Source organism: Aurantimonas marianensis, assembly GCF_024195285.1.
Lineage (GTDB): Bacteria > Pseudomonadota > Alphaproteobacteria > Rhizobiales > Rhizobiaceae > Aurantimonas > Aurantimonas marianensis.
Genome location: NZ_JALHBS010000109.1, coordinates 1 through 43,298, shown reverse-complemented (window position 1 = coordinate 43,298; position 43,298 = coordinate 1). Strand labels below are relative to the sequence as shown.

The 43,298-nt window shown below is 65.9% G+C and carries 46 protein-coding genes and 1 pseudogene; 28 read left to right on the top strand and 19 right to left on the bottom strand.

The annotated features are described in order from the left end of the window. The 3 genes from MJ956_RS17320 to iolG form a co-directional block, all read right to left on the bottom strand. On the bottom strand, positions 1-519 hold a 519-nt coding region (locus MJ956_RS17320), incomplete at its 3' end, for a response regulator (protein WP_253965693.1). Continuing rightward, positions 512-2,020 (bottom strand): two-component system sensor histidine kinase NtrB, encoded by a 1,509-nt coding sequence (locus MJ956_RS17315; RefSeq protein WP_253965692.1) that lies wholly within the window; start codon positions 2,018-2,020, stop codon positions 512-514. The genes MJ956_RS17315 and MJ956_RS17320, both read right to left, overlap by 8 nt. Positions 2,021-2,453: 433 nt before the next feature. Then, positions 2,454-3,446 (bottom strand): inositol 2-dehydrogenase, encoded by a 993-nt coding sequence (iolG, locus tag MJ956_RS17310; RefSeq protein ID WP_253965686.1) that lies wholly within the window; start codon positions 3,444-3,446, stop codon positions 2,454-2,456. A gap of 145 nt (positions 3,447-3,591) precedes the next feature. On the opposite strand from iolG, the gene MJ956_RS17305 reads away from it, so the two are divergent. Continuing rightward, positions 3,592-3,747: a hypothetical protein gene (locus MJ956_RS17305; protein WP_253965685.1), complete on the top strand. Its 156-nt coding sequence runs from the start codon at positions 3,592-3,594 to the stop codon at positions 3,745-3,747. 119 nt (positions 3,748-3,866) lie between these two features. Beyond that, a complete protein-coding gene (gene iolB, locus MJ956_RS17300) occupies positions 3,867-4,688 on the top strand; it encodes a 5-deoxy-glucuronate isomerase (protein ID WP_253965684.1) in 822 nt (273 codons plus the stop codon). A 122-nt stretch (positions 4,689-4,810) separates the two neighbouring features. Here iolB and MJ956_RS17295 read toward each other — a convergent pair whose 3' ends face one another. Further along, positions 4,811-5,563 carry a class I SAM-dependent methyltransferase gene (locus MJ956_RS17295; RefSeq protein WP_253965691.1) on the bottom strand — a complete coding sequence of 251 codons (753 nt, stop codon included), beginning with the start codon at positions 5,561-5,563 and terminating at the stop codon, positions 4,811-4,813. 288 nt (positions 5,564-5,851) lie between these two features. Between MJ956_RS17295 and gloB the strand changes: the two genes are divergently transcribed. Beyond that, positions 5,852-6,622, top strand: a complete 771-nt coding sequence (gloB, locus tag MJ956_RS17290; RefSeq protein WP_253965683.1) for a hydroxyacylglutathione hydrolase — start codon at positions 5,852-5,854, stop codon at positions 6,620-6,622. After that, positions 6,622-7,074, top strand: coding sequence for a cupin domain-containing protein (locus MJ956_RS17285; protein ID WP_253965682.1), 453 nt, complete (start codon positions 6,622-6,624; stop codon positions 7,072-7,074). Before gloB ends, MJ956_RS17285 begins: the two co-directional genes overlap by 1 nt. An 11-nt stretch (positions 7,075-7,085) precedes the next feature. Here the strand turns inward: MJ956_RS17285 and yddG are convergent, their stop codons facing one another. Continuing rightward, positions 7,086-7,958 (bottom strand): aromatic amino acid exporter YddG, encoded by an 873-nt coding sequence (gene yddG / locus MJ956_RS17280; protein WP_256477930.1) that lies wholly within the window; start codon positions 7,956-7,958, stop codon positions 7,086-7,088. Positions 7,959-8,048: 90 nt separating this feature from the next. Further along, positions 8,049-8,837 (bottom strand): DUF3108 domain-containing protein, encoded by a 789-nt coding sequence (locus tag MJ956_RS17275; protein ID WP_253965681.1) that lies wholly within the window; start codon positions 8,835-8,837, stop codon positions 8,049-8,051. A gap of 227 nt (positions 8,838-9,064) precedes the next feature. Here MJ956_RS17275 and rpmB point away from each other — a divergent pair, with 227 nt between their 5' ends. Both rpmB and MJ956_RS17265 read left to right on the top strand, forming a co-directional pair. Beyond that, complete coding sequence (rpmB, locus tag MJ956_RS17270; protein ID WP_253965680.1) at positions 9,065-9,367, top strand: 50S ribosomal protein L28; 303 nt, start codon at positions 9,065-9,067, stop codon at positions 9,365-9,367. A gap of 100 nt (positions 9,368-9,467) precedes the next feature. Further along, positions 9,468-10,151, top strand: coding sequence for a queuosine precursor transporter (locus MJ956_RS17265; protein ID WP_253965679.1), 684 nt, complete (start codon positions 9,468-9,470; stop codon positions 10,149-10,151). Between the two features lie 24 nt (positions 10,152-10,175). On the opposite strand, the gene MJ956_RS17260 is transcribed toward MJ956_RS17265, so the two are convergent. From MJ956_RS17260 to MJ956_RS17235, 6 genes are all read right to left on the bottom strand, one after another. Continuing rightward, a complete protein-coding gene (locus tag MJ956_RS17260) occupies positions 10,176-11,207 on the bottom strand; it encodes an esterase-like activity of phytase family protein (RefSeq protein ID WP_253965678.1) in 1,032 nt (343 codons plus the stop codon). Beyond that, positions 11,204-13,114, bottom strand: coding sequence for a cobaltochelatase subunit CobT (gene cobT / locus MJ956_RS17255; protein ID WP_253965677.1), 1,911 nt, complete (start codon positions 13,112-13,114; stop codon positions 11,204-11,206). The genes MJ956_RS17260 and cobT overlap by 4 nt, the downstream gene beginning before the upstream one ends. A gap of 3 nt (positions 13,115-13,117) precedes the next feature. Continuing rightward, entirely contained in the window at positions 13,118-13,387 is a 270-nt protein-coding gene (locus MJ956_RS17250) for a type II toxin-antitoxin system HicB family antitoxin (protein WP_253965676.1), read from the bottom strand. Continuing rightward, positions 13,384-13,620, bottom strand: a complete 237-nt coding sequence (locus MJ956_RS17245) for a type II toxin-antitoxin system HicA family toxin (protein ID WP_253965675.1) — start codon at positions 13,618-13,620, stop codon at positions 13,384-13,386. Before MJ956_RS17245 ends, MJ956_RS17250 begins: the two co-directional genes overlap by 4 nt. Before the next feature lie 114 nt (positions 13,621-13,734). Further along, entirely contained in the window at positions 13,735-14,721 is a 987-nt protein-coding gene (gene cobS / locus MJ956_RS17240) for a cobaltochelatase subunit CobS (protein WP_253965674.1), read from the bottom strand. 167 nt (positions 14,722-14,888) lie between these two features. Then, positions 14,889-15,509, bottom strand: a complete 621-nt coding sequence (locus MJ956_RS17235; protein ID WP_253965673.1) for a J domain-containing protein — start codon at positions 15,507-15,509, stop codon at positions 14,889-14,891. Between the two features lie 144 nt (positions 15,510-15,653). Here MJ956_RS17235 and MJ956_RS17230 point away from each other — a divergent pair, with 144 nt between their 5' ends. Further along, entirely contained in the window at positions 15,654-15,956 is a 303-nt protein-coding gene (locus MJ956_RS17230; RefSeq protein ID WP_253965672.1) for a BolA family protein, read from the top strand. A 314-nt stretch (positions 15,957-16,270) separates the two neighbouring features. Here the strand turns inward: MJ956_RS17230 and MJ956_RS17225 are convergent. The 3 genes and pseudogenes from MJ956_RS17225 to MJ956_RS17215 form a co-directional block, all read right to left on the bottom strand. Continuing rightward, positions 16,271-17,530, bottom strand: a pseudogene (locus tag MJ956_RS17225) (HlyC/CorC family transporter); the annotation flags it as partial. Beyond that, positions 17,527-18,678, bottom strand: coding sequence for a 3-dehydroquinate synthase (gene aroB / locus MJ956_RS17220; protein ID WP_253965670.1), 1,152 nt, complete (start codon positions 18,676-18,678; stop codon positions 17,527-17,529). The gene aroB and the pseudogene MJ956_RS17225, both read right to left, overlap by 4 nt. Continuing rightward, positions 18,675-19,256: a shikimate kinase gene (locus MJ956_RS17215; protein WP_253965669.1), complete on the bottom strand. Its 582-nt coding sequence runs from the start codon at positions 19,254-19,256 to the stop codon at positions 18,675-18,677. Before MJ956_RS17215 ends, aroB begins: the two co-directional genes overlap by 4 nt. Before the next feature lie 173 nt (positions 19,257-19,429). Between MJ956_RS17215 and MJ956_RS17210 the strand changes: the two genes are divergently transcribed. From MJ956_RS17210 to MJ956_RS17195, 4 genes are all read left to right on the top strand, one after another. Continuing rightward, complete coding sequence (locus MJ956_RS17210) at positions 19,430-19,600, top strand: histidine kinase (RefSeq protein WP_253965668.1); 171 nt, start codon at positions 19,430-19,432, stop codon at positions 19,598-19,600. Beyond that, positions 19,597-20,580 carry a site-specific tyrosine recombinase XerD gene (locus MJ956_RS17205; protein WP_253965667.1) on the top strand — a complete coding sequence of 328 codons (984 nt, stop codon included), beginning with the start codon at positions 19,597-19,599 and terminating at the stop codon, positions 20,578-20,580. Before MJ956_RS17210 ends, MJ956_RS17205 begins: the two co-directional genes overlap by 4 nt. Positions 20,581-20,760: 180 nt before the next feature. After that, positions 20,761-21,714 carry an acetyl-CoA carboxylase carboxyltransferase subunit alpha gene (locus tag MJ956_RS17200; protein ID WP_253965666.1) on the top strand — a complete coding sequence of 318 codons (954 nt, stop codon included), beginning with the start codon at positions 20,761-20,763 and terminating at the stop codon, positions 21,712-21,714. 292 nt (positions 21,715-22,006) lie between these two features. Beyond that, the gene (locus MJ956_RS17195) at positions 22,007-23,002 is read left to right on the top strand and encodes a L,D-transpeptidase family protein (RefSeq protein ID WP_341482742.1); all 996 of its coding nucleotides are present in this window, start codon (positions 22,007-22,009) and stop codon (positions 23,000-23,002) included. A 66-nt stretch (positions 23,003-23,068) separates the two neighbouring features. On the opposite strand, the gene secA is transcribed toward MJ956_RS17195, so the two are convergent. Next, on the bottom strand, positions 23,069-25,798 hold the full coding sequence (gene secA / locus MJ956_RS17190; RefSeq protein ID WP_253965665.1) for a preprotein translocase subunit SecA: 2,730 nt from the start codon (positions 25,796-25,798) through the stop codon (positions 23,069-23,071). A gap of 287 nt (positions 25,799-26,085) precedes the next feature. Between secA and MJ956_RS17185 the strand changes: the two genes are divergently transcribed. From MJ956_RS17185 to MJ956_RS17160, 6 genes are all read left to right on the top strand, one after another. Continuing rightward, the gene (locus MJ956_RS17185) at positions 26,086-26,973 is read left to right on the top strand and encodes a peptidylprolyl isomerase (RefSeq protein WP_253965664.1); all 888 of its coding nucleotides are present in this window, start codon (positions 26,086-26,088) and stop codon (positions 26,971-26,973) included. Between the two features lie 177 nt (positions 26,974-27,150). Continuing rightward, entirely contained in the window at positions 27,151-28,392 is a 1,242-nt protein-coding gene (gene argJ / locus MJ956_RS17180) for a bifunctional glutamate N-acetyltransferase/amino-acid acetyltransferase ArgJ (protein WP_253965663.1), read from the top strand. Further along, positions 28,373-29,161 (top strand): GNAT family N-acetyltransferase, encoded by a 789-nt coding sequence (locus MJ956_RS17175; protein ID WP_253965662.1) that lies wholly within the window; start codon positions 28,373-28,375, stop codon positions 29,159-29,161. Before argJ ends, MJ956_RS17175 begins: the two co-directional genes overlap by 20 nt. Beyond that, positions 29,158-29,571 (top strand): (deoxy)nucleoside triphosphate pyrophosphohydrolase, encoded by a 414-nt coding sequence (locus MJ956_RS17170; RefSeq protein WP_253965661.1) that lies wholly within the window; start codon positions 29,158-29,160, stop codon positions 29,569-29,571. Before MJ956_RS17175 ends, MJ956_RS17170 begins: the two co-directional genes overlap by 4 nt. A 115-nt stretch (positions 29,572-29,686) precedes the next feature. After that, complete coding sequence (locus MJ956_RS17165; protein ID WP_253965660.1) at positions 29,687-30,004, top strand: hypothetical protein; 318 nt, start codon at positions 29,687-29,689, stop codon at positions 30,002-30,004. Continuing rightward, positions 29,998-30,198: a Flp family type IVb pilin gene (locus tag MJ956_RS17160; RefSeq protein ID WP_341482741.1), complete on the top strand. Its 201-nt coding sequence runs from the start codon at positions 29,998-30,000 to the stop codon at positions 30,196-30,198. The genes MJ956_RS17165 and MJ956_RS17160 overlap by 7 nt, the downstream gene beginning before the upstream one ends. Before the next feature lie 74 nt (positions 30,199-30,272). Here MJ956_RS17160 and MJ956_RS17155 read toward each other — a convergent pair whose 3' ends face one another. Further along, positions 30,273-31,175, bottom strand: a complete 903-nt coding sequence (locus MJ956_RS17155; protein ID WP_423724903.1) for a class I SAM-dependent methyltransferase — start codon at positions 31,173-31,175, stop codon at positions 30,273-30,275. Between the two features lie 152 nt (positions 31,176-31,327). On the opposite strand from MJ956_RS17155, the gene MJ956_RS17150 reads away from it, so the two are divergent. The 4 genes from MJ956_RS17150 to MJ956_RS17135 are packed head-to-tail and all read left to right on the top strand — an operon-like array spanning position 31,328 to position 33,751. Further along, positions 31,328-32,071 (top strand): ComF family protein, encoded by a 744-nt coding sequence (locus MJ956_RS17150; RefSeq protein WP_253965658.1) that lies wholly within the window; start codon positions 31,328-31,330, stop codon positions 32,069-32,071. A gap of 40 nt (positions 32,072-32,111) precedes the next feature. Further along, a complete protein-coding gene (grxC, locus tag MJ956_RS17145; RefSeq protein ID WP_253965657.1) occupies positions 32,112-32,369 on the top strand; it encodes a glutaredoxin 3 in 258 nt (85 codons plus the stop codon). Between the two features lie 30 nt (positions 32,370-32,399). Continuing rightward, positions 32,400-33,284: a carbon-nitrogen hydrolase family protein gene (locus MJ956_RS17140; protein ID WP_253965656.1), complete on the top strand. Its 885-nt coding sequence runs from the start codon at positions 32,400-32,402 to the stop codon at positions 33,282-33,284. Further along, on the top strand, positions 33,281-33,751 hold the full coding sequence (locus MJ956_RS17135; RefSeq protein ID WP_253965655.1) for a DUF1178 family protein: 471 nt from the start codon (positions 33,281-33,283) through the stop codon (positions 33,749-33,751). Before MJ956_RS17140 ends, MJ956_RS17135 begins: the two co-directional genes overlap by 4 nt. 19 nt (positions 33,752-33,770) lie before the next feature. Here the strand turns inward: MJ956_RS17135 and MJ956_RS17130 are convergent, their stop codons facing one another. Further along, a complete protein-coding gene (locus MJ956_RS17130; protein ID WP_253965654.1) occupies positions 33,771-34,118 on the bottom strand; it encodes a hypothetical protein in 348 nt (115 codons plus the stop codon). Between the two features lie 217 nt (positions 34,119-34,335). Then, positions 34,336-35,085, bottom strand: a complete 750-nt coding sequence (ubiG, locus tag MJ956_RS17125) for a bifunctional 2-polyprenyl-6-hydroxyphenol methylase/3-demethylubiquinol 3-O-methyltransferase UbiG (RefSeq protein WP_253965653.1) — start codon at positions 35,083-35,085, stop codon at positions 34,336-34,338. Between the two features lie 193 nt (positions 35,086-35,278). Here ubiG and MJ956_RS17120 point away from each other — a divergent pair, with 193 nt between their 5' ends. From MJ956_RS17120 to MJ956_RS17090, 7 genes are all read left to right on the top strand, one after another. Beyond that, positions 35,279-36,493, top strand: coding sequence for a glycosyltransferase family 2 protein (locus tag MJ956_RS17120; protein ID WP_253965652.1), 1,215 nt, complete (start codon positions 35,279-35,281; stop codon positions 36,491-36,493). Beyond that, a complete protein-coding gene (locus MJ956_RS18945; RefSeq protein ID WP_253965651.1) occupies positions 36,483-37,574 on the top strand; it encodes an acyl-CoA dehydrogenase family protein in 1,092 nt (363 codons plus the stop codon). Before MJ956_RS17120 ends, MJ956_RS18945 begins: the two co-directional genes overlap by 11 nt. Then, entirely contained in the window at positions 37,571-38,281 is a 711-nt protein-coding gene (locus tag MJ956_RS17110) for a PIG-L deacetylase family protein (protein ID WP_253965650.1), read from the top strand. The genes MJ956_RS18945 and MJ956_RS17110 overlap by 4 nt, the downstream gene beginning before the upstream one ends. Further along, complete coding sequence (locus tag MJ956_RS17105) at positions 38,269-38,892, top strand: class I SAM-dependent methyltransferase (protein ID WP_253965688.1); 624 nt, start codon at positions 38,269-38,271, stop codon at positions 38,890-38,892. The genes MJ956_RS17110 and MJ956_RS17105 overlap by 13 nt, the downstream gene beginning before the upstream one ends. A gap of 208 nt (positions 38,893-39,100) precedes the next feature. Next, a complete protein-coding gene (locus MJ956_RS17100; RefSeq protein WP_253965649.1) occupies positions 39,101-40,354 on the top strand; it encodes an aspartate kinase in 1,254 nt (417 codons plus the stop codon). A 190-nt stretch (positions 40,355-40,544) separates the two neighbouring features. Then, on the top strand, positions 40,545-42,806 hold the full coding sequence (ptsP, locus tag MJ956_RS17095; RefSeq protein ID WP_253965687.1) for a phosphoenolpyruvate--protein phosphotransferase: 2,262 nt from the start codon (positions 40,545-40,547) through the stop codon (positions 42,804-42,806). 85 nt (positions 42,807-42,891) lie between these two features. After that, positions 42,892-43,298, top strand: a 407-nt coding sequence (locus tag MJ956_RS17090; RefSeq protein ID WP_253965648.1) for a PCRF domain-containing protein, incomplete at its 3' end; no start/stop codon positions are given.

The following is a 43,298-nucleotide window of genomic DNA, read 5'->3' as shown; positions in this document are numbered from 1 at the left end:
CTCGACGGTGCGGGGGCTGATGTCGAGATCGAAGGCGATGGTCTTGTTGGGACGCCCCCTGGCGATGCCGCCAAGCACCTGGCGTTCGCGTTCGGTCAACGTATTCGCCCTGGCCTGAATCGCCTGGACGTCGGCCCCGTCCCGCTGTTGCTCCAGTTCGGCGGCGGCGCGATGGATCGCGCCGAAAAGCACCTCGTCCTCGAACGGCTTTTCGATGAAATCCCGTGCGCCTGCCTTCATGGCTTCAACCGCCATCGGCACGTCGCCATGGCCGGTGATGACGATCGTCGGCATCAGGGTCTGGTTCTCCCTGAGACGATGCAGCAGTTCGACGCCGCTCATGTCCGGCATCCGCAGATCGGTGACCAGACAGCCTTTGCCGACGCCGGGTGCCGCAGTGAGGAAGTTCGTCGCCGAGCTATGCACCCGCACCGTGAAGCCGGCCATGGTCAGCAGGAAGGCGAGCGATTTTCGGACCGCCTCTTCGTCATCGACGATGTGAACCGTGTAATCACCGATCTCCATTCGAGGCCTCGTCCTTCATCGACGGCAGGGTGAAACGGAAAGTGGCGCCACCCCTGTCGTTGCCGCTCGCCGATATGCTGCCGCCATGGGCTTCCACGATACGCTTGGAGATGGCGAGGCCAACGCCCATACCGTTGGACTTCGACGTCACGAAGGGTTGAAAGAGTCGCGCCGCGATCTCGTCGGAAATTCCCGCCCCCGTATCCGCGACCTCCACCACGACGTCGCCGCGCCCGTTCGATGTCGTACGCACCAGAAGTTTCCGCGACTCGCTGTCGCGCATGGCTTCCATCGCATTGCGCATCAGGTTGACCAGCACCTGTTGCACCTGAACCTTGTCCACGACGACCGTATCGGGTCCCGGCACGAATTCAAAAATCGATCGGATACCCAGCTGCCGGGAACCCACCAGGGCGAGCGCGCCAGCTTCCTCGACCAGTGCGCGGATGTTCTCGGGGGTCTTCTCGGTTTCCCCCCGGGTGACGAATTCCCTGAGATGCCGGATGATCTGACCAGCTCGCAGCGATTGTCGGACCATCTCTTCCATGGCCTCGCGCATGCGCGCGGCCAGCGCGTCGTCCATGTCGCGCAGCAGCCGGGTGCAGCCCTGGGCATAGTTGGAAATCGCCGAAAGCGGCTGGTTGAGTTCGTGGGCGAGGGTCGATGCCATTTCGCCGAGATCGCTGAGGCGTCCAAGCCTTGCCAGCTCGCCCTGGATTTCCTGCAGCCGCGCCGCTGATTCCTCGCGCTCCGTGAGATCGCGGATGAATCCGGTGAAAAAGATCGCGCCGCCCATCCTCATCTCACCGACTGCCAGCTTCATGGGAAAGGTGGAACCATCCTTCCGCTGTCCGACCACGACGCGGTCGACGCCGATAATGCGCTTTTCCCCGGTCTCCAGGTAGCGTTGCAGATAACCGTCATGGGCGCCGCGGTAGGGTTCGGGCATGAGGACCCGGACATTCTCGCCGACGATCTCGTCCTCGCTATAGCCGAACTGGCGTGTCGCGGCGGCATTGAACGAGACGATCGTGCCCTCCTTGTCGATGACGACGGTCGCGTCGAGAACCGTGTCGAGGATCGAGCGAAGGTGCATCTCACGCGCATCGAGCGCTTGCTGGGTCGCCGCGATTTTCCCCAAGGCGTGCCGCAGCGCTGCGCCCAACGCCGCGACGATGACGCCGAGCACACCGAAGATCGCGACGGGGGAGGCGTCGCCGGCGTCATTCGCCGGCGCTCCGCCGAAGAAGAATAGCCCGGCAAGGGACAAGGCGAGGGCTGCCAGGCCCGGCCCGATCCCGGCCGCGATCGAGGCGAGGAGGACCGCGACAACGACCAGCGCCAATAGGACTGTCGCCTCGACAAGGTTTCCGAGCGCGATCTGGGCGAAAACGGCGGTGACGGCGACGAGCAGAGCCAGAGCGTAGGCCGGAACGCCGTCGGTGCGGATGGAACGGGCCGTCCGCAACAACCGGTCTTTCGCGGCGGGAGCCATAGGGAGCGCGTTCAGCCGCACCATTTGACGTGTCCCCGTTGGCTCAATCGGATCGGCACCTGGCGCGTTGCGATCTTGCGGTGCCCGGTTCGATGATCTCGTACCGGCATAAGGCTTCGACGGCGCTTGAACCGGAGGATCGATACGCGCGCCTTGTATCTTTGGTTCAACTTGCCGGCCGATAATATGCGTTGATTACCGATCGAACGTATCATCTACCCCGCGATTGACAATCGTCGTCTAAAGAGCGGCGCCAATTCGCATCGGCGCCGAAGCACTCTGGATGCGACGACGAGACCACTCGCATGCTTGTCGACCGGTCTTGCGTCAAGGCCCGCCGTTATCCCATCTCCGGCCCGATCTTCGAGCGTGACGCACGCGCCGGGGGCAAGCCGGCCCGGGACGGGCATGCGCCAGCCTTCGCGATATCGGATCAGGCAAACTCGTCGAGGCTAACGGAACGGCCGGTTGTGTGGCTCTTCGTTGCGGCATCCGCCAGCAGTCCGGCCTTCAAACCGTCCATGCCAGAGGGCGAAAGCTTTCTCCCGCCAGTGACGGCGTCGATGAAATAGGCCAGTTCGCGGCGATAGGCCTCGCCATAGCGTTCCAGGAAGAAGTTCTGGACGGGATCGGCCGTGACCCCCGCCTGATTGGCAAGGACGACCGTCGTCTGAGGCACGTTCTCAGCCTTCAACAGGCCCTTCGAGCCATGCACCTCGATGCGCTGATCGTATCCGTAGGTGGCGCGCCGCGAGTTGGAGATCTGCGCGATCTTTCCCGTCGCCGTCTTGAGCAGCACAGCGGCGGTGTCGACGTCGCCGGCCTCGCCGACGGCGCTGTCGACGAGGCAGGAGCCGACGGCGTGGACGTCGGCGATTTCCTCGCCGAGCAGGAACCGGGCCATATCGAAATCGTGGATCATCATGTCCCGGAACAGGCCACCCGACGACCTTATGTAGGAGACCGGCGGTGGGCCGGGGTCGCGCGACAGGATCGTGACGAGCTCGACATTGCCGATATCGCCATTGTCGATCCGCGCCTTCAACGAGCCGAAATGCGGGTCGAAGCGGCGATTGAAGCCGATCATCAGTGGTGCATCGCCGATCCGCGCCAGCGCCTCGCGAATCCGCTGCGAGTCGATGTCGACCGGCTTTTCGCAGAACACCGCCTTGCCGGCGGCGGCCGCCGCCTCGATCAATTCGGCATGGGTGTCGGTCGGTGTGCCGATGATGACGGCGTCGATGTCGCCGGCCGTCAGGATCGCGTCCGCCGGGCGGGCCTCGCAGCCGGTCGCGGCCGCAAAGCTCTCGGCCGACTGCGGCATCGCGTCGGCCACCGCCACGAGTCGCGCCTGCGGATGCGCGAGGACATTGCGCCCGTGGATCTGGCCGATGCGGCCGCATCCCAGAAGGCCGAAGCTCAGCATGCGTCTCTCTCCACAAATTCGCTATCGTCTGGCAGGACTAGTTGCTGATATTGCAATAGACAATCCGCGTTGAAGAAGGTCCGGAAATTCGGTCTCGCAGCGGCGACGGGACCCGGATCGATGACCGCGACGAAGGAGCGACGAAATGCGCAGACGCGAGGCCGACCATCCCTTCTACCGGCCATTGTGGATACGCGTTTGCCTCACCGGCGTGCTTCTCGCCTGGACCGCGCTTGAATGGGCAAACGAGGAGCCGTTCTGGGGCATCATGACCAGCGCGGCGGCCGGCTGGGCGATCTAGTCGTTCTTCCTTGCCTACGATCCCGCGGTGGCGAGCAAATCCGCCGGCGCCGAGATGGGGACGCCTGGGGAGAGGGCGCCCGCGAAAGACACCGAGTCCAGCGAAAGGAACTGACCCCGATGTCCCACCTGCGCGTCAGACCGAAACGCGACCACGACCGCGTCATCCACGTCACGCCCGAAAGTGCCGGCTGGACCTATGTCGGTTTCGAGCTGTATCGGCTTTCGCCTGGCGCCAGCGTCGCCGAGCGTACCGGCGACCGCGAGGTCTGTTTGGTCCTCGTCTCGGGCCGTGCCTCCGTCGCGAGCGATGGCGAGGATTTCGGCCTGATCGGCGAGCGGATGAGCCCGTTCGAGGGCAAGCCCTGGTCGGTCTATATCCCGGCCGGCGATCGCTGGCAGGTGACGGCCGAGACCGCGGTGGAACTCGCCGTCTGCTCGGCGCCGGGACGGCCGGACACCCATCCACCGCGGCTGATCGCGCCGGATTCGCTCGGCCAGGAAACCCGCGGGCAAGGCACCAATGTCCGCCACGTCACCAACATCCTGCCCGAGACCGACCCGGGCGCGGATTCGCTGCTGGTGGTCGAGCTGACCACGCCGGGCGGGCACACCTCGTCCTATCCGCCGCACAAGCACGACACCGACAATCTGCCGGCCGAGTCCTATCTCGAAGAAACTTACTATCACCGGCTCGATCCGCCGCAGGGCTTTGCCTTCCAGCGCGTCTATACGGATGCGCGAGACGACGGCACGCGCGAACTCGACGAGGCGATGGTGGTGGAGGACGGCGACGTCACGCTGGTGCCGAAGGGCTATCACCCTTGCGCGGCGACGCACGGCTACGATCTTTACTATCTCAACGTCATGGCTGGGCCGAAGCGGACGTGGAAGTTCCACAACGAGCCGGCGCATGAATGGCTGGTACAGCCGCCGGGGTGAGAGGGGAAACGCGATCGCGGTGTGGCGAGGGCCCGTTCAGCGCCATCGAATTCGTCCCTACCGCCGCAGGTTGGGTTCGAGCGCCCTCTTCTTGGCTGTTCCGCACGACGTCGCGGCTGACGCTACGCCTGCATCCGAGCCCCGGCACCGGCCGGCACCAGCACTGGCTTGGCCACACGGCGGCGTTCGCGGGCCGTGGAGGTGACCGGAACGCCCCGGTAGAGCTGTTTGGTCGCCTCGATGACGACGACGCCGGCGAAGAGCGGCCAGAGGTCGCGGCCGAGGCGTTCGAGCGGCGCGGCGAAGCCGAGCAGCGAGCGGCGGCGGAACGGCGGAAACAACAGGGCCTCGGCAAAGGCGGACGGCGTGAACATCGCGCCGCGCAGGAGCCGCGTGAGCTGGCCGCGCGACCACGGACGGCCCGACCCGAACGGCGTGTGCTCGAAGCGCGCCCAGATGCCGCGCCGGTGCGGCGCGACTATGACGATGCGCCCGCCCGGCGCCAGCACCCGCCAGACTTCGGCGAGGAGGGCTTCGGGGCTTTCGGCGAATTCCAGCGCGTGGACGATGAGGACCCGGTCGACCGAGGCGTCGCCGAGCGGCAGCTCCTCGACCCCGACCAGCGCCGACAGCGACGCGGCGCCCATCGGCCAGTTCTGCGCCCCTTGCGCGGCCGGCATGAAGGCGAATGCCCGCTCGGCGTCGGCGGCGAAACGGTCGATATAGGGAACGGCATAGCCGAGCCCGACCAGCCGTTCGTCCGAGATCGGCCGCCACAGCGGCGTCAAGGCCAGCGATACGGCGCGCGCGGCGGCAAGACCGAGCGGCGAGGCGTAGAAGTCGCGAAGGTCGACGATGTCGGCATTGGTGGTCAGTGTGGACGGCTCCCTGTTCGCCGCTGAGAGCGCCGCGCGCCCGTTCGGGCGCAAGAAGGACACTCTAACATTCGGCTTACGCATCGGATCGATTCAAACACGGATTCCACTTTTGAGTCCGATGCTCCAGCCGCGACGGATCGAACGCTCCATATAGGACGTTCACAAGCTTGGTCGAAACTCCCTTCGGCAGCCGGCAGGGGGAGAACAGGCGGGTTCGGCGGCTGACACGCCGCCCGAGCGCCCTAACTCGGCTTTTCGACGCACTCACAAGAGGAAACGTTTGTCATGGCCGAAATCGAAATCCGCCAATTCGTCTGCCGCGGCGACAATTTCGGCGTGCTCGTTCACGAAAAGGACAGCGGCACGACGATTGCGATCGATGCGCCGGAGGAGGCGCCAATCCTCGCCGAACTGGAAAAGGCCGGCTGGAATCTCACCCACATCCTGACCACGCATCATCACGGCGACCATGTCGCGGCGAACGAGGCATTGAAGGCGCGGTTCGGACTCGAAATCGTCGGACCGGAAAAGGAGCGGGCGAAGATTCCCGGCATCGATCGCACGGTCTCCGGCGGCGACGCGTTCGAACTTGGCGGCATTCGCGTGGAGGCGATCGACACACCGGGGCATACGCTGGGTGAAATCTCCTATTATCTGCCGGACGCCAAGGCGGTCTTCGCCGCCGACGCGCTGTTTTCGCTCGGCTGCGGCCGGCTGTTCGAGGGCGACGCGGCGATGATGTGGGATTCGCTGCAACGGCTCAGGGCGCTGCCCGACGAGACGATGCTGTATTGCGGCCACGAATACACCGCCACCAACGCCCGCTGCGCCATCGATGTCGATCCGCGGAACCCGGCCCTGCGCGAGCGCGTCAGCGAGGTCGAGGCCCTGCTGGCGCAGGGCAAGCCGACGCTGCCGGTTTCGCTCGGGCGCGAGAAGCAGACCAACCCGTTCCTGCGCGCCGACGAACCGGCGCTTATGCAGGCGATGGGCATGGAGGACGCCAGCCCCGCCGCGGTGTTCGCCGCCATTCGCAAGAAGCGGGATCAGTACTGATGAGTTCGGCCGCCCTGAAGATCGTCACGACCCTCGACCTGAAGCCGCACCCCGAAGGCGGCTGGTATCGCGAGACCTTTCGCGACGAACCGGCGAAGGGCAAGGGCCGGGCCCGCTCGACTGCGATCTACTATCTGCTGGAGGAAGGCGAGACGTCCGCGTGGCACCGGGTCAAGGATGCGGCCGAGGTCTGGCACTGGTATGGCGGCGCGCCGCTGGTGATCACCGTCTCGCAAGACGGTCATGATGTGTCGTCCCGTCGCCTCGGCCCGGATATCGGCGAGCATGAATCGCCGCAATTCGTCGTGCCCGCCGGCTGGTGGCAGACGGCGACGAGCCTCGGCGAATACACGCTGGTCGGCTGTACGGTCGCGCCGGGCTTCGACTTCAAATCATTCGAGATGGCGCCGAAGGACTGGCGGCCAACGCCGCGCGAAGCGGGCGAGGGCTGACCGGCGGAGGCTTACGCGCGCCGCCGGAGGAGGCGCCGAAACAGCGGCAGCGCCGCGAGGCAGGCGCCGAGGGTGATCAGCACGGCGGCGGCGACGATCGCGCCGGTCATGGCCGCTTCCCCCGCCGCGACCAGGACCAGTGTCGACAGGAGCGGCGCGGCATAGCTCGACGCGCCGATGATCTGGATATTGCCGTGCTTGACGCCGTGATCCCAGACATAGAAGGCGCCGCCGACCGGCATCAGCCCCAGCAGGAGGACGGCCAGCCATTCGCCGGGGGTCTGGGGCCAGACGGTCGCCTCGAAGATGAGGTGAGCGACCAGCGCGAGCACCGCCGTTGCCGCGCAAAAACCGGTGACGACATCGCTCGGAACGCTGCCGAAGCGGCGTGACAGCAGCGAATAGCTCGACCAGGTGAGGGCGCAGAGCCCGGCGAGCGCGTAACCGAAGAGGGAGTCGGGTGAAAAGGCGATGGCGCCGCCGCCGGTGACGATCAGCGCCGCGCCGGCAAGGCCGAGCAGCGCGCCGGCGGCATGGAACCAGCGCAGCCGTTCGCCCGGCAGCATGGCCGAGCCGAGCACGATGAACAGCGGCCAGAGATAGGCGATCAGGCTCGCCTCGGCCGCCGGGGCATTGCGCAGGGCGGCGAAATAGAGCGCGTGATAGCCGAACAGCCCGCCGACGCCGAGAATCCAGACGGCGGGTCGTTGCCGGAACACCGGCATCCCGGTTCCGCGGGCCTTCATCGCAGCGAGGCCGACGAGGGTGGCGACCGCGAATGTCATGGCGGCGAGCTGGAACGGCGGAACCGCGCCGCTGCGGGCCGTCAAAAGCGCCAGCAGCGCCCACATCAGCACCGCCGAAAAGCCCAGAACCGTTCCCAAACCCGCGTCCCACCACCCGTATCAACGCGTGCTTATGGGCGGCGGCGCGTTATCCGGTCAATGCAATGGTCAGGAACGGGGCCGCGACGGTCATTTCACCGACACGGAGGTTGCTTGCAGCGTCAGCGATCCGACCTTCGTCGGAATGCGCGCATAGACCGGCACGAAGACGTCCTCGCGCGCGATCGGCGCGAACCAGATCTGGATCGTCTGCTTCGCCAGATAGTTCAGACCCTTCGACGATGCGTCATAGCCGCCGACTGGTCGGATGGTGACGTTGCAGACCGTCGCCGGGCCGGCATAGCCGGGCATCGAATACTGCCGCGTGCCAGCCGACGAGAGCCGCAAATCGAGCCGCGACCAGCCATCATAGAAGGGCAGGGTGCGCTTGCATACCGAGGCGGCGTCGCTCGTCTTGATCATCAGACCGCTCAAGGGATCGACGACGGCGGCGAGTTGGGACCGCTTGACCGGCACGTAACTCGGCTTCGGCTTCTCGCGCTTCGGGCTGACGCTCGCCGCGGTGACGCGTCCGCCGCTGAAGGCAACCTCGCTTTTCCAGCGCTTGTCGTCGCTGGCATAGTCGAGACCGTAGCTCTCAGGGGCAAAGCTCTTGCCGGTCACGCGGCCGGAAACCCGGCTGGTGCCGGCCGTGTCGGAGACGAGACTCCCGAGGCCGGCGGAGGAGAGGGTGCCCTTGACCGAAAAACGGCCGCCGTCGATCACCGTGTCGAAGGACGCCTTGCCGATCTTGAGGCCGACGACCGCCATGCCGTATTGGGTCGTCACCGTCTGGCGATCGGTCGTGGCGTCGGCCGGGCCGACCGCATGGGCCGAGGCCAGTATCGCGACGCCGAGAAGGAGCTGTCTGGGTGTCATCTGTTCGCCTTCAGGGCCGAGTAAGATCATCGACGAGCCATGATCTTACGATCGGCGCGCTTTTATGACCGGGCACGGCAGTGCCGCAATGGTGTAACGGCTTGACGCTTTCCTTCGCGCGGCCTATAGAGCCGGTCGAATTTCCGGTCTTGCCCGACAGCGATGATCGCGCCGTTTTACGGCGGCGCGCCCGGATCGGGTGTTAGGTTAATCTGAAAGGTGATTTGATGTCACGCGCCTGCGAACTCACTGGCAAGGCTGTCCAGTCCGGCAACAATGTCAGCCACGCGAACAACAAGACGCGTCGCAAGTTCCTGCCGAATCTGTGCAACGTCACGCTGATCTCCGATTCGCTCGGACAGCGCTACCGCCTGCGCGTTTCGGCCTACGCGCTACGCTCGGTCGAGCATCGTGGCGGTCTCGACGCGTTCCTGCTCAAGGCGGATGCAGGCGATCTGTCGCAGCGTGCCCGTCTGCTCAAGCGTCAGATCGCCAAGAAGGCCGCCGAAGCGGACGCAGCCGCCAGCTGAGGCTGATTTCGGCCGCGTATTGCGGCCGGGCCACGCAATATCCCCTTGTCGGTCGCGGATTCGCGCCCGGCACGCTGGTTCCATTACCCAGGTTAAAAAAATGAAATCCATGCGCATCTATCTTCTGCCCGTCGCGGCGATGACGACGATCGTCCTCGCCGCGAATGTCGCCGTGCAGTTTCCGCTCTTCGTCCAGCTCGGGTCGCTACAGCTCGCCGATATTCTGACCTGGGGCGCCTTCGTCTATCCCTTCGCCTTCCTGGTTACCGATCTCACCAACCGGCGTTACGGTCCGCAAGTGGCGCGGCGCGCCGTTTATGCCGGCTTCGCCATGGCGGTGCTGTGCTCGATCGTCATCCCGCCGCTGCTGTTCGATCTCGGCCTGCTCGGCTACGCGACCGCCGCCGAGCGCCTGTTCCGCATCGCCATCGCCTCGGGCGCGGCGTTTCTGGCGGCGCAGCTTCTCGATATCGCGGTCTTCAACCGGCTGCGCGGAGCAAGCTGGTGGCGCGCGCCCGCGGCCTCGTCGGTCTCGGGATCGGTGCTCGATACCTTCGTGTTCTTCACCGTGGCCTTCGCGCCGATGTTTCTTTTGCTCGGGCCGAACGAGCCCTTCGCGCTGGAGACCGCCCCGCTTCTCGGCGTTCTTGCCGCGGAGGCCCCCCGCTGGGTGTCCTGGGGGCTCGGCGATCTGTCGGTCAAGCTGCTGATCGCCGTCTTCGCGCTGGTGCCCTACCGGATCATCATGCAGCAGTTCCTGCCGTACCGGGCCGCGCGGGCCTGAGGAATGCCGGACGAGCGCGGCTGATCAGTTGATCGGCGCCGGCCGGTCGACCAGACGAAACTCCAGGAGCAGATTGCGCTGGAAGATCGAGCCGTTGTCGTCCGAAACGAGGGTGAGGCGGGTGTCGCCGTCCTCGCCGATCCAGACATCCAGCCCTTCCATGTTGTCGATCTCGTTCGACAGATCGGCTTCCATGATCACCGGCCCGTCGACGAGCGCGCCGGGCCGGATGCTCGTTCCGGCGATTCGCCGGATGCGAATGCCCAGACCCCCGAAAAAGCCGCGATAGCGCCGCTCCAGCAGCAGAAGGTCGCCGCCCGGCAGGAAGGCGCCGTCGGAGGCGTCCCAGTCGGCGTCCTTGCGGATTTTGAACACGCCGTTACGGGAACCGTCGAAGATCGCCGCGAAGAGATTGCCGTCGGTATCGATCGACCGCTCCGCGATCGCGACGCGCGCCCCGGCAAGCGGGGTCCTCGCGGGGGCTGTGGCGATCGTCTCGATGCCGCGATTGGTCCTGAGTTCATGCCGGGGGAGGGGCAGGGGGATTTCACGGGCCGCCTCGCCGAAGGGGGCGCGCGGATTTTCATAGACATAGATCCGGTGATCGCGCTCGAAGCCGACGAACACGCGGTCGCCGTCGATGGACAGCGATTCGGCGTCGGCGGCGATCTTGCCGCGCATCGGCTGGCCGTCGGGACCGAGAAGCGGCGCGATCACCGCATCACCCAAGCCTGTAGGCCGTCCGGCGGCGTCCCGCTCGATGCGGCCGGCGAACCAGTTGCCGGTGTCGGTGACCGACAGAAACCGCTCTCCGCCGCCCTGGAGGCGGATCGCCGAGACGCCCTTGAGGCGGCCGTCACGCGACCAGAACTCAAACCCGCCGACGAAATCGAGATCGCCGTAACGACCGGAGGCGGAATCCTTGCCGAAGCGGGCGATCGGCTTCGACGAAACGTCGATCGATTCGGCCGCCGTCGCCAGGCCGGACGTCGCCAGCGCCGCGAGCAGGACAAGCGAGGCGAGAACCCGCCCCCTGCCTTGCGATCGAGCCGTCAACGCCGTCCGCCGGCCGCGACCTTGCGGCGCAGGGGCTGGCGCCCTCGGCTTTCGTCCTCAAAGAGATCGGCGAGCTGCTCGGTCATCGCGCCGGCCAGTTCCTCGGCGTCGACGATGGTCACGGCGCGGCGATAGTAGCGGGTGACGTCGTGGCCGATGCCGATGGCAAGCAACTCGACCGGCGAGCGCGTCTCGATCTGCTCGATCACCGCGCGCAGATGCCGCTCCAGATAATTGCCGGGATTGACCGAGAGGGTGGAATCGTCGACCGGCGCTCCGTCCGAGATCATCATCAGGATGCGCCGCTGTTCGGGCCGGGCGAGGAGACGGTTATGCGCCCAGATCAGCGCCTCGCCGTCGATATTCTCCTTAAGCAGCCCCTCGCGCATCATCAGACCGAGATTGCGCCGCGCCCGGCGCCAGGGCGAATCGGCGGATTTGTAGATGATGTGCCTGAGGTCGTTCAGGCGACCGGGTTTGGCCGGCTTGCCCGCCTTCAGCCACGCCTCGCGCGATTGGCCGCCCTTCCACGCACGGGTGGTGAAGCCGAGCACCTCGACCTTGACGCCGCAGCGCTCCAGCGTGCGGGCGAGGATGTCGGCGCAGGTCGCCGCGACGGTGATCGGCCGGCCGCGCATCGAACCGGAATTGTCGATCAGCAGCGTGACGATCGTGTCGCGGAAGTCGGTGTCGCGCTCCATCTTGTAGGAGAGCGGCTGCATCGGATCGATGACCAGACGGTGCAGCCTGGCGCTGTCGAGATAGCCTTCCTCAAGATCAAAATCCCACGACCGGTTCTGCTGCGCCATCAGGCGGCGCTGCAGGCGATTGGCGAGCCGCCCGACGACGCCCTGGAGCGCCGCGAGCTGCTTGTCGAGAAACGAGCGCAACCGGTCGAGCTCGGCCTCGTCGCACAGCTCCTCGGCGCCGATGATTTCGTCAAAGGCCTGGGAGAACACCTTGTAGTCGGTGGCGATGCTGAGGTTGTTCAGCGGCTGGTTCGGCCTCCGCGAATCGCCCGGGGTCTCGGCGTCCTGGCTGTCGTCGTCGGTCGGATCCTCGGCGCTGGTCTCCGATGATTCGGCCTCCGCCGCGTCCTGGTTCTCGCCCTCGGTCTCGCTTTCCTGCGACTCTGCCTCGTCGGTGCCGCTTTCCTTCTCCGAGCCGCCGTCCTCGGAATCGCGGGTCTGGTTGTCGCCCTGCTCCTCGTCCTCGTCGCTTTCCTCGCTCTCGTTCTCGTCGCCGAGCTTTTCGGCCATCTCCAGCGAGACGAGCATGTCGCGCATGGCCCGGGCGAAATCCTCCTGGTCGCCGACCGTCTGCGACAGCCGGTCGAATTTCTCACCGGCCTTGCCGTCGACGAAGTCGCGCCAGACATCGACCAGCGCCCGCGCGCTCTCGGGCACCGGCCGGCCGGTCAGCTTCTCGCGCACCATCAGCGCGACCGCATCCTCGATCGGCGCCTCGGCGCGGTCGGTCACGTCGGTCAGGTTGGAGCGGAAATATTTATCCTCGAGCATCGAGGCGAGATTGTCGCCGACGCCTTGCATGGCCTTGGCGCCGATCGCCTCGCAGCGGGCCTGCTCGACGGCGTCGTAGACGGCCCGCGCCGCCTTGCCCTCGGGCGCCAGGCTGGTGTGGAGACGCGCATCGTGCCGGGCCTTGCGCAGCGCCATCGCGTCGGCAAGGCCCCGGGTGACGGCGAGATCGTTCCGGGTAGCGCGTTTGGGCAATTCGGGCAGCCGCGCGCGCGCACCGGTGAGGCCCGGCCGCTCGGAAGCATAGGTGACTTCGAGATCGGGTTCGCCGGCGATGGCGCGCAGGCATCCGGCGACGGCGCGCCGAAACGGCTCCCGGTCGACGGGCTTATGGGATGCGGGACGCTGGTTGTCGCCGATGCGGGCCATGATTTACTCGGCGGCTTCGAGGTTGGCGCTCGTCGGTGATGGTATCGACTCGCCGTCCTGAACACAGCCATCGGCCCATTCCAGAGCCGCCGATCGAACGTCGACTATCGCCTCCAACTCGCTCTCTCCGTCGCCCATACAGCCGGGCAGGGCAGGAATTGTAGCGAGCCATCCTCCGCCTTCGTCATCGGTCAGTGGCCGCAGGACGATCTCGTAGGATGCCGGATCGAATGGCATCCCATCCACGGTTCTCAACTCGGGTCTCGCGCTCATGTCGTTCCCATTTCATCCAGGAATTTTACAAGCTCTTGGATATACACCATCTTTATAGGCCGTCTGGCGGGAATGGTGTAGCGGCGGCCACCTTCCGGGTTTCCCACCTTCCAGTGCGAACCCCTGCTGGGTTTCATGCACGCCACACCGGCTTCCCTGCAGGCCTTCTCCACATCACGAATGTGCCAGTCGCCTTTGGGATTGGCACGCATTTTCTCGATTGTTTTTCCCATCAGCCCAAACTATTCGGCGTTCCGGCGCGCAAGCGTCCCCAGACGGCGAGCCGGACCGGCTCCCGGTCGACGGGCTTATGGGATGCGGGCCATGGCCGTCCGTCCGTCCGTCACTCAGTCCAACACGATATTCGCCGCGCTTTCGGGCAGTTCCTCGCCGAAGGCGCGCTGGTAGAATTCGGCGACGAGCGCGCGTTCCAGATCGTCGCATTTGTTGAGGAAGGTCAGCCGGACGGCGAAGCCGAGGTCGCCGAAGATCTCGGCGTTCTCGGCCCAGGTGATCACCGTGCGCGGGCTCATCACCGTCGACAGATCGCCATTGACAAAGGCCGAGCGGGTGAGGTCGGCGACGCGCACCATCTTGGAGACCGTCTCACGGCCCTCCTTGGTATCGTAACTTTTCGCCTTGGAGACGACGATGCCGACCTCGTTGTCGTGCGGCAGGTAGTTCAGCGTCGTGACGATCGACCAGCGGTCCATCTGCGCCTGGTTGATCTGCTGGGTGCCGTGATAGAGTCCGGTCGTATCGCCGAGGCCGACCGTGTTGGCGGTCGCGAACAGCCGGAAGGCGGGGTGCGGGCGCACCACGCGGCTTTGATCGAGCAGCGTCAGGCGGCCGGAGGATTCCAGCACGCGCTGGATGACGAACATCACGTCCGGGCGGCCGGCGTCGTATTCGTCGAAGACCAGCGCGACATTGTGCTGATAGGCCCAAGGCAGGATGCCGTCGCGAAATTCGGTGACCTGCATGCCGTCGCGCACGACGATCGCGTCCTTGCCGACCAGGTCGATGCGGCTGACATGACTGTCGAGATTGACGCGCACGCAGGGCCAGTTAAGCCGCGCGGCCACCTGTTCGATATGCGTCGATTTGCCGGTGCCGTGATAGCCCGACACCATCACGCGGCGGTTCTTGGCGAAACCCGCCAGGATCGCCAGCGTCGTCGGCTTGTCGAAGATGTAGTCGGGATCCAACTCGGGGACGTGGAGGTCGCTCGTCGAATAGGCCGGGACGGTCAGGTCGCTGTCGAAACCGAAGGTTTCGCGGACGGAGATCGTGGTGTCCGGCAAGCCGGCCACTTCCTGTTCCGCTGCACTCATCATACCTCCAACGGTCCGGCATGCGTTCGGCGATTCGCCGCGGACCCTGTCAAATCTGCCATACCCTGCCACGGGCGCCGAACGGTCTTCCCAGGGACAATTTGATTGCGCCGCCGGACTTGTCGACCGGCGTCACGGCTGAAGCTGTTGGCTTCGCCGTGAATGGCCTAGCAAAAACCGGATTGTTTCAAAAGCTTGTAGGCCTGAATCACCTCACGCAACCGGTCTTCGGTGCCGCGATCGCCGCCATTGGCATCGGGATGCAGTTGCTTGACCAGGTTCTTGTAGCGCGCGCGAATGGCCTCGCCCGATGCCTGCTGGCTCAGATCCAGCGTCTTGAGCGCCTTGGCCTCGAGGGAACGCACCTTCGGCCGGCGGGCTTCGGGCCGGGGCGGAGCGTCTTCGCCGTTGAAGATATTGAAGGGGTCGCGCGTTCGCCCGTTCCAGCGCCGGGCGCGGGTCGCGGTCGCGGCCTTGGCGGCGTCGCCGGGCGCCGCGCCGTTGTGGCCCATTTTCCAGGTCGGACGGCCGCCGGTCAGCGAATCCTTCAGGTGGCGCTGAATGTCCTTGTCGTCGAGACCGGAAAAATAGTTGTAGGACTTGTTGTATTGCCGAACGTGGTCGACGCAGAAATGCAGGTACTGGCCCTCGTGGTCGCGACCCATCGGCGCCTTGTAGATGCCGGCCTCATCGCACCCTTCCCACGCGCATACGGGCGCGCGCGGCTTCTCGGCGGCACGTTTGCCTTTGACGCGGATCGCGTCGAAATATTTCGAATCCAGCTTCATTGCCGTGGAGTATGGTGCCCTACACCCGAAGGAACAAGAATTGACAGAACGGAAAAAGCCGGAAACTCAAGGGGTCCGGCTGCTTCGCGCAAGCTTCGCGCGGCCGATCGGCGACAAAAACGCCCACAGGAGACGAAGACGTCCATGAACATCAAGACCACGATCGAGACGAAGCTGGCCGAGGCATTCGCGCCGGAGACGCTGGCGGTCATCGACGAAAGCCATCTCCACGCCGGCCACCATCACGCGGAAAATGGAGCTGACGCGACCTTCGACGGCGCCGGGGGCACGCATTTTCGCGTCCGGCTGGTGAGCGAGGCCTTCGTCGGCCAGAGCCGTGTCGAACGCCACCGGGCGGTCAACGCGATTTTGAAGGACCAACTGGCCTCCGGCGTGCATGCGCTGGCGATCGAGGCCTCGGCGCCCGGCGAGACGACGCGGCGCTGATTCGGTCGCGATGACGTGGATTGCGGCGCGGAAGATCAATCACGTCGATTCTCGTCGCCGCCGGCGGCAGATGGCGATCCTCGGGCGTCGCTCGCTCGCTCGCTCGGTTCCTCGCTGTCCGACGCCGGTAGGCCGGCGCTGTCTTCCGGCCCCTCCGGGTGCGGGCGGCGATCGGCTTGGTGCAACGAGGCACCGGGTTCGCTCTCGAACATCTCCTCATAGTCGTCGAAATCGCCATCGGTCTCCGGCAGCGGCGCCGAGGCACCGGCGGGGGAGGCGTGACCGCCCAGCTTTTTCGGCGGCACCAGGACGTTCGCCGGTCGGATGCGCAACTTGGCGATCCGGTTCTTCTCGCGCTTGAGAACGGTGAAGCGCTTGTGGAAGAAGGTGAAGGCCTGCCGCTCTTCCGGGATCGTCTGGGTCTCATGGATGACCAGCCCGGCGATCGTCACCGCCTCCTCGTCCGGAAGATTCCAGTCCAGCGCCCGGTTGAGGTCGCGGATCGGCACCTGCCCGTCGACGATGACCGAGCCGTCGGCCTCGATCTTCACGCCTTGCATGTCGATGTCGTGCTCGTCGGCGATATTGCCGACGATCTCTTCCAGAATGTCTTCGAGGGTGATCAGCCCTTCAACCTCGCCATACTCGTCGACGACGATGGCGAAATGCGACTTGCGGCGCAAGAATGCGTTGAGCTGGTCCTGCAGCGTCGTGGTTTCGGGGACGAACCACGGCTTGGCGCAGATCTTCAGGATATCCACCCTGGCGGGATCGTTGTCGACCTCATGCAGGGCGCGCAGCAGATCCTTGGCGTGGACGACCCCGACGATGTTGTCGTAGTGGCCACGCCAGACCGGCAAGCGGGTGTAAGGGCTTTCGAGGATCTGGCGGACGATTTCGGCTGGTCCGTCGTCGGCGTTGACCTGCCGCATTCCGGTACGATGGATCATCACGTCGGAGACTTCGAGCTCGTGCAGGTCGAGGAGCCCGCCCAGCCGGTTGCGGTCGGCGTTGACGAGTGAGCCCTCGCGGTGGAGCACTTCGACGGCGCCGCGCAGCTCCTCATGCGCGGTGAGCAGAGAGGCGTCGGATTCCAGGCTGACGCCGAACATGGCCAGAACGCGCCTGACGATCCAGTTGACGATCCGGGTCAAGGGCCCGAACAGCGCGACCACCATCGACACCGGCCGGGCGACGGCGAGCGAAAACCCGTCGGGCCGGGCAATCGCGGCCGATTTCGGCAGCACCTCGCCGAAAATGACGACGATGATGGTCATGGCGATGGTCGCATAGACGACGCCGGCCTCACCGAAGAGCTGGAGAAAGGCGGTCGTGGCCAGCGACGAGGCGAGGATGTTGACGAGGTTGTTGCCGATCAAAAGGGCGCCGATCAACCGGTCCTTCTGTTCGATCAGCCGCTGCACGATCCCGGCGCGCTGGTCGCCGTTCTTCTCGAAGCTCATCAGCCGCGCCCGCGACACGGCGGTCAGCGCGGTTTCCGAGCCGGAAAAAAACGCCGAGATCGAAACCAGGAACAGAACGATGGCGAGCATGATCCACAAGGTGGTGGTCATCGGGCAAGCTCCCTGTCGAGGAAGGCTTCGACGGCGGCCGGCGCGACATCGGACTCGACGAAGGCCTGGCCGATGCCTCGCGTCAGGATGAAGGTCAGGTGGCCGCGCTTCACCTTCTTGTCCTGCGCGATGCCGGTCATCAGTTGCGCGGTGCTCAGCGGTCCGCCTGGTATTTCCGCGATGCGGGTCGGCAGGCCGGCGGCCCGAAGATGGGCTTCGCCACGGCCGGCATCCGCGGCCGGGCAGAGACCGAGTTCGGTCGAGAACCGGTAGGCGAGCGTCATGCCGATCGCGACCCCCTCGCCATGCACGAGCCGGCGCGAATCATAGCCGACAGCCGCTTCCAGCGCATGCCCGAAAGTGTGGCCGAGATTGAGCAGGGCGCGGCCGGCGTGCTCGCGTTCGTCCACCGCCACCACGGCGGCCTTGGCCTCGCAGCTTTGCCGTATCGCCTCGGCCCGCTCGGGGCCGCCGGCGAAAATCGCCTCGCGACTTCGCTCGAGCCAGTCGAAGAACTCCGGCCGATCGATCAGCCCGTATTTGACGATCTCGGCGTAGCCGGCCGCGAATTCGCGCGGCGACAACGTATCGAGCAGCGCGGTGTCGGCAAGGACGAGGGCGGGCTGATGAAACGCACCGATCAGATTCTTGCCGCGCGGCGAGTTGATGCCGGTCTTGCCGCCGACCGACGAATCGACCTGGGCGAGAAGGGTCGTCGGCATCTGAACGAAGCGCATGCCGCGCCGCGCGATCGCGCTGGCAAAGCCCGCGAGATCGCCGACCACGCCGCCACCGAGAGCGATGACCGCGTCGTCGCGCTCCAGGCGTTGCGCCAGCACCGCGTCGACGACCCGGGTCAGATGCTCGAAGGATTTCGTCGGCTCGCCAGCCGGCAGGACGACCGTCGAATGGTCGATGCCGGCGGCGCGCAATGCGATCGACAGGCGATCGAGGTGCAGGCCGGCGACGGTTTCGTCGGTGACCACCGCGGCACGAACGCCCGGCAGCCGGCGCGCAATCTCCTCGCCGGCCGCATCGACCAGGCCGGGGCCGATCAAAATGTCGTAGGAGCGCATTCCCAGATCGACCACCACGCGCCGGCGCGCCGCGGCGTCGTCATCCGCCTGATGGGCCGCTTCAGGTTTCATCGAATACTCTCCGTCTCCAGATGTCGGTCCAAGGCTTCGAGAATCTCGGCCGCGATGATGTCGCGCTTCACGTCGCGCGTGCCAATGGTGATGTCGGCCTCGGCGTAGACCGGATAACGAATGTCCATGAGGCGGCGCATGACCTCGCGCGGGTCGTCGGTCTTCAGCAACGGCCGGTTGGAGCGGCGCGACACCCGCTCCATCAGCGTTTCCAGATCGGCCTTGAGCCAGACCGTGATCGCCGTGTCCTTCAGCATGGCGCGCGTCTCGGCATGCAGATAGGCGCCGCCGCCGGTCGCGATCACCTGCGGCCCCTCCGCGGCGAGTCGAGCGACGACGCGCGCCTCCAGGGCACGAAACTCGGGCTCGCCATAGGCCTCGAACAGTTCGGGGATGGTCATGCGCGACGCCGCTTCGATCTCGACGTCGGTATCGCGAAAGGGCAGCGCGAGCAACGCGGCAAGCCGACGGCCGACCGTCGTCTTGCCAGCGCCCATCAGGCCGATGAGCGCGATCGAACGATGGCCAAGTCGGTCCTGGATCGCCGCTGCTCCATCCGGGGACAATTCGCTTCTCATGACGCCTTTCGCTACCGTGCCGTACCCCGGCGCGTGCCGTAGGACAGGAAATCTTAAAAACCGTCGGTTATGCCGGAACAGAACCGGGCGCGTCGCTTGCGTCCCGCGCCATTCTCACTAGAAGCGAATGGCCGCAACGGGATCCGACCCAGCAGTGAGTGCGCCAGACCACGATGCCGACCCTCGTTCGCCTCCTGACGACGCTTCTCATCCTCGCCGGCATCATCTACGGCATCATGGCGGCGCTCGTCTACTTCGTCGAACCGACCCGCCGCGAGATGACGGTGGAGGTGCCGTTGCCCCAGCTCGATCCGGGGGCGCCGACGCAGAGCCTTCGCCGATGAGCGCGGCGTTCGCCCCGCCCGTCGCCGCCGGCTCGGCCGGGCGGCGCGACGAGGCCGACATCGAGAGCTTTCTCGAAATGATGGCGGTGGAGCGGGGCGCTTCCGACAACACCATCATCGCCTACCGGCGCGATCTCGCGGACGCGGCCAGCTTCATCGCCGGGCAGGGCGGTTCGCTGACAGCGGCGCAGACGGATGCTATCCGCGCCTATGTCGCGGGGCTCGGTGCCCGCGGCTTTGCCGAGAGCAGCCGCTCGCGGCGGCTGTCGGCGCTGCGCCAGTTCTACCGTTTTCTCTATGCCGAAGGCCGCCGTGGCGACGACCCCACCGGGCCGATCGAGGGCGCGCGAAAAAAGCGGCCGCTGCCGAAAATCATGAGCGAGGACGAAGTCGACCGGCTGCTCGGCCGGGCCGACGAGGAGGCGCGAGACCCGGATGCTTCGCCGCGCCGAATCGCGCGGGCGGCGCGGATGTACGCGCTGGTCGAGCTGCTTTACGCGACCGGACTGCGGGTTTCCGAACTCGTCAGCCTGCCGCGGGCGGTGTTGCGCGCGAAAAACCGGATGATCGTCGTGCGTGGCAAGGGCGACAAGGAGCGGATGGTACCGATCGGCGAGGCGGCGCGGGAAGCCTTGGCGCGATTTGCCGAGGCGATGCGGGCGGCCGGCGTCGCCGACGACGGACAATGGCTCTTCCCGGCGCTTTCGGAAAGCGGACATTTGACCCGGCAAGCTTTCGCGCGCGACCTCAAAGCGCTTGCCGTGCGGGCCGGCATTCCCGCCGGGCGGATGTCGCCGCACGTCCTGCGGCACGCCTTCGCCAGCCATCTCCTGCAGAACGGCGCCGATCTGAGGGCGGTACAGGAACTTCTCGGTCACGCCGATATTTCGACGACGCAGATCTACACCCATGTCCTGGAAGAACGCCTGATCCGTCTCGTGACCGATCATCATCCGCTGTCGGCGCTGAGCGGCGATTGAGGCCGCCATACGGGGTTCCTTGACAAGGCGGCGGCGTGTAGCCAGTTTCCGCCGCGCATGAAGACCTTCAGCCGATGGCGTCGGAGGGTGGCCGGTCCGGCCGCCGTCGATCTTGCCTCGCGGCCCGCCGGCCGCCCTGCCGGTCGCCAAATCCAAAGGACGGCCGACGCCGCGTAACCGATGCACAATTATCTGGATTTCGAAAAACCGGTCGCGGATCTGGAAGGCCAGATCATCGAGTTGAAGAAGATCGAGGGGGGCGAGGACGCCGTCGACGTTACCGACGAGATCCAGCGGCTCGAAAAGCGCTCGCGCGATGCCTTGGCCGACCTCTACCGCAAGCTGACGCCCTGGCAGAAGACGCAGGTGGCCCGGCATCCCGACCGGCCGCATTGCCTGGATTACATCAAACGGCTGGTCACCGATTTCGTGCCGCTGGCCGGCGACCGGTTCTACGCCGAGGACTACGCGATCATCAGCGGGTTCGGCCGGCTCGACGGTCAGCCGATCGCGGTCGTCGGCCAGGAAAAGGGCTCGGACACGCAAAGCCGTCTCAAGCACAATTTTGGCATGGCCCGGCCCGAGGGGTACCGCAAGGCCGTCCGCGTCATGGAACTCGCCGAGCGTTTTGGGATTCCCGTGCTCACCCTCGTCGATACGGCGGGCGCCTATCCCGGTATCGGCGCGGAAGAGCGCGGCCAGGCCGAGGCCATCGCGCGGTCGACGGAGGCCTGCCTCAACCTCAAGGTCCCGATGGTCTCGCTGGTGATCGGCGAGGGCGGATCGGGCGGCGCCATCGCCATCGCCACGGCCAATCGCGTGCTGATGCTTGAGCACGCGATCTACTCCGTCATTTCGCCCGAGGCCGGCGCTTCGATCCTCTGGCGCGACGCGACGCGGGCGCGCGACGTCGCCCAGGCGATGAAGATCACCGCGCAGGACCTGAAGGGCTTCGGCGTCATCGACGCCATCGTCGAGGAACCCGTCGGGGGCATTCATCGCTCGCCGGCGGAAGGGATCGACAAGGCGGCGGATGAGGTGCGGGGCGCCTTTGCGGAGCTTGCCAGCCTCGATGGCGAGGCGCTGCGGCGCCAGCGCCGGGAGAAGTTCCTGGCGATCGGACGGAATCTTTGAGGCCTGTTGCGGTTTCGCCGCGATCGCCGGTATCCTTCCGTTTCGGCATTTGCCAAACTGCCGCCATGGTCGTCGCCTAGGACAGCGGGTGTTGATCTGCCTATCAACTCGCGCGGTTTAGGGATTTTTTACCCTGAGCGCGGTACAATGGATCAAGTGCGCGATGGGCGTGGCCGGCTTGGCCAGGGCCGCCATCGTGAAGGACTGAGGGATAGCGCGGCACCTTGATGGCCGCGATCCGAATGGGGACGAGGATCGTCGGTGATCCTCGTATGCGATGGGGAATGAGGGGATGTTCGTCCGCCGTCTCGTGACGGCCGCCGCGCTCGCGCTGGGGCTCTTCACGCTTTCCGCTTGTAAATACAGCGATCTTCTGCCGGCCAACGCGCCGTTGCCGGCCGCGCTCGTCAAGGCGATCAAGGCCAATGGCATGGGCGTTAATTCGCCTATCCTGGTCCGGCTGTTCAAGGAGGAATCCGATCTCGAGGTCTGGAAACAGAAGACCGACGGCACCTACGCGCTGCTGAAGACCTATGAGATCTGCGCCTGGTCCGGGAAGCTCGGTCCGAAGAAGCAGGAAGGCGACCGGCAGGCACCGGAAGGCTTCTACACGGTGACGCCGGCGCAACTGAACCCGAACTCGAAGTTCCATCTGGCGGTGAATATGGGCTTTCCCAATGCCTATGACCGGGCGAACGGGCGCACGGGCACATTCCTGATGATCCACGGCTCCTGCAATTCGTCCGGCTGCTACGCCATGGACAACGATCAGATCACCGAGATTTTCGCGCTCGCCCGGCATTCCTTCGAAGGAGGACAGCGCGCCTTCCAGATCCAGGCCTACCCGTTCCGGATGACGCCGAAGAACATGGCGCGGCATCGCAATTCCGAACATTACGAGTTCTGGAAGATGCTGAAGAAGGGTTCCGATCATTTCGAGATCACCCGGCGCCAGCCGAATGTCGGCGTCTGCGATCGACGTTACGTCTTCGACCAAAGCGCTGACACGGTCGCGGGGCTCTCCCCCACCGGCGCCTGTCCGGACTTCGACCTGGCGCCGGAAGTGGCGGCCAAAGTGACGGCCGACGAGGTCAAGGAGCAGACGATCGCAGCGTCGATGGCGCCGAGCGAGTTCGCGGAAACCGCCAATTTCAGCTATCGTACGGGCCAGCCGATCTCGGCCGAGGCCTATGCCGCCGAACAGCATCGCCGCGAGGGATACGACCGCGAGGGCAACCGGATCGGCGCGTCCTCCGGCGGCTCGATCTTCTCCGGCTTTTTGAAGTAGACACGGATTTTCGGATTGGCCTTCCCGGCCTTTCGTTATTCTGGTTCCGCGCGTTACGGGACGTCCTCAGACCAGGGCGCCATGGCAGTGCTTGAACTTCTTGCCGGATCCGCAGGGACAAGGCTCGTTGCGTCCGACCTGACCCCAACTGCTGGTGTCGTTCGGATCGCGGCGAAGGCCGTCGGCCGCGGCCGGGGTGAAGTTCGCGGTGAGTCGCTTGGCTCCGTCCCCGATCTCGTCGACGCCGGTCGACGCGTCGAAGTGATGGGCTTCCATCCGCGGTAGCGGCGGTGCCTGCCGCTCCTCTTCGGGGCGCACCAGCTCGACGCGGGCCAGCTGCTTGGTCGTGCGCTCGCGCAGATTGCCGAGCATCGCCTCGAATAGCTCGAAGGATTCCGACTTGTACTCGTTCAGCGGGTCGCGCTGGGCGTAGCCGCGGAAGCCGACGACCGAACGCAGATGGTCGAGATTGACCAGATGCTCGCGCCAGAGCGCATCGAGGGTCTGCAGAACGACATTGCGCTGGACGTAGGTCATCACATCCCGCCCGAAGCGCTCGCCCTTGTCCCGTGCGGCGGCGTCGGCCGCTTCGCGGATACGCTCGCGGATGTCGTCCTCGGCGATCCCTTCCTCCGCCGCCCATTCCGCGACCCGCAGGTCGAGGTTCAGCAGTTCAAGGGCGTCGGCCTTCAATTCCGCGATCGACCATTGCTCGGGATAGGCGCGTTCGGGGATGTGGCGGGCGACCATCGCCTCGACGGTCTCGTGACGCATGTCGGCGATGGTCTCGTCCAGATCCTCGGCGTCCATCAGTTCGATGCGCTGCTCGAAGATGACGCGGCGCTGGTCGTTCATCACGTCGTCGTATTTCAGCAGGTTCTTGCGAATGTCGAAATTGCGCGCCTCGACCTTCTTCTGCGCTTTCTCCAGCGCCTTGTTGATCCAGGGATGGACGATCGCCTCGTCCTCCTTCAGGCCGAGCTTGGTCAGCATCGAGTCCATTCGCTCGGACCCGAAGATGCGCATCAGGTCGTCCTGCAGCGACAAATAGAACTTCGAGCGGCCCGGATCGCCCTGGCGTCCGGAGCGGCCGCGCAGCTGATTGTCGATCCGCCGGCTTTCGTGGCGCTCTGTCGCCAGCACATAAAGCCCGCCGGCCGCCAGCGCCTCGTCCTTCAGACGCTTGACGTCGGCCCGGATGGCGTCCTCCTTGGCCTTGCGCTCCGGCCCGTCGGGCATGTCGGCGAGTTCCCGCTCGATCCGCATGTCGGCGTTGCCGCCGAGCTGGATGTCGGTGCCGCGGCCGGCCATGTTGGTGGCGATCGTCACCGCGCCGGGCACGCCGGCCTGGGCGACGATATAGGCCTCCTGCTCGTGATAGCGGGCGTTGAGGACCTGGAAGTTCTTCAGCCCGTCCTTGCGCAGCCGTTCGGCGAGCAGCTCGGATTTCTCGATCGACGTCGTGCCGACCAAAGTCGGCTGGCCGCGCTTGGCGGCGTCCTGGATTTCGCGGCTGATCGCCCGGAACTTCTCCTCGAAAGTCCGGTAGACTTCGTCGTCCTCGTCGAGGCGCTGGATCGGCAGATTGGTCGGGATCTCGATCACGTCGAGACCGTAGATGTCGCCGAACTCGGCGGCTTCCGTCTGCGCCGTGCCGGTCATGCCGGCCAGCTTTTTATACATGCGGAAATAGTTCTGGAAGGTGATCGAGGCGAGCGTCTGGTTCTCGGGCTGGACGGTGACGCCTTCCTTGGCCTCGAGCGCCTGGTGCAGGCCTTCCGAATAACGCCGGCCCGGCATCATGCGGCCGGTGAACTCGTCGATGATGACGATCTCGTCGTTGCGGACGATATAGTCCTTGTCGCGCTGGAAGAGCGCATGCGCCTTCAGCGCATTGTTGACGTGATGAACGATCGCGACGTTCTCGATGTCGTAGAGCGACTCGCCCTGGAGATGGCCGGCGGCTTCCAGCAACCGCTCCAGCTTCTCGTTGCCCTCCTCGGTGAAGGTCGCCGTGCGCTGCTTTTCGTCGAGCTCGTAATCGCTCTTGTCGAGCTGCGGGATGAAGGCGTCGATGGTCTTGTAGAGCTCGGATCGGTCGTCGAGCGGTCCGGAGATGATCAGCGGTGTGCGCGCTTCGTCGATCAGGATCGAGTCGACCTCGTCGACGATGGCGAAGTGATGGCCGCGCTGGACCATCTGGTCGCGCTCATACTTCATGTTGTCGCGCAGATAGTCGAAGCCGAGTTCGTTGTTGGTGGCGTAGGTCACGTCGCAGGCATAGGCCGCCCGGCGCTGTTCGTCAGACATGCCGTGAACGATGGTGCCAACGCTCAGCCCGAGGAAGCGGTAGACCCGGCCCATCCACTCGGCATCGCGCGACGCCAGGTAGTCATTGACGGTGACGACGTGGACGCCCTTGCCTTCCAGGGCATTCAGATAGACGGCAAGGGTCGCCACGAGGGTCTTGCCCTCGCCGGTCTTCATCTCGGCGATGGCGCCGGAGTTCAGCACCATGCCGCCGATCATCTGGACGTCGAAATGGCGCATGCCGAGCGCCCGCTTGGCGCCTTCGCGCACGACAGCGAAGGCCGGCGCCAGCAGGTCGTCGATGGTTTTTCCCGCGGCGATCTCGGCGCGAAACGCCTCTGTCTTGGCCTGAAGCTCATCGTCGGTGAGACGGGAAAACTCATCCTCGAAGGCCGCGATGGGCTGGATCTTCGGCTGAAAGCGCCGCACCACCCTATCATTCGCCGAACCCAGCAACTTACGGGCGAGCCCGCCAAAACTGACCATGAACCGGTCCTTCCAAGTATGTGAGTCGCCGTCGCCGCAACCGGCTTGCCGGCCGCCACCACCGATTCCGGACAGTCGCTGGAATGTCGGAAGCCCTCAAACTTCGCGGAAGGCGGCTGGACTTTCAGATCGCGCGAGAGATAAGAGGGGGCCAAACCGATGTCAACGGCGGGCCGCCGACGGTCGCCGCGCCGTATGGAAAGCTCGCGCGGAGCCGCTGTGCAGTGCAACTCGCGGCTTGCTATTCGAGCTCGTCTTCCCTTGAACCGCAAAGGACGGTCTTTGCCATGACCTTCGATTTACGACTGATGCTCGCAGCAAGCGCTCTTGCTCTAGTGACCCTCGCCGCGCCGGTTGCCGCTGCCGAATCCGACGTTGTCGCGAAGGTCGGCGACAAGGAGATCACCGAGCGCGACCTCATGGCCGCCGCCAGCGCGATCGGCCAGCAGTTCGCCCAGCTGCCGCCCGAGCAGCGCAAGCTGGCCTTGCTGTCCGCCCTGATCGACATCAAGGCCCTTGCCCAGGCGGCCGAGAAGGCGAAGCTCCAGGACGAGCCGGACGTCGCCACCGAGATTGCCTTCCAGCGCGAACGCGCGCTTCACAATGCCTATTTCGCCAAGAACGGCGTCGGGGCGGTAACCGAGGAGGAACTCAAGGCGCGCTACGATAAGGAAATCGCCTCGGTCGATGCCAAGCAGGAGGTCCACGCCCGCCACATTCTGGTGAAGACCAGGGAAGAGGCCGAGGCGGTCATCAAGCAGCTCGACGAGGGCGCGGATTTCGAGGCTGTCGCCAAGGAGAAATCGACCGGCCCGTCCGGCCCCGAAGGCGGCGATCTCGGCTTCTTCGGCCCCGGCCAGATGGTGCCGGACTTCGAGAAGGCCGCGTTCGCGATGGAGCCCGGCAGCTATACCAAGGAACCCGTCGAGACCCAGTTCGGTTGGCACGTGATCAAGGTCGAGGAAAAGCGCGAGGCGCAAAAGCCGAGCTTCGAGCAGATCAAGGATCAGGTGCGCCAGGTGGTCCTGCGCGAGAAATATATGGAACTGGTGCGCGATGCCCGTGCCGAGCTGTCGGTCGAATATGTCGATCCGGAGCTGAAAGACCAGGTCGAGGCGATCGAAAAAAGCATGGAGCCGGGCGCCGCTCCGGCCACGGAACCGGCGGCGCAATAGCGGTTCTCGCCCCAAACGCGTTTCGCCGATCGCCGGTTGCGACCGAACCCGCGATCGGCGGACGGCCTCGGGGCGAGCCAGTCCGCCTGCCGCGGCGACCGGTTCTTGAGGCGATTGCTTCATGGCGCCACCGAATGCCTTTCGACCCCTTTGCAACCGACCTGTCCCGGTAACGATATGACGACGACCGTTTCGCCGCTCGCTCCCACCGCCTTCGCCGCGCTGCCTCCGATCGAGGGCGTGCGGATCGCGACGGCGGCCGCCGGCATCAAATATGCCGGCCGCACCGACGTCCTCCTGATGACGTTCGATCGGCCGGCCGCGGTCGCCGGTGTCTTCACCACGTCGAAATGCCCGTCGGCGCCGGTGGATTTCTGCCGCGAGAGCTTGCGCGGCGGCGTGGCCCGGGCGCTGGTCGTCAACTCCGGCAACGCCAACGCCTTCACCGGCAGGAAGGGACGCGAGGCGACGGAGATGACTGCGGCCGCCGCTGCGGCGGCGGTCGATGCTTCGCCGCGAGAGGTCTTTCTGGCCTCCACCGGGGTTATCGGGGAGCCGCTCGACGCCGGTAAGTTCACCGGCCTCCTGGCCGGGCTGGCAAAACAGGCCGCCGGCGACCGCTGGCGCGAGGCCGCCGACGCGATCATGACCACCGACACCTATCCCAAGCTTGCCACCCGGCAGGTAGCGATCGAGGGGACCGTGGTGACGATCAACGGCATCGCCAAAGGCGCCGGCATGATCGCGCCGGATATGGCGACGATGCTGTCCTTCGTCGCCACCGACGCCGCGATCGCCGCCCCGGCGTTGCAGGCGATGCTGACGGAGGGGGTGGCGCCGAGCTTCAATTCGGTGACGGTCGACAGCGATACCTCGACCTCCGACACGTTGCTTCTTTTCGCGACGGGCGCCGCCGCGCGGCGCGGTTGCCCCGAGATATCCGACGCCGACGACGACCGGCTCGCCGACTTCCGGAAAGCGCTTGGCGATCTCATGCTCGATCTCGCGCGCCAAGTCGCGCGCGACGGCGAGGGCGCACGCAAGGAGATTCAGGTCACCGTCGAGGGCGCGACCAGCGCCGCCGCCGCCAAGCGCATCGCGCTGGCGATCGCCAATTCACCGCTGGTCAAGACCGCGGTGGCCGGCGAGGACGCCAATTGGGGCCGCGTCGTCATGGCCGTCGGCAAGGCCGGCGAAGAGGCTGACCGCGACCGTCTGGCGATCCATTTCGGCGGCGTTCGGGTCGCCGTGGACGGCGCCCGCGATCCCGACTATTCGGAGGCCGAAGCCTCGGCCGTGATGCGAAAGCCGGAAATCCCGATACGGGTCGAACTCGGCCTCGGGGCTGGATGTTGGACGGTCTATAGCTGCGATCTGACCAAGGAATATGTCGCGATCAATGGCGATTACCGAAGCTGAGAAGATGCGCAAACTCGCCGTCGTCCGGCGGCTCGAGGCCGCGGGTTTCCGGGCCTGGCCGGCGTCTTCCACTGGGTTCGACGGCACCTGGGCGGTGCGCTTGACGGCCTCGTTTCCCGCCAAACGCCTGAATTCGGTCAATCCACTCGATCCGTCCGACAATTGCGATATCGCGCAGCGCATCGAACGTGCTGGTGAGGCATTCTCCGCATTCGGTCGCCCGATCATCGTCCGGCAGTCGCCGTTGGCTCCGCCCGAGCTGGTGGACTATCTCGACGCGAACGGGTGGGAACGCTTTGCCGAGTCGATCGTCATGACGGCGGACCTGACCAAGCTCGATTTCAGCGCCTCGATCGAACGGATTCCGATCCGCGACACGGCGCGCTATGTCGAGGCCAGCCTTCTGGTCCACGAACGTCCGTCGGCTTTGCGGGCGGGGCTGACGGACATATTGGAGGCGATCCGACCGCCGACGGGCTTGTTCGTTCGCGAGAACGACGCCGGATCGCCGATCGCGGTGGCGCTGGCGATTCATGACGCCGATCTCGCCGGTCTTCTCGACGTCGCCGTCCATCAGGGTGCACGCCAGAAGGGTATCGGCCGGGAGCTCGTCGCGACGGCGCTGCGCTACACGGTCCACAAGGGAGCCAGGACCGGCTGGGTCCAGGTCGAGGCGGACAATGCGGCGGGTCTTTCGCTGTATCGTTCACTCGGCTTTACGGAAGCCTATCGCTACGTCTATCGCGCCCCGCCGGGCGGAACCCGATGATCTCGGCGGAACGCCGCCTGCTGCTGGTTGCCGCATGCGCGCTCATCGATGCCGACGGACGCCTGCTCATCGCCGAACGTCCGGCCGGTAAGCCGCTCGCCGGGTTGTGGGAATTTCCCGGCGGCAAGGTCGAGCCCGGCGAGACGCCGGAGGCGACGCTGATCCGCGAACTGCGCGAGGAACTGGGCATCATGACGAAGGCGGCGTGTCTGGCGCCGCTGACCTTTGCCAGCCATTCCTACGACGACTTCCATCTGCTCATGCCGCTTTACATCTGTCGCCGTTACGAGGGCATCCCGGTCCCGCGTGAGGGGCAGCGGCTCAAATGGGTCCGCGCGACCCAGCTTCGCGACTACCCGATGCCGCCCGCCGACGAGCCCTTGATCCCCCATCTGATCGATCTGCTCTGAAGGCGCGGGAAAGAAATCCCTGCGCAGCTGTGAAGGCGCACCGCGCCGCTTAAGAGCTTTTTCACCGTAGACGCGCATATTGCTCTCGGGAGCTTGCCAGCTTTGTGAGGAAACCATGCGCGACTTCGAGGTTGATGACGAATTGGAAGGCGGGCGCCGTCCGTCCGACACCATCGTCGAAATCCGGACCGGGCTGCTCCGGGCCACGTTCCTGTTCGGGTCGATCGCGCTGGCGCTGGCGCTGATCATCACGCCGGCCGCCAAGCGAGGGGCCGACTATGTGGTTTCCACCGCCGCCCCGCAGATCGACGTGATGGCCACCGGTTCGATCGGTGGCGCGAACCGCTACACCGTGCGGCGCAGTGTCCTTCAGCGATCCGGTTCGCGACCCTGCGTGATATTTTCGGACGGCGGGAGCACGGGGGCATGCTGATCTGGCCGCTGCTGTGCCGTCGGTTTGAAAGCGCCTTCTCGATCGCGATGGATCTTCGGCGCGAGCCCAGCGGTGCGACCGCCGTCGAATACGCGCTGATCGCCGGGATCATCTCGCTTGCGATCATCGTCGGCGCGACGGCGATCGGCACGAACCTGAACGGCCTGTTCGCGGCGGTGGCCGCCGCCTTCTGACTTTCTGACATCCGCCCGGCGCGACCGCTATGGCACCGGCGTCGCTGACGTCCCTTTCCAGACAACGCACGCCCTCAGACCAGATCGTCCGATCGGTCCTTCAGCACCGCGGCGAGGCTGGTTCGGGCGCTGCCCGGCCGGAGCGGCTTTTGCTGGCTGTCATGCGGCCGCCAGCCGGACAGGTAGACGATATCGAAAGTGGCGCGTATGCGTCCGTCGGGATCGGAAAAGCGCTCCGCGTAAATCTCGGCCGCCCGCAAGAACAACCGTCGCGAGGCCGAACGACGGGACCGCTCGACCAGCATGTTGGCCATGCCCATGGCGCGCAAATCCGCCATCAGATCGAACAGCATGTCGTAACGCACCGTCAGCCGATCCTGATCGGCGACCGGCAGTGCAAAACCGGCCCGTTGCAGCAGGCCGCCGGCATCGCGCACATCGGTAAACGGCGCGACCCGTGGCGAGACGCCGCCGGGGAGCTCGGCCTCGGCCGAAAGAAGGGCGGTCCGAAGCTCCGACAAGGTCTCGCCGCCGAGAAAACCGCAAAGGAAGAGACCATCCGGCCGGAGGACCCGCCGGATCTGGACGAGAGTGCCCGGCGTGTCGTTGGTCAGATGCAGCGACAGGGGGGAAATGATGAGATCGACGCTGTCGTCGGCCAGCGGCAGGGCTTCCTCGTCGCCGACGCAGGCGAATTCCTCGTCCTTTAGCAGAGCCGCCAGCCGCTCGATCCGCACGACGCGGTCGGTCTGACCGCCAGCGCGAAGCCGCGCCGCCATTTCGCCGGTGTGGCCACCGAGGTCGACGGCGACCGCGAAACGGCGTTCGACCAGCGACAGCCGCTCGCCAAGTTCGTCGACGACCGCCCGCAGCAGAAAGCCGACGCCCGCCCGCGGCTCGGCGTCAAGCCAGCGCTGCCGCCGACGGTCGAGCAGAGCCCGATCGAAAACCTGGTGGTCCTGAATGTCTGGCATGATCTCTCGGCGCTCTATCGAATGTGACCGCGACAGTGCTTGTAGCTGACGGCGGGTGGCGTATCGTCAAGGGACGGTTCCCGTCGTCGCGGTGGTCCGACCGCCCGCGGTAGTCAACCGGGGGCACGGGGCCGGGGAGGGGGCAGGACGACGCAATGAGCCCATTCAAGCGCGGCGCCGTCGGCGGGGCGATCGGCCGGCTGCTGTTTCCGCCGGTCTGTCCGGGATGTCAGGCGGCAATCACGGGAGTGGACACGGTCTGTCCGGCCTGCTGGGCGAAACTGCGCTTCATCGAGCGGCCCTATTGCGAGGGTTTGGGGCTGCCCTTCGGCTACGATCTCGGGGCGGGATTCCTCTCGGCGGCGGCCATCGCCGATCCGCCGCCCTTCGCCCGGCTGCGGGCCGCGGTGATCTACCAGGATCTCGCCGCCCGCCTAGTCACGGCGCTGAAATACGGTGATCGCACCGATCTGGTGCCGCTGATGGCGGGATGGATGGCGCGTTCGGGCGCTGAGCTTCTCGGCGACGCCGACGTCGTGGTGCCGGTTCCCCTGCACGCGGGCCGGCTCTGGCGGCGCCGGTTCAACCAGTCCGCCGAAATTGCGCGGTTGCTCGCCCGCAACGCCGACATCGCCTTCGCGCCGCTGGCGCTCAGGCGGGTGAAGCCGACGCGCAGCCAGGTCGGATTGGGATCCCGCCAGCGGCGGGACAATGTTCGCGGCGCCTTTCGTGTCATCGATGCGCGACGACAGGAGATCGACGGACGCCATGTTCTGCTTGTCGACGACGTCTACACGACCGGTGCAACCGCCGCGAGCGCGACGCGGGCCCTAAAGCGGGCAGGCGCGAAGGATGTCGACGTTCTGACTTTCGCAAGGGTTGCGGCCGGCATGGAGTGAAGCCATATGCTCTCGGATTCATAAGCAGGAATGTGATCCGATGCCGGACGTGACCATCTACACTCGCCAGTTCTGCGGCTTTTGCGTGCGCGCCAAGCAATTGCTCGACCAGAAGGGTCTCATCTACGAGGAGAAGGACGCGAGTTCCTCCCCGCAATTGCGCCAGGAAATGTATCAGCGGGCGAAGGGTACAGTGACCTTTCCGCAGATCTTCATCGGCGAAACCCATGTCGGCGGTTGCGACGATCTCTACGCGCTGGAGCGCGCCGGCAAACTCGACGCATTGCTTTCCGCATGACAGGGTGTCGCTGACCACCGGGAATTCGCCATGACCGTCTTTCGCGCCGCCGTCCTGCAGATGCGCTCCGGGCTCGAGCCGCAAGCCAATGCCGAAGCTCTCGAAGGGCTCGTTCGCGAAGCCGTGGCGGGGGGCGCGTCCTATCTGCAGTCACCGGAAATGACCGGCATGGTCCATCGCGACCGGGCCGAATTGATAAAACGGCTTCGATCCGAGGACGACGACCTCCTGGTCGCCACGGCCGAACGGCTCGCCAGGGAACATTCGGTCTACCTGCATCTCGGCTCGACAGCCATCGCGGCGGGCGATGGCAAGGTCGCCAACCGGGCGCTTCTGTTCGCGCCCGATGGTAGCCGCGTCGCCACCTACGACAAGATCCACATGTTCGACGTCGATCTCGACAATGGCGAGAGCTGGCGCGAATCGCGAACCTATCGGCCGGGAACGCGCGCGGCGTTGGCCGATCTCAGCTTTCCCCATGGCGTCGCGCGGCTTGGCTTCGCGATCTGCTACGACATGCGGTTTCCACAGCTGTTTTGCCAGGAGGCGCTGGCCGGTGCCGAGATCCTCACGGCGCCGGCCGCCTTCACGCGCCAGACCGGCGAAGCGCATTGGCACGTCCTCTTGCGCGCCCGCGCGATCGAGAATGGCGCCTATATGGTCGCCGCGGCGCAGGGCGGCCGCCATGACGACGGTCGCGAGACCTTTGGCCATTCGCTGATCGTCGACCCGTGGGGCCGGGTGATCGCCGAAATTGACGGCGCCGAGCCGGGCATCGCCATCGCGACGATCGACACCGCCGAGGTCGCGGCGGCGCGGGCGAAAATTCCCAATCTGCGGAACGCGCGCGACTTCGTCGTCGGCGATGCAACAGCGCCGATCCGCGGGACCGGGTCCAGCGAGGCGGCTGAGTGATCAGCTTCGCGCTCCGCTGCCATCCCGCCGCCCATGCGTTCGACGGCTGGTTCCGGTCCGGCGAGGATTTCGAGCGGCAGGCGGACGCCGGCTTGCTCGCCTGTCCGATCTGCGGCTCCAGCGACGTTTCCAAGGCGTTGATGCGGCCCGCGATCGCCACGAGCGCAAAGACGAAGGCTCCGGATGCCGCGACCGGCGGCGCGGTCGAACCGTCCCGGCCGGCCGTGGAATTCGCCAACGCCGAGGCGGCGAAGGCGATCGCCCAACTGCAGGCGATGACGCGCGAGTTGCGGGCGAAGGCGGATTATGTCGGGCCGAGATTCGCCGAGGAAGCGCGGCGCATTCATTATGGCGAGAGCGAGCATCGGCAGATCTATGGCGAGGCTTCGACGCGGGAGGTCAAGGGTCTGCGCGAGGAGGGTATTGCCGCGTTTCCGCTGCCAGGGCTTCCCGAGGACAAGAACTGACGCGGCCGGGCCTGCTTCCTCAGCCGCGCGCGGTACGGGCGAGGGTCACGCCCTTGCGGCGCGAAGCGGGGTCGCTGTCGTCGAACAGGCCGGCTTCGGTCGCCTGGCTGTAGAGGAGATCGCCCTTGGTGCCGGCGATCAGCCGGAGATCGCGGAGTTCGCACAACGCGGCGACCTGGAACGCCAGTGATCGAAGATGGACACGATTATAGCAGAAAAAGGCCAGCCTGGCCCGCGATGGACCGGGGATTTCCTGGATGAGAGCCTGTTTGGTCCGACCGTCCGAGCGCAGCAGCAGCGCCAGAATCTCCAGATGGATCGGACAACTCGCCTCGTTGGGTATGCTGTCTGTTTGTGCCGCGACCATCTCGCCCTCCAAATTCGCTCGTCTACACGTGCCGGTTCCCGTCAGATTTTGATGTCTGTGGTTGTGCACGCACCGCGCGCCCGCAACCGGACAATGCGGTCGGAAGCTTGCGCGCAGCTTGCCTGTCGCGAGTTTGGTCGATTATCCCCCGTTTTTCGTCAAAGGCTCATGCGAAGCTGCGGTGACGGGGATCTATTCGATGGCGCCGATCGGGCTTTCAGCCGCTCGGGCGCCGCGCCAGCACCATGTAATTGACGTCGAGATCGCGCGACCGTCGCCATGCGTCGGCCAGCGGATGATAGACGACACCCGTCTCATCGATCATCGACAGCCCGGCCCGTTCGGCCGGTGCCGCGATTTCTTCCGGTCGCACGAGCTTGGCGTATTGGTGGGTGCCCCTGGGCAGCCAGCCAAGCACATATTCGGCGCCGACGATCGCGAAGCCGAGCGCCTTCAGCGTCCGGTTGATCGTTGCGACGAACAACAGGCCGCCGGGCTTCACCATCCGCGCGCAGGACGTCAGAAACAGCTTGACATCGGCGACGTGTTCGACGACTTCGAGAGCCAGAACGACGTCGAAGCGCTCGCCGCCCTCAGCGATGGCCTCGGCGGTGGTCGCGCGATAGTCGATCGTAAGGCCGCTCTCGGCAGCATGGATCTTCGCCACCTCGATATTGGTTTCCGACGCGTCCGCGCCGACGACACTGGCGCCGAGCCTTGCCATCGGCTCGCAGATAAGGCCCCCACCGCAGCCGATATCGAGCACCGACAGCCCCTCGAAGGGGCGCGCGCTCCGCACGTCGCGGTCGAAATTCATCGCCAGCTGTTCGCGAATATATTCCAGCCGGACGGGATTGAACTTGTGGAGCGGCTTGAACTTGCCAGCCGGATTCCACCATTCCTGGGCGAGGCGCGAGAAGCGCTCCACTTCGTCCGCGTCGATCGTCGTGCTTCCGCTGGTGTTCATTCGACCCTCGTCCGTCTTGCCGATGTCCGTGCGCATGTTCCGCCGCAAGGTCCAAAGTCAAGCCGGTGAGCCGACCGACGCCCGCGCGGGCGAGTGGTTTGGGAAGTCGGGTAACGATTTGGCCGGATTGGCGGGGGAACGCGGCGGTGCGGTTCGATGTTTCGGCTCGGTTCCGACACGATGGCAGATCACTATGTCGCGCGAAGAGAAAACCATTAGGGCCGACGCGGTCGGTAGCCGCCGGCCGTCGCGCTCATCGGGTGCGAGGGGCGATCCGCTCGCCTTCGTGCCCCGTCCTTTCTTCTCGTCGTTCGCCGGGGATCGGGCGGGCGTCGATCTGCGGCCTATCGTGGCCGTTCCGGCGCGCGACGAGGCGCGACGGCTGCCGGGTCTGATCCGCGCGCTGGCGACCCAGAGCTGGTGCGAAAGAACCCGTGATCGGCTCCCGGTCGTGCTGATCCTCAACAATTGTCGCGACGACTCGCTTGCGGCCGCCTGCCGCGAGGCCGACAAGCATGCGGGCATCGAGCTACATGCCATCACCGTGGAATTCGGCCCGGCGGAGGCGCATGTCGGCACGGCGCGGCGGCTCGCGATGGAAACAGCCCGCGCGCTCTGCCCGCTGCGCGATCTGGCTGTGCTGCTGACGACCGATGCCGACGCTGTGCCGGCGCCCAATTGGGTCGATGCCAATCTGGCCGCGATTTTTGAGGGCGCCGCCCTCGTGGGGGGGCGGCTCGTCGGCAATGTGAGGGAAGAAGCGCTGTTGGGGCCGGCGTTTCTGCGGCGCGCGCGCGACCAGCACGAATTTGCGATGTTGAGCGACCGGCTGACTGCGATCGTCGATCCGCTGCCGCACGATCCCTGGCCCCGCCATCAGGATCATACCGGCGGAAGCCTGGCGGTCAGGGCCGACGTGTATGATCGGGTGGGCGGGCTGCCGGCATCGCGTCGCAGGGAGGATCTTGCTTTCGTGACAACCGTCCGTTCAAGCGGCTTCAAGCTGCGGCACGCTCCGGAGGTCGTCGTCGAGGTTTCGGCCCGGCTGTCCGGTCGTGCCGTGGGCGGTATGGCCGACTGTTTGACGCAATGGCTCGCCGCGACAAAAGCCGGCGATCCGCATCTGGTGGAGGCTCCAACGGCCATTCTCGAACGTGCACGGCGACGGCGCCTGTTGCGGACCCTTGCAAACCACGACGCGGCGGCGCTTGCCACCGTCGCCACGGGTCTTTCCATCCTGCCGGCCGATCTTCATGATCGCGACGGGCAGCTCCTGTCGCCGGAGCGGCTGGTCGAGCGCTTCGCCCCCGACGAACCCGACGCCACGCCGACCGTTCCGGTCGGGGCAGCGATCGCCGAACTTGCTGAATTGATCAAAGGTTTCGGGAGCGCGTCCCGTGCGGCATGATCCGTACGAAGCGACGCGACTGGAGGAATTGTCGGATCGCCTCGCCGTCCTTGCCGCCGCGCGGGACCGCGACGGCGAATTTCCCCATGAGGCATTCGCGGTGCTTGAGTCGGGCGGCTATTCCACCCGCCCGCCGGTCGGCTCCGGCGAAACCGCTCAGCTGTTGCGGCTTCTGGCCGCGATCGGCCGCGGCGATCTCAGCACCGGCCGGGTTTTCGAGGGGCACGTCAACGCGTTGCAGCTGGTCTATCGATACGGGACGTCGGAACAGGCGGCGGCGTATCGCGCCAAGGCGCGGGAGGGGGAGTTGTTCGGTGTCTGGAACACCGACGCGCCGGACGATCCGCTGCGGCTCGAAAAGGGACATTATAGTGGCAAGAAGAACTATGCCTCCGGCGTCGACGGCTTGTCGCAGGCGATCGTGACGGCGCCGACGGCGGCAGGTCGCCAGATGATGCTGGCGCCGCTCGCCGCCGCGTCGATCGACCGGTCCTGGTGGCGACCGCTCGGCATGCGGGCGTCGGGAAGCCACATTATCGACCTGACGGGGGTCACCGCCGACGCCGAGCACGCCCTCGGGCAACCGGACGACTATATCCGCGAGCCATGGTTCAGCGGCGGCGCGATCCGCTTCGCCGCCGTGCATGTCGGCGGAATGCATGCGGTACTGGATACCGCCCTGGCGCATCTCACGAGCACCGGGCGGGCCGCCGACCCCCACCAGTCGCATCGTCTGGCGCGCATGGGAATCGCCGTGGAGTCGGGCTATGGCTGGATCGATCGGGCCGCCGAAGCCTGGGGTGCCGCCGAGAGCGCGCCGGACGACGCGGGGCCCGCGAAGGCACTTCTGGCCTATGCCAACGCGGCGCGTTCCGCGGTCGAGGCCAACGCCTTGCTGGTGTTGGAAACGGCGGAGCGCGCCGTTGGCGCCGCAGGGTTCAACGCGCCGCATCCTTTGGAACGGCTGGTCCGGGATCTTCGCACCTATCTGCGACAGCCGAACCCGGATGGCGCGCTGCGTTCCCTCGGCGAAGCAATGGCAGCCGGGACCTGGCATCCGGGCTCGCGGGGCCGAGCATGACCGACCCAGGACCACCACGGGCATTCGCGGCCGAGCGGGTTCTCGTCGTCGCGCCGCATCCCGACGACGAGTCGCTGGGCTGCGGCGGAGCGATCGCCAGCGTCGCGGCGGGCGGACGGCAGACCCACACGATCTTCGTCACCGACGGCGGCGCGTCGCACCCCGGTTCCGCCACATGGTCTCGGGAGCGATTGGCCGCCCAGCGCGAAGTCGAAGCGTCGAATGCCCTGGAATGCCTCGGCGCCGCCGACCATCCACGCAGCTTCCTGCGTTTGCGCGACGCCGATATGCCAGCGGAGGGCACCGCGCTTTGGCGCGAAGCCGAAAGCAAGGTGGTGGAAATCGTCAGTGATTTCCGGCCTGACCTCGTTCTTCTGCCGTGGCGCCGCGATCCGCATCGCGATCACCGGGACGGTTGGCGGTTGGTCACGGCGGCGCTGGCGGGCCAGCGGCCGTTGCAGCTCGAATACGCGATCTGGCTGGACGAACTGGGCGCGGCCGGCGATCGGCCCCGCTCGGGCGAAATGGTCGAATGTCGCCTCGATATTACGCCATATCAGGCGGCCAAGCGGTCGGCCGTGGCGGCGCATATCTCACAGACGACGAATCTGATCGCCGACGACCCGCAAGGATTTCGACTGACCGCAGCCACGATCGAACGGCTGACCGGAACCGAAGAGATCTATTGGCAGCCATGCGGAAGGTGATCGACGTCGCGGGATTCGAGGCGCTGTTCGCGTCCGATCCGGACCCGTGGCGCTATGCGGAGGCGCCGTTCGAGCATTACAAGCGTGGCATCCTGCTGCGAGCCTGCGGAACCCGCCGCTATGGCCGAGGGCTGGAGCTGGGCTGCGCCAATGGCGAAACCACGGCGGCATTGGCGGACCGGTGCCTGCGCCTGACAGCGACGGACGGTTCGGCGACCGCCCTGGACATCGCCCGGCGCCGCAACAGCGGGCGAGAGAACGTGACCTTCGTCGAGGCCGTGCTGCCGGAGGCGATGCCCACAGGACCATTCGATCTGATCGTGGTCTCGGAAGTGCTTTACTACCTGTCTCCGAAGGCATTGCGGCATTGTCTGTCGGCGCTCGAACAGGCGATCGCACCGGGTGGCCGGATCGTCCTCTTGCATCATATCGTCCCCTTCGACGATGCGGCCACCTTGCCGGCGCGGGCCACCATGATCGCCAAGCGTTTCCTGCGTCGGCGCTGGCGGCTGCAAGTTCATTACCGCAACGCCCGTTATGTGGCTCTCGCGTTCGATACGGGCCGAGGGGCAAGGAAAGCGGGGATAAGGCGCGATCGAACCCGACGTTGACCCCAAGCCCTTCGGTGGCAGAGCGCGCGCGTCGCCAGCGAGGTCTCAAACGGCGACCCCCGATTGCAGTTGCGGGCCGCATCGGCTAGGGAACCCCCGCTTGACCCTTTACCGGGTATCTCGGGAACGCGCTATGACAAGCGTTCGCCGCACCCGCCACCGACCGGGCCCAAGGGCTCGGTCCCCCAAAGACATCGAACCCGTTTTCATGGCCCGTCTCGTCCTCAAATTCGGCGGAACCTCCGTCGCTGACATCGACCGCATCCGCAACGTCGCGCGGCATGTCAAACGCGAGGTCGATTCTGGTCACGACGTCGCCGTGGTGGTCTCGGCCATGGCCGGCAAGACCAATGAACTCGTCGGTTGGTGCCGCGAGGCCTCGCCGATTCACGACGCGCGCGAATACGATGCCGTCGTCGCATCGGGCGAACAGGTGACCGCCGGAATCCTGGCGATCACGCTTCAGGCGATGGGGGTCAACGCGCGCTCCTGGCAAGGCTGGCAGATCGCCATCCAGACCGACGGCGCTCATGGCGCGGCGCGCATCCAGGAGATCGACGCCTCCGACATCATTCGGCGGTTCGACGAAAACCAGGTGGCGGTCATCGCCGGCTTTCAGGGGATCGCGCCCGACAATCGCATCGCCACGCTCGGCCGCGGCGGCTCGGATACATCCGCCGTGGCCGTTGCCGCGGCGCTGGGCGCCGACCGCTGCGACATCTATACCGACGTCGACGGGGTCTACACCACCGATCCGCGGATCGAGCCGAAGGCGCGGCGCATGGCCCGCATCTCCTTCGAGGAGATGCTGGAGATGGCCTCGCTCGGCGCCAAGGTGCTACAGGTCCGCTCCGTCGAACTCGCCATGGTGCACAAGGTGCGCACCTTCGTGCGTTCGTCTTTCGACGACCCCGACGCGCCCGGCATGGGCGATTTCGACAACCCGCCGGGAACGCTCATTTGCGACGAGGATGAAATCGTGGAACAGCAGGTCGTCACAGGGATCGCCTATGCCAAGGACGAAGCGCAGATCTCGCTGCGCCGGGTCGCCGACCAGCCGGGAGTAGCGGCGGCGATCTTCGGGCCGCTCGCCGAGGCCGGCGTCAATGTCGACATGATCGTCCAGAACATCTCGGAATCGGGCGCCTCGACCGACATGACCTTCACGGTTCCGGCCGGCGATCTGGGCAAGGCCACCGCCGTGCTCGACAAGGCCAAGGCCGAAATGCGCTACGACACGATCCAGAGCGAACAGGGGCTGACCAAGGTCTCGGTCATCGGGGTCGGCATGCGCAGCCATACGGGCGTCGCCGCCACTGCCTTCAAGGCGCTGGCCGACCGTGGCGTCAACATTCGCGCCATCACCACCTCCGAGATCAAGATCTCGATCCTGATCGATGGGGACTACACCGAGCTGGCGGTTCGCGCCCTGCATTCGGTCTATGGTCTCGACAAGGGTTAACGTCGTAAGGCGAAGCCCTCGTGTCGCCGAAAGGCGCGCCACAACATGTTTTTCCGGGCGATGGGGTGTCGTCCTTCCGGTGGGTTTCTCAGTGAAGCTGAGTATGTGATCTTGTAGAGACAGGCCGTGCCGTACCGGGATTGGCCCGGGTAGGGCGCCGCAGCGACTCGTGAAACGGAAGTCCGCGTTGTTGAGAAGCGACATGTCAGGTCCGCGCGTCCTCATGCGCCGCATCCGGGAGCTCATGGCCGAGCCTCTCGACGCACAGGCGCGCCTCGACCAGATTGTCCGCTCGATCGCGCAGAACATGGTGGCCGAGGTCTGCTCGCTTTACGTCCTGCGGGCCGACGCCGTCCTGGAGCTCTATGCCACCGAGGGTCTCAATCCGGGCGCCGTCCACCTCGCCCAACTCACGCTGGGCGAGGGACTGGTCGGCACCATCGCGGCGACGGCGCGGCCGCTGAACCTGTCCGAGGCGCAGAAACACCCGGCCTTCACCTATCTGCCGGAAACCGGGGAGGAGATCTTCCACTCCTTCCTGGGTGTGCCGATCCTGCGGGCTGGGCGGACCCTCGGCGTGCTCGTCGTCCAGAACAAATCCGCGCGGATCTATCGCGACGAAGAGTCCGAGGCGCTGGAGACGGTGGCAATGGTCGTTGCCGAGATGATCGCGGCCGGCAGTCTGGAGGGCCTGCAGCGTCCCGGCGTCGCGCTCGATCTGTCGCGGCCGGTCAGTTTCGATGGCGTTGCCCTGTCGGACGGCATCGGCCTTGGCAAGGTGGTTCTGCACGAGCCGCGGGTGGTCGTCACCAACCTGTTCAACGAGGACATGGACGCGGAGGTCGAACGTCTCGACAAGGCGCTCGGTATCCTCAGGGTGTCGATCGAGAACATGCTGTCGCGCCGGGACGTGGCGGGCGAGGGCGAGCACCGGGCCGTGCTGGAGGCCTACCGCATGTTCGCCCATGACCGGGGCTGGGTGCGCCGGCTGGAGGAGGCCGTGCGCAACGGACTGACCGCGGAAGCCGCGGTCGAGAAGGTGCAGTCGGACATGCGGGCCCGCATGATGCACATGACCGATCCGTATATTCGCGAGCGGCTGCATGATTTCGACGATCTCGCCAACCGGTTGCTGCGCCAGTTGATCGGCCGCGATGACCACGCCGGCACGGAGAATGCCGACGCCATCATCGTCGCGCGTTCGATGGGCGCAGCGGAGCTGCTCGACTATCGCCGGGATGACATTCGCGGGCTGGTGCTGGAAGAGGGCGCGGCGACCAGCCATGTCGTCATCGTGGCGCGGGCGCTGGGAATTCCGGTCGTTGGTCAGGTCAAGGGCGCGGTCTCGATGTCGGAGAACCGCGATTCGATCATCGTCGACGGCGAGGACGGCAGCGTTCATCTGCGCCCGCGGCCGGAGCTCGAGGCGCTCTATTCCGACAAGGTGACATTCCGGGCCAAGCGCCAGGAACGCTATCATTCGCTGCGCGATGTGCCGACCGAGACCAAGGACGGCGTGCCGATCAGCCTGCAGATGAACGCCGGCCTTCTCGTGGACCTGCCGCAACTCGACGCGGCGGGGGCGGAAGGCATTGGCCTGTTCCGCACCGAACTTCAGTTCATGGTGGCCTCGACGATGCCGCGCGCTCGCGATCAGGAGCGGCTTTATTCGGCGGTGCTCGATGCGGCCAACGGCCGGCCGGTGACGTTTCGCACGCTGGATGTCGGCGGCGACAAGCTGCTGCCCTATCTCAGCCAGTCGCCGGAGGAGAACCCGGCGCTGGGCTACCGGGCGCTGCGGCTTGCCCTCGATCGTCCCGGCCTGATGCGCACCCAGCTGCGGGCGCTGCTGAAGGCCGCCGCGGGGCGCGAACTGCGCGTCATGTTCCCGATGGTGACGGAGGTGACGGAGCTGCGGCAGGCGCGCGAGATGATCCGCCGCGAGTTCAAGCATCTGACGCGCTTTGGCCATGTCATGCCGAACCGGCTGAAGGTCGGCGCGATGATCGAGGTGCCGGGGCTCTTGTTCCAGCTCGACGAACTGATGGAATTGCTCGATTTCGTGTCCGTCGGCTCGAACGACCTCTTCCAGTTCTTCTACGCCGTCGACCGGGGCAATGCGCGTGTCGCCACCCGCTTCGACGATTTGTCGGCGCCGTTCCTGCGGGCGTTGAAGTTGATCGTCGATGCCGGGCAGCGTCACGATGTTCCGGTGACGCTGTGCGGCGAGATGGCCGGTCGTCCGCTTTCGGCGATGGCGTTGATCGGACTCGGCTTCCGCTCCATATCCATGTCGCCGCCCTCGATCGGTCCGGTGAAGGCGATGATCGTCGAGCTGGAGGCGGAAAAGCTTTCCGAGGCGCTGGCGCGGCAACTCGACGGCGGTCATCCGGCGGCCAGTCCGCGACAGCTTCTCGTCGATTTCGCCGAAGCCAACGGAATCCCGGTTTAGCGGACCGCTGTGGCCGCCGGCTCGTTTCGCTTCTTCGCCGCGGCCAGCCGCGCTCCATTCACGTTGACATCAGCTTCAGGACATTATGGCGACGCTGCCGAATTCAACCCTTGATGAGATCCTGGCCCGTTTCGGTCATCTCGAGAACGAGATGGCCAAGGGGCCGCCTCACGACGTCTATTCCAAGCTCGCCGCGGAATATTCCGGCCTTGAGGCGGTGGTCGCGGCGATCCGCTCTTATCGCAAGGTGGAGCGGGAACTCGCCGATTCCCGCTCGCTGCTCGACGACCCGTCCGCCGATCGCGAGATGCGCGGCCTCGCCGAGACCGAGATCGACGAGTTGAAGGCGCGTCTCGCCGAACTCACCGACGAGATTCGCATTCTGCTGTTGCCCAGGGACGCGGCCGACGAAAAAGGTGTCATCCTGGAAATCAGGGCAGGCACAGGCGGGTCCGAGGCGGGGCTCTTCGCCGGCGACCTCTTCCGTATGTA

Bases quoted from the DNA above. Each gene is read 5' to 3' on its own strand.
- MJ956_RS17315 (WP_253965692.1), bottom strand. From the start codon at position 2,020: ATGGCTCCCGCCGCGAAAGACCGGTTGTTGCGGACGGCCCGTTCCATC.
- iolG (WP_253965686.1), bottom strand. From the start codon at position 3,446: ATGCTGAGCTTCGGCCTTCTGGGATGCGGCCGCATCGGCCAGATCCAC.
- MJ956_RS17305 (WP_253965685.1), top strand. From the start codon at position 3,592: ATGCGCAGACGCGAGGCCGACCATCCCTTCTACCGGCCATTGTGGATA.
- iolB (WP_253965684.1), top strand. From the start codon at position 3,867: ATGTCCCACCTGCGCGTCAGACCGAAACGCGACCACGACCGCGTCATC.
- gloB (WP_253965683.1), top strand. From the start codon at position 5,852: ATGGCCGAAATCGAAATCCGCCAATTCGTCTGCCGCGGCGACAATTTC.
- MJ956_RS17285 (WP_253965682.1), top strand. From the start codon at position 6,622: ATGAGTTCGGCCGCCCTGAAGATCGTCACGACCCTCGACCTGAAGCCG.
- MJ956_RS17275 (WP_253965681.1), bottom strand. From the start codon at position 8,837: ATGACACCCAGACAGCTCCTTCTCGGCGTCGCGATACTGGCCTCGGCC.
- rpmB (WP_253965680.1), top strand. From the start codon at position 9,065: ATGTCACGCGCCTGCGAACTCACTGGCAAGGCTGTCCAGTCCGGCAAC.
- MJ956_RS17265 (WP_253965679.1), top strand. From the start codon at position 9,468: ATGAAATCCATGCGCATCTATCTTCTGCCCGTCGCGGCGATGACGACG.
- cobT (WP_253965677.1), bottom strand. From the start codon at position 13,114: ATGGCCCGCATCGGCGACAACCAGCGTCCCGCATCCCATAAGCCCGTC.
- MJ956_RS17250 (WP_253965676.1), bottom strand. From the start codon at position 13,387: ATGAGCGCGAGACCCGAGTTGAGAACCGTGGATGGGATGCCATTCGAT.
- MJ956_RS17245 (WP_253965675.1), bottom strand. From the start codon at position 13,620: ATGGGAAAAACAATCGAGAAAATGCGTGCCAATCCCAAAGGCGACTGG.
- cobS (WP_253965674.1), bottom strand. From the start codon at position 14,721: ATGAGTGCAGCGGAACAGGAAGTGGCCGGCTTGCCGGACACCACGATC.
- MJ956_RS17235 (WP_253965673.1), bottom strand. From the start codon at position 15,509: ATGAAGCTGGATTCGAAATATTTCGACGCGATCCGCGTCAAAGGCAAA.
- MJ956_RS17230 (WP_253965672.1), top strand. From the start codon at position 15,654: ATGAACATCAAGACCACGATCGAGACGAAGCTGGCCGAGGCATTCGCG.
- aroB (WP_253965670.1), bottom strand. From the start codon at position 18,678: ATGAAACCTGAAGCGGCCCATCAGGCGGATGACGACGCCGCGGCGCGC.
- MJ956_RS17215 (WP_253965669.1), bottom strand. From the start codon at position 19,256: ATGAGAAGCGAATTGTCCCCGGATGGAGCAGCGGCGATCCAGGACCGA.
- MJ956_RS17210 (WP_253965668.1), top strand. From the start codon at position 19,430: ATGCCGACCCTCGTTCGCCTCCTGACGACGCTTCTCATCCTCGCCGGC.
- MJ956_RS17205 (WP_253965667.1), top strand. From the start codon at position 19,597: ATGAGCGCGGCGTTCGCCCCGCCCGTCGCCGCCGGCTCGGCCGGGCGG.
- MJ956_RS17200 (WP_253965666.1), top strand. From the start codon at position 20,761: ATGCACAATTATCTGGATTTCGAAAAACCGGTCGCGGATCTGGAAGGC.
- MJ956_RS17195 (WP_341482742.1), top strand. From the start codon at position 22,007: ATGTTCGTCCGCCGTCTCGTGACGGCCGCCGCGCTCGCGCTGGGGCTC.
- secA (WP_253965665.1), bottom strand. From the start codon at position 25,798: ATGGTCAGTTTTGGCGGGCTCGCCCGTAAGTTGCTGGGTTCGGCGAAT.
- MJ956_RS17185 (WP_253965664.1), top strand. From the start codon at position 26,086: ATGACCTTCGATTTACGACTGATGCTCGCAGCAAGCGCTCTTGCTCTA.
- argJ (WP_253965663.1), top strand. From the start codon at position 27,151: ATGACGACGACCGTTTCGCCGCTCGCTCCCACCGCCTTCGCCGCGCTG.
- MJ956_RS17175 (WP_253965662.1), top strand. From the start codon at position 28,373: ATGGCGATTACCGAAGCTGAGAAGATGCGCAAACTCGCCGTCGTCCGG.
- MJ956_RS17170 (WP_253965661.1), top strand. From the start codon at position 29,158: ATGATCTCGGCGGAACGCCGCCTGCTGCTGGTTGCCGCATGCGCGCTC.
- MJ956_RS17165 (WP_253965660.1), top strand. From the start codon at position 29,687: ATGCGCGACTTCGAGGTTGATGACGAATTGGAAGGCGGGCGCCGTCCG.
- MJ956_RS17160 (WP_341482741.1), top strand. From the start codon at position 29,998: ATGCTGATCTGGCCGCTGCTGTGCCGTCGGTTTGAAAGCGCCTTCTCG.
- MJ956_RS17150 (WP_253965658.1), top strand. From the start codon at position 31,328: ATGAGCCCATTCAAGCGCGGCGCCGTCGGCGGGGCGATCGGCCGGCTG.
- grxC (WP_253965657.1), top strand. From the start codon at position 32,112: ATGCCGGACGTGACCATCTACACTCGCCAGTTCTGCGGCTTTTGCGTG.
- MJ956_RS17140 (WP_253965656.1), top strand. From the start codon at position 32,400: ATGACCGTCTTTCGCGCCGCCGTCCTGCAGATGCGCTCCGGGCTCGAG.
- MJ956_RS17130 (WP_253965654.1), bottom strand. From the start codon at position 34,118: ATGGTCGCGGCACAAACAGACAGCATACCCAACGAGGCGAGTTGTCCG.
- ubiG (WP_253965653.1), bottom strand. From the start codon at position 35,085: ATGAACACCAGCGGAAGCACGACGATCGACGCGGACGAAGTGGAGCGC.
- MJ956_RS17120 (WP_253965652.1), top strand. From the start codon at position 35,279: ATGTCGCGCGAAGAGAAAACCATTAGGGCCGACGCGGTCGGTAGCCGC.
- MJ956_RS17110 (WP_253965650.1), top strand. From the start codon at position 37,571: ATGACCGACCCAGGACCACCACGGGCATTCGCGGCCGAGCGGGTTCTC.
- MJ956_RS17105 (WP_253965688.1), top strand. From the start codon at position 38,269: ATGCGGAAGGTGATCGACGTCGCGGGATTCGAGGCGCTGTTCGCGTCC.
- MJ956_RS17100 (WP_253965649.1), top strand. From the start codon at position 39,101: ATGGCCCGTCTCGTCCTCAAATTCGGCGGAACCTCCGTCGCTGACATC.